This is a genomic window from Labrys okinawensis (assembly GCF_002982075.1).
In the GTDB taxonomy this organism is placed as follows: domain Bacteria; phylum Pseudomonadota; class Alphaproteobacteria; order Rhizobiales; family Labraceae; genus Labrys; species Labrys okinawensis_A.
The window spans coordinates 281,219-323,590 of the sequence record NZ_PUEJ01000007.1 but is presented as its reverse complement, the minus strand read 5'-3'; the positions used below and the strand labels follow the sequence as shown (position 1 = coordinate 323,590).

The following is a 42,372-nucleotide window of genomic DNA, read 5'->3' as shown; positions in this document are numbered from 1 at the left end:
CCGCCAATCGGCCGGTTAAGCCAGAGCTCCTTGTCCGTGAAGCGACACGTCAGCGCCGCCGCTCAATCCGCGGCAACGCCGTCCGTCGATGGCCGCTGTATAGAAGAGCCCAACCGCCGGTGTCAACGCCCCCTTTTGCGGATTTTTGCAAAATCGTCATGGGACCATGTTGGGCCCATGGGAGCGGCTCCCCTCCATCCAGATTGAAACTCATCCGAAATGCCCGTTTTGGGCCGTTTGCAGCCCCCGTCAGGAATAATTTACCATATTGCGGCGCATCAAAGATTTCCTGTGCCCTGTGGATAAATTCCAGTCGAGACCGGCCCGCTTGCGCCGAATCCGAGTCGAAATCGCCCTGAGACTCGCGAAAAATTTTCAGAACCTCATTTTCGGCACCGCAGCGACCAGCAAACGGGTCATTTCGCTTTGCGGCACTGCAACAAGCCGGTCCGGAGAGCCGGACTCCACGATCCGCCCGGCGTCCATCACGCAGAGCCGGTCGCACAGGGCCGCCATCACCGCCAGATCATGGGCGATGAACAAAAGCGCCGTACCGGATGTCTCGCGAATGTCGAGCAGGAGGTTGAGGATCTGCGCCCTGACGGCCACGTCGAGCGCCGAGACCGGTTCATCCAGGATGATCAGGGCCGGATCCGTCGCCAGCGCCCTGGCGATGGCGACACGCTGGCGCTGGCCGCCGGACAGCTCATGTGGAAAACGGCCGAGCAGCCGTTCCGGCAGGCCGACCCGATCCATCAGCGTCAGGATCCGCTGCCTCTCCTGTGTCCGAGACAGGGAATGCCAGATTCGCAGGGGATCGCCGATGACGCGCTCGACCCGGGCCCGCGGATTGAAGGCGGCCAAGGGATCTTGGAACACCATCTGCAGTCGCGGCCGGATACGGCGCAAAGCCTTGCCGGCAAGATGCGCGATCTCCCGCCCTTCAAAACGGATGGAGCCGGAATCGACCGGATGGAGCCGCAGAATCGCCCGGGCGAGGCTGGTCTTGCCTGCTCCGGAGCCTCCCGCCAGGCCGACGATCTCGCCCGGTGCGATGGCAAGATCGATACCATTCAGGACGGCATGCCGCCCTGCCGGACCGCGGACGCTGCTGCACAGCGCCCCGATTTCGAGCAGGGCCTCAGCCATGGTCATGCTCCTGCGCTGCAGAGGGCACCTTGACGGAAAAATCCCTTGGATCGATCTCGGCGAAACGACGCGAACGGGGATGCCCGAGCTCCTCATTCCCGAGTTCCGGACTTTTCAGTTCCTGGCGCGTCTGCAACAGGGCCCTGAGATAGGGATGGGCCGGTGCCCGGAACAGCCGCTCCGCCGGGCCGGCCTCGACCAGGCGGCCCTGGTAGAGCACCGCGACATCGTCTGCCAATTGCGAGGCCAAGGCGATGTCGTGGGTGACGAAGATCAAGGTGAGCCCGCTTCCGGTCGTCAGCGTCCGAAGCAACTCGACGATGGCATGCTGAGTGATCGAATCGAGCGCACTGGTCGGCTCGTCCGCGATCAGCACGCTGGGCTCGCTGACCAGCGCCGCGGCGAGGGCGATGCGCTGCTTCTGGCCGCCGGAAAACTGATGCGGATATTTGCGCGACGCGGCGTGCGGGTCCGGCAAGGCCATGCGGCCGAGCCAATCCCGCGCCAGGGCCAGCGCGTCCGCACGGCTCCCGCCCCGGCAGGCCCGGCGCGCCTCCGCTATCTGGTCGCCCACCCGGATCAGCGGGTCGAGGCTGCCGCCCGGGTCCTGGAAGACCATGCCGATATCGCGCCCGGCACGCGGCTGAGCCGCAAAGCCTGGCCGGCTCAGGCGGCCGGCAGTCACGGCATTGGCCGGCAATAGTCCTGCCAGGGCCGCCGCCAGGGTCGACTTGCCCGATCCGCTTTCGCCCAGCAAGGCCAGATGCCGTCCGGCTTCGATATCGAGGTCGATGCCCTGCAAGGCCGGATGCATGCCGGTCCGGTCACGATAGGAGACACCGAAGCCGCGAAGGGAGAAAAGCTTCATGCCGCCGGTTCCCTCACGCGCAACGCCTTGGCATAGCCCCGCCCGGTGAGATGGATCGCCAGCACCATCGCAACGAGGGCGAGGCCCGGCACCAGCGACAGGGAGGGTGCGCTGCGCAGGAGCGAGCGCCCTTCAGCCACCATGCTGCCCCAGCTCGGCCTGTTGGGATCTCCGAAGCCGAGGAACGACAGGGCGGCCTCGATCAGCACCGCCGCCGCCGCGATGATCGCGGCGAGCGAAATCACCGGCGGCAGGGCATTGGGCAGGATCTCCCGAAAGCCGATGGCGAGCGGATGCATGCCGGCAACCCGGGCCGAAGCGACGAAATCGCGTTCGCGCAAGGAGCGAATTTCGGCGCGCGCGATGCGGGCCGGCTGCGGCCAGGCACCGGCGGCGATGGCCAGCACGATGGCCGGCAGGCTCGGTCCGGTCACGCTGATCAGCGCCATGGCCAGGAGAAAGGCCGGTACGGTCTGGAAGGCATCGGAGAGGCGCATCAGCACGTCGTCGGTCCAGCCGCCGAGGAAGCCGGCCAGCGTGCCGACCAGGCAGCCGAGCAGCAGGGAAGCCAGCGCCGAGGCGACGGCCACGAGAAGCGTGGTACGGCTGCCCCAGGCAAGTTCGGCGGCGATGTCGCGCCCCAGCCGGTCGGCTCCCAGGGGATGAGCGGAATCGGTGAAAGGCGGGAGCAGCGGCGGCGCGCTGATGGCCAGCGGATCGCCCGGAAAGACGAACGGCGCCGTCAGGGCAAGCGCGGCGAACAGAGCGAGCAACACCAGGCCGGCACGCCCCTCCCCGCTGCGCAGCATGGCCGACAGCATGGTCATGCCACACGCTCGCTGGCGCCGATGCGCGGATCGAGCCAGGCCTGCACCAGATCGGCCAGCAGATTCATGACGATGACGACGACGGCGCTGAACAGCACCACGCCCAGCAGCAGCGGCGTGTCGCGGCGGGAAACCGCCTCGGCTGCCAGGCGGCCGAAACCGGGGATGGCGAAAACGCTTTCGACCACCACGCTGCCCCCAAGCAGCGAGGCCGACTGCAGGCCGAGCATGGTGATCACCGGTGCCAGGGCATTGCGGGCGACATGGTTCAGCGCCAACCGCCAGCCCGTCACGCCGCGGGCGCGCGCGGCCCGGATGAAATCGGCGTGCCAGACCTCCTCCATGCCGTCACGCAACAGGCGCAGGAACAGGGTCATGTAGAGCAGGCCGAGCGCGCTGACCGGCAGCACCAGGTGCCAGGCGATATCCTTCGCCCGCTCCAGGCCCGCCTTGCCGGAGGCCATGGTCTCGAAGCCGCTGGCCGGCAGCCAGCGCAGCGTGACGGAAAAGACCAGGATCAGCACCAGGCTGAGCCAGAAGCCGGGCATGGCATAGAGGGCGAGCGAGCCCAGCGACAGGATGCGATCGAGCCAGCCATTCGGGCGCCAGCCCGCCAGGAAGCCGAGCGCGATGCCGAGCAGGAATGCCAGCGCCAGCGCCGAGCCCATGGTGATCAGGGTTACCGGCAGGCGCTCGAGCAGAATGCCGAGCACCGGCCGTTGAAAGGCGGTCGACCAGCCGAAATCGCCGTGAGCCAGGGCCGAGAGATAGGCCCTGAGCCGAAAGGCCGGTCCCTGGTCCAGCCCCCACTCGCTCCTCAGTTCGGCAATCCGCGCCGCGTCGGCCCCGCCGATACCGGCGACATAGGCATCGACGGCATCGCCCGACGCCGATTCGAGCATGAAGAAGGCGCCGATGACGACGAGGAGCAGAACCACCAGGGCGCCGCCCAGGCGCCGGAGGAAGCGTGAGGCCACGGACGGTTATTCCCGGGTGCGCGGACGTCTCGTCCGCTCTTGGCTTCCCGCGGGCGCAGCGGTTCCAAGATGCGGACGAGACGTCCGGGCACCCGGGGAGAATGTCACGGCGCCATCTCCGGCAGGGCGGTATCCGCCCAGGACGACACCGCCCAGCGCGGATTGTTGGAGACGTTCTGCAGATTCTCGCTGGCCACGGTGATGAAGGAGAACTCGGCCACGTTGATGAGTGCGAGATCGTCCACCACCAGCTTCTGGAACTGCTTGTAGAGTTCGGCTCGTTTCTCAGGGTCGATCTCGACGGCGGCCGAGGCGATCAGCGCATCGGTCTTGGGATTGGCATAGCCATACTGGTTCGAGAAGGGCACGCCGGCCGGTATGCCGCTCTGGAACAGGATGGTTGTCGAGATTGCCGGATCCTGTCGATAGACCGGCGTGCCGACGGCAAGGTCGAAGGCATGGTCGGTGTAGACCGCCTTCAGATGGGCCGGCGAATCGTTGGAGACGATCTCGGCATCGACCCCGATCTTGGCCAAGGCCTGCCGGAGATAGGCGCCGAACTGCACGGTCTCGTTGAAGAACGGCGCCGGCAGCAGCTTGAGATGGAAGCGGATGCCGTCCGCGCCCTTCTTGTAGCCAGCCTCGTCGAGCAGGGTCTCGGCCTTGGCCGGGTCGAACTCGTAGCGCTCGACATCCGGATTGTAGAAGGTCTTGTCGGTCTGCGGCACCGGGCCGGTGGCCGCCGTCGCATATCCGCGGAAGATCGCCTGCACCACGAAGCCCTTGTCGATGGCATGGGCAATGGCCTGGCGCACGCGCAGATCCGCCAGTTCCTTGCGGGTGTGGTTGATCTCGATGATCATCTGGTAGATCAGCGCTTCGTAGCCGGTGGAATAGACCTTGAGGCCCGGCACCTTCGAGATGCGGTCGAGATCGGCGAGCGGTACGGCCGAGAATGCCGCGAGCTGGATCTCGCCGGCCTCGAGTGCCGCGCCGGCCGACTGGCGATCGGACAGCACCTTGAACAGGATCTCGTTGAAATGCGGCTGGCCCTGGGCCCAGTAGGACTCGTTGCGCTTGAGCAGATAATATTCGCCCGGCTTGTGTTCGGCGAATTTGAACGGCCCGGTGCCGATGAGCTTCTCATTGGCCGGATTCTTCATGATGTCGGTCCCGGCAAACACATGCTTGGGCAGTACCGACGTTAGGGCCGGCAGGCAGTTGCGGATGAGCTGGAACGGCGTCGGCGCCGAAAAGCGCAGGATTGCCGTCAGGGGATCGGGCGTCTCGACGCTGTCGAGATCCTTGAACACGACCCGGCCGAGATTCTGGAGTTTCTTCCACACCTCCAGGGCGGAGAAGGCGACATCGGCGGAGGTGAAGGGCTTGCCGTCGTGCCATTTCACGTCTGGGCGCAGCTTGAAGGTGACGGCCTTGCCGTCTGCCGCCCCCTCCCAGGACAAGGCGAGCTTCGGCGCCAGCCCGTCCGGGCCGTTGTAGTCGGCTTCGGCCAGGGGTTCGATCACCTTGCTGGCCACGAAAAACACGCCGTTCGAGGCAACGATGGCGGGATTGAGATTGGTCGGCTCGGAATCGGCGGCGACAGTCAGCCGGCCAGCCGGCACCTCGCTGGCCCGGACGCGATGCGGCAGGCCAAGCGCCAGGGCCGTCCCGGCGCTGGCAAGCAGGAATGAGCGGCGGCTAAGCAGGATTGGCATGTGCAACCTCCCGGGAGGAGCCTTTCGAATCAGCCTGATTGGATGACGCCCGCTCGAGAATGGCAAGCGCGGCATTGACCCCGGTGCCCGCATCGACCGGCTTGCCAAGACGGTTCAGCGCGCCGCCGAGCGCGGCAACCGCCGTCACGGCCAGCATCGGCTCGGCCGCCGGCCCCATATGGCCGATGCGCAGCACCTTGCCAGCCGTCTCGCCGCGCCCGAGCGACAACATCACGCCATAGCGCTCCAGCAGCGTATCGCGCAGGCGAATGTCCCCCATGCCCTCCGGCACGTGGAAGACCGTGGCGGACGGCGCGGCGATCGCTTCGCTTGCCGGCCATAGCTTCAGGTCCAGCGCCTTCAACCCCGCCCGCGCGGCTGCCGCCGTGCGGGCATGCCGGGCCCAGACCCGCTCGGGCCGCTCCTGGAGATAGAGGTCGAGCGCCGCGTCGAGACCGTGGATCTCGGCCAAAGACGGCGTGACCGGAAAGGCCCGGCCCGCCTCCGCGGCCAGTTCCCAATCGAGCAGGGAGAGGAAGGACGCGCGCGGGGCCTGCGGATTGGCCTTGATTCGATCCCAGGCCCGGTCGCTGACGGCGAGCAGGCTGAGGCCCGGCGTGGCCCCCAGGCATTTGGCGGCGGAGGTGACGAAAATGTCGATCGCGGCCTCCTGCGGATGCACGTCCAGGCTGCCGAAGGAGGAAACCGCATCGGCGATGACATAGGCGCCGTGCTCACGGCCGAGACGCCCGATTTCCCCCAGGGGATTGAGCGTGCCCGACGGCGTGTCGTGATGGCAGACGGTGATGATCGAAATATCGGGGCGCGCCGCCAGCGCCTCGCGCACCCGGTCCGGGTCGATCGCTTCGTCGAACGGCACCGCGAGTTCAATCACCTCGCCGGCATAACGACGGGCCCAGCCGGCATAGCCCTTGCCATAGACCCCCGAAACGAGATTGAGCACGACGTCCCTGCGGCCGATCAGCGAGGCTGCGGCGGCTTCGAGCCCGAGCAGCGCGTCCCCCTGCAGGATCAGCGGCAGGTTCGAAAGGCGCAAGGCGGCCTGCAGCTTGCCCACCACCGCGCGGTAGAACTGCTGGAAAGCATGATGCCCATCATAGACGGCAGGCCGGGCCATGGCGTTGAGCACGGCGGGATAGGCCGTGACCGGCCCGGTCGTCAGCATGAAAGGCGGTGGAGAAAGCATGGAACAGTCCGCGCAAAAGACGATTTGACCGGATGCTAGCTTCGGAGCGCTGCGCCGACAACGTATGAATTACAGCGAGTTAACGCGCCTCAGAGGGAAATACATGTTAGTTGCGTTAAAAGTAGGATTGTCTCCGGCGTGACCGTTCTGCGACGCTCATCATCCGGTTGTCTTGTGTTCGACACGATCCCGTTGTTTATGGCTTTACGGGACACGGTGTGACGACACGTTTCGGCAACCGGTTCGAAACCTTACCCAGACGGACATGATGAAGAACAAGCTCGAATATGTTTGGCCGGTCATCGGGCTCGCCGCCGTCGTATTCTCGGTCTATCTCCTGTCCAAGGAGCTCAAGGGCGTCGAAGTCGGCCAGGTCTGGCGGGCCGTGGTCGATCGCGGCCCTCTGATGCTCCTGCTGGCCTTCGCCTCCACCACGCTCGCCTATGCGGCCCTTGCCTGGTACGACCGCATCGCCCTGATGCATGTCGGCAAGAAGCTGTCCTGGCCGGTGGTCTCGGTCGTCTCGTTCGTCGCCTATGCGCTGGGACATAATATCGGCGTGTCCGTGCTCTCCTCCGGCCTGGTGCGGTACCGGGCCTATTCCAAGATGGGACTGAACGCAGCCGAGGTCACCGTGGTCACGGCCTTCTGCGCCTTCACCTTCGCCTATGGCGCCGTGTTCCTCGGCGGCATCGTGCTGGTGGGCGAGCCGGAACTGCTCTCGCGCCTGTTCCATTTCCCACCCAGCGCCGCCTTCCTGCTCGGCCTGGCCATGCTCGCCTTCGTGCTGCTCTACCAGGCCGGCGCGATCCTGCATCTCAAGCCGCTGCGCATCCGTTCGCTGCAGATCGCCTATCCCAAGCCGACCATCGCCTTCCGGCAGCTCTTCGCCGCCCCCATTGAGATCGTCGGCGCGGCCGGCATCATCTATTTCGCCCTGCCCGATGCCCTCAACCCGGGCTTCTTCGTGGTGCTGGGCATGTTCCTGGCTTCCTTCTGCGCCGGCCTGATTTCCAACGCCCCGGGTGGCGTCGGCGTGTTCGAGGCGGTCTTCCTGCTGATCATGCTGCCGGCCGGCGCCAATCCGAGCGACCCCGCGGTAATCCAGTCCAAGGCAGAGATCATCGCGGCCCTGTTGATGTTCCGGCTGCTCTATCTGCTCATCCCGTTGGCGATCTCCTGCGTCATCGTGCTCTACACCGAGCGGCAGTCCCTCGGTAGCCTCCTGGGCTCCATCGTCGGCGGCAAGGCGGTTGAGGCCAAGGACGCCCAGCCGGCGATCAAGCTGGAAACCGTGCGCCAGGACCCGCCGCAGCATTCGTAAGCAACCGTCGGCAAATCCGTGCCGCCACCGCCCCGGCTGAGCCGCTCTCGAGCGGCGCGGGAGACGGCGAAGGAAGCGGATCCAGGGCTAAAGACGGAGCCTTCAACACGCGGCATTCCCACAAGCCAGCGCCTCAACACCGGGAGAGACGATGCCGCAGCATCTGGGTGCAGTCACACTGGTCGTCCGCGACTATGACGAGGCCAGGGATTGGTATGTCGGCAAACTCGGTTTCGAGGTCGTCGAGGACAGTGACCTCGGCGGCGGCAAACGCTGGCTGCTGGTCGCTCCGCCCGGTACCGGCTCAACCCGCCTGCTTCTCGCCAAGGCCACCTCTCCCGCCCAAACGGCGGCAATCGGCAACCAGACGGGCGGGCGCGTCTTCCTGTTCCTCAACACCGACGATTTCTGGCGCGATCATCGCCTCTATCTTGCGCGCGGCGTGCAATTTCACGAGGAGCCGCGGGTGGAGGCCTACGGCACCGTCGCCGTTTTCGAGGACCTGTACGGCAACCTCTGGGATCTGCTGCAGTTGACCCGGCCAAACCCGCCGGCATGACCGACCCCTTCCGTGTCGGCCAATGCCCCATTTGCCGCCTGTTCCTCTATCGCAGTGTTACAACGAGCAGTATCTGTCGCCGGACAGGCTGGCAGCCGAGACGGCTTCTCACGCTGCTGGACGACGAAGACGCCGGGTGGGCTCGTGAACGCCAAAGCGTCTAAGCCAGTGGCAGGATTTTCGCTCTACGCGAGTAGATTACCGCTTTCGCGCGCCTGCAGCAGCGGATCAAACCTGTTCGGTGACGGTCTCTCTTCATCCCATGTTTGGTGTCCGATCGCACGCGCCCTCCCACATCGCCTTCAATGAGGACCGAATGTGGTTGACGATGGCATGGAGATCATTTAAGTTAGCGTTCGTTCACTAACTTAAATGATCTCGAGCAAGCCAGCAGGACAGGACCATGACCTCTCCTACGCCGTCACAGATCAAGGCTTTCTCCAACGGATTGCTGGCCTATGGGCTGGCGAGCGGCACACTCGCCCTGTTCTACTGGGGTGTCTATCTCTACATCGACAGCCTGCCCTGCCGCGAACTCCTGTGCAATTTCGAGTGGATCCTGCTTTTCTTCGGCCCGGTCGTGGCGGTGTTTCTGGTGGCGCCCCTGGCCAATTTCGGGCTTCTCCTCTGGGAGCGCCGGCGTTCGTCGACCGCCTGGCCGCTGCTGCGCCTCGCCTTCAGCGCGATCGGCGCCGGCTTCTCGGTCCTGGTCGCGGCGACCTTCGTCATCCAGCTGGCACGGCGCGGCATGGCCATGATCGATCTCTCGCCCCAGAGCCTGATCTTTGCCGTGATCTTCCTGGCCGCAACCTGGATCAATCTGCGCTGCGCCGAGGCCATCCTGCGCAAGGGCGACATCTGTCCGCTATGTCGCCGACGGACAACCTCATCCGGTCATTGGAAGGACGCAATCGGCTGAGATTGATGCAACCGGGCCCCGCCGGCAGGTAGTGCGTGGCCGGTGGGGATTCATATGCGCAATGCCGTTCGAATCGCTCTGACCGCCGCACTCATCGGGGGCGCCGCCGTCCTCCCCAGTGTGGCCTTCGCCGAAGTGAACGCAGCCAACAGCCCCGCCTCGGCGAGCCGCCCGTTCAAGGTCACCACCGTCGCGCGTTTCGACACGCCATGGGCCATCGCCTTCCTGCCCGACGGGCGCATGCTGGTCACCGAAAAGGGCGGCAGGCTGTTCCTGATGACCCCGGCCGGAGCCAAGACGGAGGTCACCGGCGTTCCGCGCGTGCAGGCCGGCGGTCAGAACGGACTGCTCGACATCGCAGCCTCGCCGGGCTTCGCCCGCGACGGGCTGATCTATTTCAGCTATGTCGAGCCGAGCTCCGGTGGCGGCACGCTGGCCCTGGCGCGTGCCAGGCTGAACGAGGCCGGCGGCAAGGTGCTCCTGGGCGATCTTGCCGTGATCTGGCGCGCCACGCCCAAGGGCGGGGGCGGCCAGCCCGGCGGCATCATCGCCTTCGCTCCCGATGGGCGCCATCTCTTCCTGAGCTCCGGCGACCGCATGGAGCCGGAAACCGCCCAGAACACCGACACCAATCTCGGCAAGATCCTCAGGCTCAATCTCGACGGCTCGGCGCCTGCCGACAATCCGATGGCGGCCCGGGGCGGTGCCCAGGCCGAGATCTGGAGCCTGGGCCATCGCAATCCCTATGGCCTGGCCTTCGCCCCCGACGGCAGTCTGTGGGAAAACGAAATGGGCCCGCGCGGCGGCGATGAGCTCAATCTGATCCGCCGGGGCGCCAATTATGGCTGGCCCCTCGTCTCCAATGGGGACAATTACAGCGGCATCCCCATCCCTCGCCACCGGACCCGCCCGGACTTCGAAGCCCCGGTGATCTACTGGACCCCGATCATCGCCCCCGCCGGCCTGGCCTTTTATTCAGGCAAGCTGTTTCCGCAGTGGCAGGGCTCGGCTTTCATCGGCGCTCTCAGGGGCGAAGCACTGGTGCGCATCGCCTTCGACAGCAAGGACGGCGCCCGCCAGGCCGATCGCTGGGACATGGGCGCCCGCATCCGCGACGTCGCCGTCGATCGCGACGGCGCAATCTGGCTGATCGAGGACGATTCGGACGGGCGGCTGCTGCGCCTGACGCCGGCGAAATAGAATCAGGCGCTGAAATCGGCCAGCGGCACATGCGGCGCGGCTCCACGCGGCAGGTGCCCGCTCAGACGCGGATCGGCCTGGACCTCCACCTGGAAGGCGAAAGGCACGAAGCCCGAGCGGCGGTAGAAGCCGAGTGCGCCGGGGTGGTCGAACGTGCAGGTATGCACCCACAGCCGCTCGATGGGCCTCGCCCAGGCCTTGGCAAGGGCCTGGTCCATCAGGAAACGGCCGGCCCCCTGCCCGATCGCCTGCGGCACCAGACCGAAGAAGGCAAGCTCGCACTCGCCGCGCTGACGAAAGTCCAGTTCGAGCAGGCCGAGCCGCTGCTTGCCTCCACCGAGCACATAGACCTCGACATCGGGATGCTGCAGGATCGCCGCGAGTTCGGCGTCCGGCATGACCAGGCGCGAAGACCACAGCCAGTCCTCGCCGACAGCGCGGAACAGGGCGCGATAGTCGGTCAGCGCCGGTTTCTCGATCCGCTCCAGCGTCAGCGGCCGTTCGAGCGGCCTCGCCGGCTTCGGCCTGGGCCTTTGCAGCATCTGCAGACAGGTGACCACATTGGCAAGCATGCCGGGTGGAACGTCGGAATAGCCGTCAGGAAGAACTGGAGCAGAGGTCATGGAAGCGAACGATGCAGAAGTTTTTTGTGATTTGAACGGGCCCTTCAAACCACAAAGACGCTTCCAAGCAAAGAGTGCAGCCCTGCTTCGCCCGACCTCCCGGCCTCAATCCTTCTCCACCGTGTTGATCTCGGATTGCGAGCCGTCGCGCCAGGTCACCTGCACGCTGATCGACTTGGTGCTGCCGGGCACCTTCAGGTAGGTCTTGGCATTGTCGGGGATCGAATAGGGATCCTTCATGTTGCAGACGGGCAGGTCGAAGCGGGTCAGCGGCGGTGCGCCGTTGAGGCCGTAACGCACCTCGGTGATGGCGCAGCGATAGCTCACCAGCGTGGTGAAATAGACCAGCACGCCATTGAAATCGCGAAACTCCACCCAGCTGCCCTGGATCGAGGTGAGACTGCGGCGCTGATCCTCGTAAAGGGCGATATCCGGGTCGAAGCGAATCGAGAACGGGCCGACATCGGCGCCATCGATGCTGCGATAGCGCACCTGGATGATGCTTGCCTGGGCCCGCGGCGACATCGAAAAGGACGGATTGGGCATGCGCCCGCCCGTGCGCTGGTCGAGCACGTCGAGCAGGCCGGTTTCCTTGAACTCGCCGGCCTCGCCGACCCGGTATGACAAGGCCGTCGCCGGCTCGGGCAGGGACAATGTCACCGTCCAGCCGGCATTGGAGCGCGAGAAACTGGCGATCGGGGCACGGCCGATCGGCTGCGTCAGCTGACCCGGCTTGGTGTCCGGCCGGACCAGAGCGAGCTGCTGGCCGGTCGCCGCGCCACCCTGTTGGAGATTCAAGGCCTTGGCCGGATCTGTCGTGGGCGGATTGGCCGGATGCTGCAGGGCGATACGGGCTTCCTTGCCGCCGAGGGTGACGCCCGGTCCGAGCTTCACGCCCGGCCCGATGGTGACCCCCTTGCCGGCCTCGGTCCGTCCGACGGTGTTGATCTCGGTGCGGATGTTCGGACCAGTGTTGCCAGGCGGATTCGCCGAGGCGACCTGCTGGCCGGCCTCCGGGGCGGCGGCCGCCGCATCCGACAGCACGACGTCGCCGATGACCTGGTCGTAATAGGCAGGCGTCTGGTCATGGCCGACACTGGCCGCCAGAGAGCGCACATCGACCTGCGTCTTCTTGGCGATCTCAACCAGGGTCTGGCCGGGCTTCGACAATTCGCCGAGGAAGCTGCGGGTGAACACGGAATTGGGATTGCCGTCCTGGTCCGACAGCCGATCGAGTGCCTCCTGCTTGGCGCCCGCCGACATCAGGACGAAAACACCCTCCGGCGCGTCGACACGGGCCAGGCCGCGGGTCGCGGCCACCGAACGCGACCTGTCATTGGCGAAGGGATTGTTGCGGCAGGCATCCAGCACCAGCACGGCAACGCCGGCTCCCCTGTCCCGGATCCCGTCGATGACCCGCTCCACCGAAAAGGACGCATCGCGGATGAGGTCCTGCTGATTGGCCTGGACCGAGGGCACGTCGGTGGGCAGCAGGTAGTTGGTGCCGCCGATCTCGAAGCCATGGCCGGCATAATAAAACAGCGCCCGGTCGCCGGGCTGGATATCGGCGTTGAAAGCCACCAGGGCCCGGCTCATGCCGCGCTGATCGGCATTCTCGACCCGCCTCACCACATAGCCGAGCTTTTCGAGCTGGTCGGCAATGGCGCGGGCATCCGAGACCGCCTTCTGAAGCGACGTGACGTTGGCATAGGAATCATTGCCGATGACCAGCGCGAGATTGCGCGCCAGTGCGGCTTCGACTGCATAGAGGCCGAGCGCCAGTGATAGAACCAGACCAGTGAAGAAGCGTGCCGAGCGCCGCATGTTACCCTCGAAACCGGCTGGATCAGTCAGGCGTCGCCGGTTGCGCCTTTATAGTTCGCTTGGCGGCAGAAGGCACGATTTTTGCTGACCGAACCGTGCCTTTGCGCACCCCGATCGCCTTGTGCGATGCCGTGTGCATTGGATAGAGCCCCTCGCCCCAGACGTTCATCTTGTCGTTCGCAGCGCATCGACTTCCCTTGAGTGATACGGCTTCCGAGCGAGGAAGAGAACATCTCCCTCCTACTAAAGATTGATTTAGACGCCCCCGAAAGACTCTGCCACCCGCCTCGTCTACCAAGTAAAAATCTGCGATAAATCAATAAATCATACCACTAATTACTGTTATATTCCGCCCAAATCAGAGGAAACGAGGCATGCTGGCGAAACCATCTCTTGTTCAGCATTCAGATCAATGGTCGACGGTAGAACCATTCGAGGAGTGCCGCCGCCTGCTTCACAAGGCTGCTTTCTCGATGCAGCACCCTCTGGCCAGCCACCCGCTGTTTTCGATCGATGCGCTGGCGAGCGTGGCGGAGGAAGCGGCCAAGCGCCCGGGCGACCTCTATTGGGATGCCGGGGATCTCTCGATCACCGACAAATGGGGCTCTGTCCCCAAACCGGACATGACGGTGCGCCAGGTCATCGACCGGATCGAGACGGCCGGCGCCTGGATGGTGATGAAGCACATCGAAATCGATCCGCGCTACAAGAAAGTGCTGGACGAGTTCGACGACTTCATTCGCCGGATTGCCGGCCCCGAGGGCTCCAAGCTGCTCAGCAATACCGAAATGCTGATCTTCATCACCTCGCCGCGGCGCAAGACCCCCTACCATTTCGATGCCGAGGTCAACGTCCTCACCCAGATTCACGGCAGCAAGGACATCTGGGTGTGCGATCCGATGGATCGGAGCATCACCACCGAGGATGAACTCGAGCGCTATTATGCGGTGACGACCACCGCCGGCACCTTCAAGCCGGAAGCCGAACGGAAGGCCCGCAAGATCACGCTCCAGCCCGGCGACGCGGTGCATATTCCGACCCACGGCGCGCACTGGCTCCAGAACCACGACAATATTTCGATCAGCCTGTCGCTCAATCTCGAATTTCCGAACTGGAAGTACAAGGACGTCTACCGGGCCAATTACTATCTGCGCCGCATGGGCCTGAAGCCTCGTTCGCCGGGACAGTCGGCGATCATCGACCGCTCGAAGGCCGCCACGATCGATTGCGTCCGTCAGGTCAGGAAGCTGGTGGGGCGCTGAGGCAAGGCCCGGTCGCCGGGCTCACCTGCGTTTTGCTTCGGGATTGCAGTCGTGACTTCAAGCCGGTCGGATTTGGCGGGGCGGCCTCAGCTCCATCAACTGATGGCGCGCGGTCGACAATCCTGGAAAGGCGGCTCTTTTCGGCAAGAGATGTCGACCGGAGGTCGACACTCCATATCTCCAGCGCCTGCTTCGGCCAAATGCGACTGTAGCCAGAGCGTTTTGCGATTAGACGGTGTCACCTAGAATCACAAAGACGCGTCAGAACAATGAGCTGGAGCAAATAAGCGTTCACGCTTGAACGCGCTTTGCTCTAGAGAGCTCTCACGCGATCCCCGAGGATCTTGCGGGCCGCCTCATATTTGGCGCGGGCGTCCTTGATCGCTCCGTCGAGTTTGTCGAGAGCCTTTTCCTGTTCCAGCATCTTCTGCGAGTAGAGCCGGGCGAGATCGGACCCCTGCGGCGCCGATTTCAGGTTTTCGCGGATGCGCTCCTGGTCCTGGGTGATGCCATCGCGCTGTTCCTCCAGGCGGCTGGTGGCAGCCTGCGCCTCGTCGCTCGCCTTGGCCGCCTCGGCAACCGTGGCAAGCCGGGCCTTGGTCTCGGCGTCGAGATCGGGCGCGGCCATCAGAGCCTGGATGCGCTCGCCGGTAACATCGGCAATGGCCATTGCCTCCACAACGGGTTTTTCCAGCGTGACCTTGTATTGCCGGGACTGGCCAGCCTCGACGTCGAAGCGGATGCGATAGGCCTGCCCAGCGATGGTCGCCTCCTCGGCCTTGGGTTCCACCAGGGTCCAGTCGGCGACGCGCGGCTGTTCGACCACCATATGACGCAGCTCGCCGGCGCCGTTCTTGACCCGATAGGTCGTGGTCTGGCGCAGACGGCTTTCGACCTGGAGCGTACCGTCGACCACCTTGATCTTGGTAATCGCCTTGGCCGAACTCGCCTCCGAGTCGACCAGCACCTTCTGGTCGGCCCCGAAGCCGATCAGGCGGAAATCGCCGGTCGGCAACAGCGGAAATTGCGCCTCGCCGGAGAAGAGCGGCCCGGCCTCCGCGGCTTCGTAAATGGTGGCCGACCCCGCCGGGAGCGAGGTGGCGCCATCATTCTTCAAGGTCAGCGCCTGCCAGGGATTGCGGCTGCCGCCCTGATACCAAGCCACGGCCTGCGACGGCATCTTGACGTCGACGAAGGGAATGGTGAGGCTCTCGCCCGAGCCGACGCTGACCAGCTTCGACAGGGTGAAGCTGGCGCCGGCGGCATTCTCCTCGGCGGCGCTGCCGGCTTCCTGCGGCTCGGCCATCCTGAATTCCTGGGCGCCACCACCCTGGCCGAGAAATGCCTGGTTCTTGCGAAGGCGCGCCGATGGCGCGATCGGGGCGGCCGCGGGCGCTGGTGTCGGCGCCATGTCATACATGGCCTGGTCAGAGCCGCCGCCGGCCGTCGCCTTCAGTTCGAGGTTCTGCTGCCCGGCATCGGTGCGCGGCAATGCCGTGCGGCTCACCGGCGGCGCGATGGTCTGGCGCGTGACGTAATAGGGATCATAGAGCGCCTGGCGGAAGGTCACAGGCGAGGCCGAGGACAGCGTCACCTCGACATCCTTCCAGGGATTGCCCGTCATGTTTTCCAGGACGACCCAGCCCTGCAGGCGCGCCTTGTCCTCGTCGGCCTTGGGCAGCGTCAGGCGATAGGCGGCCTTCCAGACCGGCGCTTCCGCCACATAGCCGATGCGCACGGTGCGCTTGCCGCCCTCGGCGAGCTGGATGGAAATGTCGCGGCCGGAGCGGTCCTGCGCGGTGCGCAGGGCCTTGAGCGCGGTTTCGACCTGCTCGCCGAGCCTGATATCCTTGAATTCCAGCCCTTCGGCCTCCTCCAGGATGAACTGCTCGACCGCGGCGCCGGAGAAGACCGAGACCCTGGTACGGGTCATGGTGCCGCCGTCCTTGCTCGTCACCGTCTCCGTCTGCACGCTGGCGATCCGCCCCTCCAGCTTACGTGGGCCGGAAAGCTTGATCTCGGCCCCTTTCAGCGCCGCAATCAGGGCAGGCATGCTGTCGAGATCGGATTTCGCGAAAGGCAGGGAAGCGAAGGTCTCGTCCGCACCGGCCTTGCCCGGCAGCGTGGCCGAACCGGTGCCGGCCGGATCGAGGATCAGGACGCTTTTGAGGATATCGTCGACTTGGTCGAGCCGGGCGCGCAGGGTCAGCGTCTCCTTGCCAGTGACTTCTGCGGCATATTCGAAATAGCCGACGCCCCCTGTGCCGAGCACGGCACGCTTGAGAACGAGTTCGGCGGCTTCAGCAGTACCGGTAAGCATGGTGGTGGCCATCAGGACGAGGAGAACGGGGGAACGCATGAAAAGCCCTCTATAACGCGTTGCTCCGGGAGGTCGGCGGCAAGTTTCGACGCTGTTGTAGCAGCTTTATAGCGCCTCGGAGATGTATCGGGGGTTACAGGCGAGTGCAACCGGTGGGCAAGGCAGGGCCGGGGGCATCGAGTTCAGGTGAGCGTCGCCCAAGTTTGGAGTGCGCGTCTTGCGTCATTTCCGGGTACGCGGGCATCTTGCGCCTCTTCCTATGCCGCGAATTCCGCGTTTCCAAGAATGGACGAGATGCCGCGCATCCGGAACCCGCCTTCCGGGGATGTCACTAATCCGAAGTCGAAGTCCTGTGTTCGGGGCAATCCGGCCGGATGCAATTGACATCCCTCGTTTCGCCCGCTAATCAAGGATTGTTACATTATAACATTTCAGCCTCTGCAAAAGCGTGCAGGCTGCCCCTTCTGATGTCACGGAGATTACGATGCGTTCGATGATGTTTGCCGCCGTCCTGATGGCCGCGGCAGCGATCATGCCTTCCCCGGCCGCTGCCGCCGAGAAGATCAAGGTCGTCGCCGCCGAGAATTTCTATGGCGACCTCGCCAGCCAGATCGGGGGCGAACATGTCGAGGTCACCTCCATCCTTTCCAATCCCGAGGATGATCCGCATCTGTTCGAATCGAGCCCGTCCACCGCGCGAGCCCTCTCGACCGCTGCGATCGTGGTCTATAACGGCGCCGATTATGATCCGTGGATGGACAAGCTGCTTTCCGCCTCCGCCAACCCGGATCGCAAGGCGATCGTCGCCGCCGAGCTTACCGGGCACAAGGCGGGCGACAATCCCCATCTGTGGTATGAGCTGAAGACGTTTCCGGCCGTGGCCTCGGCACTGGCCGCCGAACTCGAGAAGCGCGATGCTGCCCATGCCGCGGACTACAAAGCCAATCTCGCCAAGTTCGAGGCGTCCTTCTCCGAGTTGACGAAACAGGTCGATGCGATCAAGACCAAGTACAAGGACGTCAAGGTGACCGCCACGGAGCCGGTTTTCGGCTATATGGCGGATGCCCTCGGCCTCAAGATGCTCAACCAGGACTTCCAGACCGCGATCATGAATGACAGCGAGCCGAGCCCCAGCCAGGTCGCCGCCTTCGAGAACAGCCTCAAGGACGGCTCGGCCAAGATCCTGTTCTACAACAGTCAGGTCACCGATGAGACCACGAAGCGGCTCTTGCAGATTGCCAAGGATCACAAGGTCGCGGTGGTGGGCGTCACCGAAACCATGCCGGCCGGCACCGCGATCCAGGCCTGGTTCGATGGACAGCTCAGCCAGGTGGATCTGGCCCTATCCGGTTTGACCCAGTGAGTGCTGTCGGTTTCGAGAAAGTCAGCCTGACCCTCGGGAGGCGCCGGATCCTGTCCAGCGTCTCCTTTTCCATTGCAGAAGGCCAGTTCGTCGGCCTGCTCGGTCCCAACGGCGCCGGCAAGACCACGCTGATGCGCGCCGTGCTCGGCCTGGTCACGCCTCAGGCCGGGCGGATCAGCGTGCTCGGCGAAGCACCGCGACGCGGCAATCCCAAGATCGGCTACATGCCGCAGATGCGCCGTGGCGCCGCCCAGCTCGGCCTCAGCGGCTACGAACTCGTGCTCGGCGCCATCGAGGGCACGCGGTGGGGCTGGCCCTTCGCGTCGGCGGCCGACAAGGAAGCGGCCTGGGCGGCGATCGAGCGGGTCGGCGCCGCCGACCTCGCCCGCCGGCCTATCTCCCAGCTTTCCGGCGGCGAACGCCAGCGCCTGCTGATCGCACAGGCCCTGATCGGCAATCCGAGGCTGCTGCTGATGGACGAGCCGCTCGCCAGCCTCGACCCGGCCCATCAGCGCGGCATCGTCGAACTGATCAAGGAGGTCGCCTCGGAACGCGGCATCGCCGTGCTGTTCTGCGCCCATGAGATCAACCCGCTGCTCAACGCCGTCGATCAGGTGCTCTATCTCGGCCATGGCCGGGCCGCGATCGGTACCGTCGACGAGGTTGTCAACCGCCATGTCCTGTCCGATCTCTACCGCACGCCCATCCATGTGGCCCGCGTCAATGGCCGCATCTTCGTGATGGCCGAGGAAGGCGAGCTGGAAAGCCATGTGCATGCTGGGTGAAATCTGGGAGAGCAGGCATCCTCCTGGGACCGCCGGCTTCCAGCCGGCTCTTCCCAGCCTGTAAGGTCAATGGTTCCAAGAGCCGGCTGGAAGCCGACGGTCCCAGGAAAGAAATCCTGCAATGTTCGAGTATGAGTTCATGCGCAACGCCTTCATGGCCTGCACGATCGTCGGGATCGTCGCCGGAGCCGTGGGCTATTTCCTGGTGCTGCGCGGCGAAACCTTTGCGGGCCATGCCCTGGCGCATGTCGGCTTTCCCGGCGCGACCGGCGCCGCACTTCTTGGCCTCTCGCCCTTTGTGGGCTTCACCGTCTTCACCGTTCTGGCCGGCATCGGCATCGGCCTGCTGGGCGAGCGCGCCCATCGCGACGTCGCCATCGGCATGGTGCTCACCCTCTCGCTCGGCATCGGCCTGCTGTTTCTCTATTTCTACAAGGCCTATGCCGGGGCGGTGACCAATCTCCTGTTCGGCAATGTGCTCGGCGTCAGCCTTGGCACGGTCTGGATTCTGGCCGGCCTCGGCCTCCTCTGCCTGATCGGCCTTGGCGCCATCGGACGCCCCCTCCTGTTCGCCAGCCTGCAGCCCGAACTCGCCGAGGCCAAGGGCCTGTCGACCGCGCGCATCTCGGCCCTGTTCATGGTGATCGTCGCCCTGGCCACGGCCGAGGCAATGCAGATCGTCGGCGTGCTTCTGGTCTTCGCGCTGATGGTCGCGCCCGCGGCGGCCGCGTTGCGGATCAGCCATCGCGTCCAGCAGGGACTGCTCATTTCCATCGCCCTGGCGGTCGCCATCGCCTGGATCGGTCTGATCTTGGCTTTCTATACCGATTGGCCGACCAGCTTCTGGATCACGGCCCTGGGAGCGCTCGCCTATCTCGCGGCGGGCCTGTGGCGGAGAAAAGCCGGCATGTCGATTTCCTGACCGATTCTTGGAGGTGAGCCGCTTGCGACGGAAATGTCGACCGGAAGTCGACGCTCCGAAGCTATCTCTCCTTCTCCATCACCTCGGCGAGAACATCGAAAATGCGCTTGTCGGCCGATTGCGCCACGTTGAAGCGCAGGAAGCGCGCGGCGTTGCGCGAGACGCTGAAGACGTTGCCCGGTGCCATCACCACGTCCCGCTCCAGCGCCCTGCGGGCAATCACCGCCGAATCCAGCCCCTCCGGCAGTTCTGCCCATAGGAACATGCCGGCCTGCGGCTCCAGCCACAGGCGCAGGCCGCAGGCCTCCAGCCGTTCCGCCGTCGCGGCCATCGCCTTGGCGAGGCGCGGGCGCAGGCCGTCGAGATGGCGACGATAGCTGCCATCGGTAAGCAGGCGCAGCGTGGTCTGGGCCGCGACATCGCTGCAGCCGATGCCGGTGGCGAGCGCCAGATCCGTCAATCCTTCGATCCAGTCGGCGCGCGCCACGATATAGCCGCAGCGCAAGGCCGCCGTCAGCGTCTTGGAGAAGCTGCCGAGATGGATGACGCGCTCGAAACCGTCGAGCGCCGCCAGGCTCGGCGAGGGCCGGGCCTCGAAATCGGCGAAGATATTGTCCTCGACCAGAATGAAATCATACTGTTCGGCGAGGTTGAGCAGGCGATGGGCGGTGCCCACGCTCACCGTCGCTCCGGTGGGGTTATGGAGGACGGCATTGGTGAGATAGAGCTTGGGACGATGTTCGGCGCACAGGCCGGCGAAACGCTCGAGGTCCGGCCCCTGGCGCGTATAGGGCACGCCGACGATGCGCGCCCGCTGCGCCTGCAGCAGCGATTGGAAGTTGAAATAGCAGGGATCGTCCACCAGCACGACATCGCCGGGCTGGATCAGGAAGCGGCAGACGAGGTCGATGGCGCGCGAGCCCGAATCGGTCAGCAGAATCGCGGCCGGCTCCACTTCCAGGCCCCGCTCCGTGAAGCGGCGGGCCAGATGCTCGCGCAGGGAGCGCAGCCCCTGGGGGACGCTGTAGGTGGAGATATTGGTGGTCTCGTCGCGCGCCACCGCGCGAAGCCCACGCCGGACCATGTCCTCGGGCAGCCAGGAATCGGGCAGCCAGCCGCAACCGGGGTGCAGCGCGCTTTTCTGCTGCGTCAGGGATTGGCGATAGATCCAGAGCGGATCGATGGCGCGATCGAGGCTCGGCCCGCTTTCCGCCAAGGCGAAGGGACGAATGCGGCCGGCCGCGAAGAAGCCCGAACCGGGCCGCGCAGCCACGGCGCCTTGCGCGACCAGCCGGTCATAGGCCTCGACGACGGTCGATTTCGATACGCCCTGCCGTTGGGCAAGGCGGCGGATGGAAGGCAGGCGCGCGCCGGGCGCCGTGGCGATCAGGCGGCGGATCTCCGTCATCGTCGCCTCGATCAGGGTGGAACCACCGGCTTGGTCCAGCATCCGTACCTCTCCATGACCCAGTACAGTTCAGATCAATTGTATCGGTCTGTCTCTGTCGACGCCAGCGCGATTCTGGAACAAGAAACCGGAATATTCGAGAGTTTCTCCATGACGAATGCCATCCGCATCAGGCGCTTCGAACCGGCCGACTGCGACAACATACTCCGTCTCATTCTCCCGATTCAGCGCGAGGAATTCGGCATCGAGATCACGGCAGGCGAGCAGCCGGACCTGCTCGGAATCACCTCGTTCTATCAGAGCGGCCGCGGCGGGTTCTGGGTCGCCGAGCACGAGGGCGCCATCATCGGTACGATCGGCCTGAAGGATATCGGCCTGGATGAGGTCGGCAAGCCGCAGGCCGCCTTGCGCAAGATGTTCGTGGCTGCTCCCTATCGCGGCCGGCCTCACGGCGTGGCCTCGCGCCTGCTCGACCATCTGCTGGCCGACGCCCGCGAAAGCGGCGTCGAGGACATCTTCCTGGGAACCACGGCCAAATTCCTGGCCGCCCATCGCTTCTACGAGAAGAACGGCTTTGCCGAGATCGCCCGGCACGATCTGCCCGCCAGCTTCCCGCTCATGGCGGTCGATACGAAATTCTATGTCCGCCGCCTTGCCGGCTGACGAAACGAGATACGAAAGATACGGAAATGGACGACAAGTCGGCAGGCTGGCTCAATGGTTTCCTGGGCGTGGCGATCTTCTCCGGATCGCTGCCGGCGACCCGCGTCGCCGTGCATGATTTGTCGCCGCTCTTCCTGACCACGGCGCGCGCCGCCATCGCCGGCTTGCTCGGCATCGCCCTTCTCGTCGTCCTCAGGCAGAAATGGCCGCGCGCCTCGCAGCTCGGTTCCCTGAGCCTGGTCGCCATCGGCTGCGTGGTCGGCTTTCCCCTGCTGACGGCGCTTGCGCTGCAGAGCATCACCTCCTCGCGCGCCACCGTCTTCATCGGCCTCCTGCCGCTTGCCACCGCCATTTTCGGCGTGCTCAGGGGCGGCGAGCGTCCGCGGCTCGGTTTCTGGGTATTCTCCATTGCCGGCGCGGTCATGGTGGCGGCCTATGCCCTCGGCCAGGGCGCCGCCGGCAATGCCTGGGGCGACGGGCTGATGGTGGCCTCGATCCTGGTGTGCGGTCTGGGCTATGCCGAGGGCGCCCGGCTGTCGCGCGATCTCGGCGGCTGGCAGGTGATCTCCTATGCCCTCATCCTGTCCCTGCCGGTGATGCTGCCGCTGGCGATCTGGTGGCTGCCCGCCGATCTCGGCGCCATCGGCTGGCCGGCTCTTTCGGCCCTCGTCTATGTCTCGCTGTTCTCCATGCTGATCGGCTTCGTCTTCTGGTATCGCGGCCTTGCCCAGGGCGGCATCGCGGCCGTCGGCCAGCTGCAATTGCTGCAGCCTTTCATGTCTCTGGCTCTCGCCGCGCTGCTGCTGCACGAACAGGTCGGCCTGACAGTGTGGGCCGTCGCCGCGGGCGTGGTGATCTGCGTCGCCGGCGCCAAGCGCTACGCCTGACGCGCACGCCATGGCCGATACGATCCCGCCGCTTCCCCTGCGGCGGCATGCCCCCGGCAAGCGTGATGCCGAAAACCGGCGTCCGCTTTTCGGTACTATGCTCCGGGTCCGCTCTCGAGCGGGCTTTTCCTTTCGGACGGTCAGGGCGGGGGCGGAGAGGCGATCATCGGCTGAAACTGCCCTGCCCTTCGGCATTCAGATAGTCGATCACCATCGTCCTCGGGCCACTTCCCTCCCCCGAGAACTTGACCGATGACACCGAGCCTTCCGGCGCATTCTCGCCGCCGGGTCTCAAGGCGAAGACATCGCCATCCCAATGGCTGAGCGGGAATTTCATCAGCCGCGGCCCGAGCAGCACGATCAGATGGTCGCCCTCGACCTGTACGGTGCCGACCTCGAAATAAGGGCTCACATACGCGCCGACATAACTGGCAAGCGGCCTGGCAGGCTTGGCATGGGCAGGCGGCGTCTTGCCGACGAGATCGCCGACCGGCTTGAAGAAGCCCATCATGTGCTGATGCGCGAGGGGATACCAGTCTCGCGTTTCCTCGCCATATTGCACTACGTCCATGAAGCGCGCCGCGATGGCCTCGGCGGCGCCGACCGGCGCGCCGTTGGTCAGGACGACGATGCCGACATCGGCCGAGGGCAGGATCTGGAAAGTGGTGCCCGCCCCGAGCAGGAAGGCGCCCGAATGGCCCATCGAGGTCCGGCCATTGGCATTGACGTTCACGTTGAAGCCATAGCCATAGAAGGCGGTGCGCGCGTCGAGCGCCGCGCCGCGCCCGTTCACCGCCTGGGGCGTCAGCGCAGGAAGCAGCGCCGTGGACGCGGCCATGGTGTCCTTGCCGTGCTTGCCGCCCGCGAGCAGCAATTGCAGCCATTTGGCGAGGTCCACCACATTGGAGGACACACCGCCAGCCGGGGCCTGTTCGTCGGGATTGCGGTCATAGACCGGCTTGAAGGTGCCCCCGACGAAGGCGTGCAGCAAGGCCCGGTTCTGCCGCGCCACGAAGTCCTTGTGCAGATAGCTGGTCGACGCCATGCCCAAAGGCTGGAACAGCAGGCGTGACGCCAGCACCTCCCAGCGCTCGCCCATGGCGGCGGCTACGGCCTCGGCCCCGATCGTGGTGCCGAAATTGGCGTAGTGATAAGAGGTGCGGAAGGCATTGAGCTGCAACAGGCGCAGCCGGGGGATAATGTCCCGGCGTTCGAAACCAAGATCCTCCATGTCGTCGCCGGCCGCCTCCGGCAAGCCCGAGCGATGGGCGAAGAAATCACCGATGGTGGCCTGGGCCGAGACATAATCGTTGCCGAGGATGAAATCCGGCAGATAGCTGCGCACCGGATCATCCCAACGCAGGGGCCGGCCGGCCTTGCCGCCCCTCGTCATGGCGATGGCGGCAATCGTCGCCGAAACGGATTTGGAGATCGAGGCGATCTGGAACACTGTGTTTTCGTCGATGGGGCTGCTGGAATCGCCCTTGACCTTTTGGCCATAGCCCTTGGCGAACACCATCCTGCCGCCATGCACGACCGCCACGGCAACACCCGGCACCTGCGATTTCGTCATGATATCGCGGACGATGTCCGGCAGCCGGCCGACCGCCCTGTCGACACCGCCCTTATAGAGCGGCATGGCATCCTGGGGCGGCGACGGCCCGATTTCCGGCTTGAGCGACTGCGCGACCGCCATGGCCGACAGTGTCATCGCGCCGGCAATGACGCCCGTCGCCAGCGCATGCCGAAGTCGGAAGGCAATTTTACTACCTTGGGGGCACTTCAGCATCGCCGAATTCTTTCGATGATAGGAGAAAGACTCCGGTCACCCTGCCCTTTTCAGTTTATTTTTGCCAGCGTGAAATAGCGCGCCGGTCTGTATTCGATCAGCACAGTACGTTGTATGAAAATTACTACGAGTTCAGGGCGGAGAAGGCGCGATTGCCGCGCCGAACAAGGCATTATGCCGCATGGTGGGCGATGGCCAGCACCATCTCGTCAATGTCGCTGTCATGAATCTCGTGTCCGCCGCCTTCGATCCGGTGCAACCGTGCCTTCGATACCACCGTCGCGAAGGCTTCCCCGTGCGCGATGGGAAACAGCGGATCGGCCGTGCCGTGGATCGCGAGGACCGGCATCGTGAGATCGCAGGCCCGCAGCCTTGCTTGCCCCTCCCCGCTCACCAGCGCGAAATGATTGGTGGCGCTGGCAAAGGACGGTGCCCGGGCCATGTCCTGCGCGATCAGCGCGCTTACGGCCTCGGCATCATGCGGATGCCGGGTGCCGGCGAGCATGGCGGCATCGCGGCGCAGGAAATCGGCGATGGCTCCAAGATCCGACCAGTCGATCCCCTCGGCCGTCGCGGAATGCTCCCGATAGGCTTTGGTCGAGGGCGGCAGGCCCTCGACCGCGAGCGGCGAGGTACTGATCAGCGTGAGCGTAAGCACGCGCCTTTGGTGTCGCAAAGCGACCTCCTGCGCGACGAAGCCACCCATCGACATGCCGACCAGATGGGCCGCCTCCAGGCCATAAGCATCGAGAACCGCCATGACATCGTCGGCCAGATCGCTGGAAGAATAGCCGGGCGCACCTTGCGGATAGTGGGTGGAAAGGCCGGTGTCGCGCTGGTCGTAGCGGATCACATAGTGCTCTCGATCGGCCAGCTCCCTGCAGAACCTCTCCGGCCACCACAGCATCGATGCCATCATCCCCATGATCAGCACGATGGGCGGGTCGGACGGCGCGCCGAAAGCCTCCGTCTGAAGCTTCGCGGCTTTCATGTCGACGCACTTCCCGGTGATGCGGCATGATCCGGTCCGTTGCATGAGCACGCCCCTTCTGATTGCATACTGCAACTGGATCTGACATTGCATATCTGGTTCTGATATGCAATCAGTTTATGGCGGAGGGCCTGGATAGCCGGGCAATTCGGCAGCGGGATGCGACTTCCATAGCCACGACGAAACCCGGTGAGTCCGATGGCGTTGCAATGTGCCGATTTCTACGACGCGGAACTGTCCCGGCATAACCGGCATTTGCAGGCTGCCGCCAGGGTCGGAAGACGCGACCGGGTGCTTGATATCGGTTGCGGTGCGGGCCAGACCACGCGCGATGCCGCCAGCATCGCTGTGGAAGCGGGCGTCGTCGGCGTCGATATTTCTGCCGAAATGCTGGCGATCGCGCGACAGCGCTGCCTGGAGGCAGGTTTGGAAAACGTCGTGTTCGAACAGGGCGACGCGCAGCACCACGACTTTCCGGCCGGCGGCTTCGATTTGTGCATCAGCCGGTTCGGGGTGATGTTCTTTGCGGACCCCGCCGCCGCCTTTGCCAATATCGCGCGGGCCCTGCGCCCGGCGGGGCGTCTGGCCTGGATGGTGTGGCAGAGCCAGGAGCGCAACACCTGGTCCGGCGCCATCAGGCAGGCACTGGCTCCGGGAGGGGTGATTTCCGTTGATGCGGGCAAGCCGTTTTCACTCGGCGACCCTGCCGTGGCCACGGCGCTTCTGAGCACAGCCGGCTTCACCTCGATCGAATTCGCCGAAGTGGACGAGCCGGTCTACTATGGGCCGAATGTCGATGCCGCCTTCGATGCCATCTCGAGCCTCTATCTGGTGAAGGATACGGTCGCGCGCACGGACGAGCCGCCGGATCGGCCCCTGCAGCGGCTGCGCGATCTTTTGGATGCGCATATGACGGCCGACGGCGTGCTTTTCGACTCGCGCGCATGGATCATCAGCGCCGAGAGGGCGAGCGATTAGGCGGTGCAGCGGGCAATTCGCCTGCATCCTGCCGCCCGCTGGGTCTTCGGACCCGATCCCCATTCTTGCTTGCCGTCATAAGGTCCCGGGGGTGTAGAAGGGAAGCAAAGGACCCCGTCACCCGATGATTCCTGACGACTTTCCAATATTGCTGCGCCGCCGCACCGCCACCACCATCGGCGCCGTCATTCTGGGCCTCGTCGCCCTCGCCTTCACCTGGACAGCCGACCAGGCCGCGAAGCTGTTCGAACTGATGGTCGACAAGGCCCCCTATGCGCCACTGGTGGTGACGCCCCTGGGGCTCGCTCTCCTGGCCTGGCTCACACGACGCTTTGCGCCCGCAGCGCGGGGCTCCGGCATTCCTCAGGTGAGTGCCGGCGCCCGCGATCCCCGTCACGCCGTCGCAGCCGGGCTGATCTCCATGAAGGTCGCCGTCTTCAAATTCGCGGCGACGGTCGGCGCCATCCTGGTCGGCGCCTCGGTCGGCCGCGAGGGACCGACCGTGCAGATCAGCGCCGCCCTCATGGCCTTCATGCATCGCCTCTTGAAAATCGATCTCTCGCCCGCCGTGATCATCGCCGGCGGAGCGGCAGGCGTTTCGGCTGCCTTCAACACGCCGCTCGCCGGCATCGCCTTCGCCATCGAGGAACTCGCGGCCTCCTATCACCAGCGCCTCGCCCTGCTGGCGATGGCGGCCGTGATGATCTCGGGCCTCGTCAGCCTGGGTATCGCCGGCGACTACATCTATTTCGGCTCCGTGCACGAAGCGCTGCCGCTCGGCGCCGCCTTGCTCATCGCACCGCTGGCCGGGGTGATCGGCGGCATCACCGGCGGCCTGTTCTCGCGGCTGGTCCTCGCCTTCGGCGCCACAGCCCTCGCCCCGATCGCAGCCCTGCGCCGCCGTCCCATCCGCCTCGCCCTGATCTGCGGCCTTCTCGTTGCGGTCCTCGGCATTCTCAGCCACGGGGCAACCTGGGGCACCGGCTATGAGGTCGCCCGCCGCCTGGTGGAATCCCATGCCGAGCCGCTGTGGTTCGGGCCGGCCAAGTTCCTGTCGAGCCTGATCACCGTGCTATCCGGCGTACCGGGCGGGATTTTCGCGCCCTCGCTCGCCACCGGTGCAGGGGTCGGCAACCTGATCGCCCTTGCCTTTCCCGACCAGCCGCTCGGCGCCATCGTGCTTCTCGGCATGATCGGCTATTTCGTCGGCGTGGTCAGGGCGCCGCTCACCGCCGTGATCATCATTTCCGAAATGTCGGACAGCCGCGCCATGGTGCTGCCCCTGCTGGCGACCGCCATCATCGCCGACGGCGTCTCCGCCCTCATCTGCGGGGAGAAACTCTACCATGCCCTGGCCAAGCCCTTTCTGCCGCCAGGCAAACCAACAGATGCCGACGAAGTTAAGGCCTGATTCAGCTTGTTGGCGAATTGCAATGATCGAAGCCAGATCAATGGCTTTTCTAAATTTCCTTCAACAATTTTTAAGCGAGCGCCCCTAGCCTGCAGCTCACATGGTCATTCGAATTGTGTGAGCGTACCCATGACCGAAACTCTTCGCCCTCGGGTGAAATATGTCATTGGCCCCGACGGCAGCCCCCTGACCGTTGCGGACCTGCCGCCTCCCGGCACCCAGCGCTGGGTGATCCGGCGCAAGGCAGAAGTGGTCGCCGCCGTACGCGGCGGACTTCTGAGCCTCGAGGAGGCCTGCAACCGCTATGTGCTGACCACCGAGGAATTCCTGTCCTGGCAGGCCTCGATCGATCGCCATGGCCTGGCGGGCCTGCGCACCACGCGCATCCAGCATTATCGGCAGTAGACGCGGGGTCAGGCCTTCCGGCCAGCTCTTTCCGCTTGCAGCGGATACGACAGTCCAAGAGCAGATTGCGATGAGCAAAAGCCGCAATCTGCTCTTTTTTGTCGTGCGGCGAGCCACACGCTGCGAACGCTTCGCTGTCGTCTGTCCCATCGCCGGGATTCCGCCGGCTGCACCGACGTCGGGCCTGGAAGAGTTCGAACGCTTACGCCGGAAATGGCCCGGAACTTGCTTGACTGGAGGTCTGTTCACACAATCGCGGCGATTGCATGAAGACCGTCCAGCGGCAGGGACCCAGCGAGAACGCGACGTCGAGCGGGGGCATGGTCGTCGCGCCGCACTGGCTCGCCGCAAAGGCCGGGGCGAAGATCCTCGAGCGGGGAGGCAACGCCATCGAGGCGCTGGTTGCCGCGAGCGCGGCACTCTCGGTCCTCTATCCACATTTTTGTGGTCTCGGCGGAGACGCGGTCTGGCTTGTTGCCGATCGCACGGGTTCTGCCACCGTCTTCCTGGGCATTGGCCAGTCGGCAGGAATCATCCCCGATCTGTCTGTCATCCCGCTTCGCGGGCCGCTTTCGGCCATGACGACGGCATGCCTCGTCGACAGTTGGGGACAAGTCCTCGGTTACTCCCACAGCCAGTGGCAGGGCCGATTGTCCGTCGCTGGCCTGCTCGACGACGCCATCGCGCTGGCCCAAAACGGCTTCGACGTCAGCCCTTCTCAGGAATTCTGGTATCGTTTCCGCGGAAGCGAGGTCACGCAATGGCCTGGCTTCCAAGAGGTCTTCTTCCAGAATGGCATACAGCGCCAGCCGACCTTGGCGAGGTCGCTGCGCGCCCTAGCCGATCACGGCGTGCGCGAGTTTTACGAAGGCGAGCTGGGCGCGCGCATCGCGTCGGGCCTGCGAGCCGCCGGTTCACCCCTGACTGCTGCGGATCTCGCCAGCACCCGCACACTGCGTGAGCAGCCACTGGCGCAGAACTATCGCGACCTGACCCTTCTTGCGCCGCCGCCGCCGACACAAGGCGCGACGACGCTTGCCATCATGGCTATCTTGTCTTCCTTCGAGTTGGCCCGGCTCGACCCAGCCTCGGCCGAATTCTACCACCTCCTCGTGGAAGCCGTGAAACAGGCCTTCCTCGATCGCCCGTCGATCGCCGACCCCGCCTTCACAGACGTGAATGTCGCGCGGTTGCTCGATGCGCGCCGCCTGGCTGCGAAGGCACGCTCGATCAATCTCGACAAGGCGGCGCCTTGGCCGCCTCCCTTCAAGACCGGCGACACGGCCTTCCTGGCGGCGACGGACAGCGCGGGCAGGAGCGCTGCCATGCTGCAGAGCCTCTATTTCGACTGGGGCAGCGGTGTCGTCGCCGGCGACACGGGCATCCTATGGCAGAACCGCGGCGCAGCCTTCAGCCTCGATCCAGCGAGCCCGAACTGCATCAGGGCCGGCAAGCGTCCCTTCTACACGTTGAACCCCGGCATTGCCTTGAAGGATGGGCGTCCCTGCCTGCTTTACGGCACTCAAGGCGCCGACGGACAGCCGCAGACCCTCGCTCTGCTGCTGTCGCTGCTGATCGACCACGGGCTCGATCCGCTTGCCGCCCTATCCCGGCCGCGTTTCCTTCTGGGGCGCACCTTCTCGGACAGTCGCGACAGCCTGAAGATAGAGGCCCATGCCGGAGCCTCGCTCCTTGCCGAGCTTGCGGACAGGGGACATCAGGTGGGCCGGATCGAACCCTTCAGCCAACTCGGCGGACATGCCGGCATCATTCGCCTCCGACCTGACGGGACGATCATCGCTGCGCATGATCCGCGCAGCGATGGCGGGGCGATCGGTCTTTGACGATGGACATTTCCCCAGCCGACCTGCTGATCCGCAATGCCCGCCTGCCGACCAGTGAGGAACCGGTCGACCTGGCGATACGCAGCGGCTCGATCGCCGCGATCGGTCGAGAGCTTCGTGGTGAAGCGGTTGAAATCGTCGATGCCGAAGGTGCGCTGGCTTGCGGCGGCTTCGTCGACAGCCACATCCATCTGGACAAAGCCTGTATCCTCGATCGCTGCCGCATCTGCGAGGGTACCTTGGCGGAGGCGGTGCGCGAGACGGCAAGAGCCAAGGCGTCCTTCACCGAGGCGGATGTCTATGCACGGGCCGCTCGCGTCGTCGAGCAGGCCATCATGCAAGGCACCATGGCGATGCGCAGCTTCGTCGAAGTCGATCCGCGGGCCGGGTTACGCTCCTTCGAAGCCATCAAACGCGTTCGCCGGGATTACGCGTTCGCCATCGACATCGAGATCTGCGCCTTCGTGCAGGAAGGGCTCACCAACGAGCCGGAAACGCTAGGTTTGTTGAAGGAGGCCCTGGCGGACGGAGCGGATCTGGTGGGTGGTGCTCCCTACACCGATCCTGATCCGGCTGGACAAATCAGCCTGATCTTCGACCTCGCGCAAGCGCACGGCGTCGCTGTCGACTTCCACCTCGATTTCGATCTCGCACCCGAAAAGAGCAATTTGCCCGTCGTCCTGAAGGAAACGATGCGGCGCGGCTGGCAGGGACGCGTCTCGCTCGGCCACATGACGAGCCTTTCGGCGCGACCGCCGCACGAGGTTGAAGCGATCGCTGCAGGGCTCCGGGAGGCCGGTATTGCCGTGGTGGCCCTGCCGGCCACCGACCTGTTCCTGAATGGCCGCGAGTATGAGCGACTGGTGCCGCGTGGGGTCGCTCCGGCCCATATTCTGGCTTCGAGGGGTGTGAATGCCTCGATCGCCACCAACAATATTCTCAACCCCTTCACACCATTTGGTGATGCCTCACTCCTTCGCATGGCCAACCTCTATGCCAATGTCATTCAGCTTTCGCGCACCGAGCATCTGCGGCTCGTCTTCGACATGATCGGTCCCCTTGCAGCACGCGGAATGCAGCGCGTATCCGGCCTATCGGTCGGAGCAGCAGCCGACATCGTATTGATCGACTGCGTGACGCCCGAACAGGCGATACGCGAGAACAGCCGCGTGATACGCGGCTGGAAGCGCGGCCGTACGACATTCCGTACGACGAGGCCGGAGATCATTCGTCGAGGATAGTGATGCCGCCGGGCTGCAAAGCAGGAAGCAGTCGAGCTTACCCAGTTCGAGCAAAGCGCGTTTGGACGGAAACGCTTGATTGCTCCAACGCGCTGGTTCGACACGGCTTTGCGATTCCTGGCGATTCCGCCAAATCGCAAAACGTTCTAGCTCCGCAGGTCCTTGCGCAGGATCTTGCCGACATTGGATTTCGGCAGGTCGTCCCTGAATTCCACGAATTTCGGCACCTTGTAGCCGGTCAGATGCTGCTTGGCATAGGCGCGCACGGCCTCCACGGTCAAAGCGGCATCACTCCTGACCACGAAGGCCTTCGGTGCTTCGCCGGCCGCTCCGTCCGGCACGCCGATCACCGCCACTTCCTTGATCCCCGGCATCTTGGCCAGCACGTCCTCGACCTCGTTGGGAAAGACGTTGAAGCCCGAAACCAGGATCATGTCCTTGCGGCGGTCGACGATGCGGAAATAGCCGGCTTCATCCATCACGGCGATGTCGCCGGTGAGGATCCAATCGCCGCGCATCACCTTGGCGGTCTCGTCCGGCCGGCGCCAATAGCCGGCCATCACCTGCGGCCCGCGCACGGCGAGTTCGCCAGGCGTGCCGAGCGGCACCTCGTTGAAATCGTCATCGACGCATTTGACATCGGTGTCGGGCAGGGGAACGCCGACCGCCCCGTTATGTCCCGAACCGAACGGGTTGAAGCAGACGACGGGCGACGTCTCGGTCAGGCCGTAACCCTCGCCGACCGGCACGCCGACGATCTTATGCCAGCGCTCGGCCACCGCCGCCTGCAGGGCGGTGCCGCCGGCGATGCAGATCCTGAGATGCGGTTTGGGCAGGGTGGCGAACCAGGCCTCGTTCATCAGGCCGTTATAGAGCGTGTTGACGCCGGTGATGTAGCTGACCGGATATTTCTCGAAGGCCTTGCGCAGATTGCTCAGCGGCCGGGGGCTGGGAACCATCACCACATGGGCGCCGCACGCCGTGAAGGTCAGGAAATTCACGGTGAAAGCGAAGATGTGATAGAGCGGCAGCGCCGTCATGATCACATCGTCCCGCTTGAAGGCGCTGCCCCCGAAGGCCAGGACCTGCAGGACATTCATGATCAGGTTGCGATGGGTGAGCATGGCGCCCTTGCTCACGCCGGTGGTGCCGCCCGTATATTGCAGGCAGGCGGTCGCGGACGAGTCCATGCTGGCGGTGATGTCGGCAATCTTCAAGCCGCGCGCGAGCTTGGCCTGGCCGAGCGCCAGGGCCTGTGCGAGGCGGATATGCGGGAAAGTCGCGGCCGGAATTTCCTTGCGCACATGTTTTTGCACCAGGCCGATCAATGCGCGCGGCAAGCTCGGGAAGAATTCGGCCGCATTGATCAGAACGACATGCGGCACCTTCACCGTCGCGAGGGCCTTGGCGGTGCGGTCGGCGAACATGTCGATCACCACCAGCACGGAAATGCCGCCGTCGGCGAAGACCGCACCCGCCTCTTCGGCCAGATAGAGCGGGTTCACATTGACCAGCACGCAGCCCGCCTTGAATACGCCGAAAGCGACCACCGGATAGGCCAGTCCGTTCGGCGCCTGGATGGCCACGCGCGATCCCGGCGGCAGTTTCAGCTCGCCATGAAGATAGGCAGCGAACCGGTCCGACAGTCGATCGGCCTCGCCATAGCTGAGCGAACCATGCATTCCGTTGGGCATGACGCAGGTGTAGGCGGTCTTGCGAGGAGCCTCACGCGCACTCTGGACGATCATGTCGCCCAGCAATCTGTAGGGCACCTCTTCGACATGCGGTTTCATGTCTCCGTCATAGGCCGCCAACCATGGCCGTTGCATAGACGAAACCGCCGTCATGATTCCTCCCAACTCGTTTATGGTTGACGACATCATGACGGAATTGTCGCGCCGGGCAAGCTGGCTGGAAAAAGACACACATTAATTCGGCGGAACGACGTAAAATCGGTGGTCAGGTCCGACAGGCGCTCCCAGCGTCGCTCGTTGCCCGCCGCCGCCTTCATATCGGCCGTCATTGCTCATGACCCTCCCCATCGAGGGGAGGGTAGCCGGGTGTCTCAGGCCGTCAGCGAGGGCCTATGGGCGAAGCGCTCTCGAGCGCAGGAAAGGGTTGTCAGCCCATCTTCACCATGACATGGCGCGCCACTGTGTAGTCTTCCAGGGCATACATCGAGAGGTCCTTTCCGTAGCCCGAGGACTTGACGCCGCCATGCGGCATCTCGCTCACCAGCATGAAATGGCAGTTCACCCAGGTGCAGCCATATTGCAGGCGCGAGGCCATCTGCATGCCCCTGGAAATATCGCGCGTCCATACCGAGGACGCCAGACCGTAGTCGGAATCATTGGCCCAGGCCAGCGCTTCCTCGACATCGCCGAAACGCGTCACCGAGACCACCGGTCCGAACACCTCGCGCCGCACGATCTCGTCGCTCTGCAGGGCGCCGGCGACCACGGTAGGCTCGTAGAAGAAGCCCTTGCCCGCCGCCTGATGGCCACCGGTTGCGATCTCGATATGCTTGTGCTCGGTGGCGCGTTCGACGAAGGAGGCGACGCGAGAGCGCTGGCGCGCCGAGATGAGCGGGCCGATGTCGTTCTCGTCGTCATTGGGCTGGTTGTATTTCAGCCCCTTCACGGCACCGGCGAGCTCGGACACCAGATTGTCGTAGATCTTGCTGCCGGCATAGATGCGGCAGGCGGCGGTGCAGTCCTGGCCGGCATTGTAATAGCCGAACAGCTTGACGCCCTCGACCACGGCCTCGAGATCGGCGTCGTCGAACACGATCACAGGCGCCTTGCCACCGAGTTCGAGATGGGTGCGCTTGACCGTCTTGGCGGCCGCCTGCAGCACCTTCTTGCCGGTGGCGATATCGCCGGTCAGCGACACCATCGCGACCTTGGGATGGTGGATCAGCGCATTGCCGACGCTCTCGCCACGCCCCACCACCACATTGACCACGCCCTTGGGAAAGATCTCGGCGATGGTGGTGGCAAGCTTGAGCAGCGTCAGCGGCGTCTGTTCGGACGGCTTGATCACGATGGTGTTGCCGCCCGCCAATGCCGGCGCCAGCTTCCAGGCCGCCATCATCAGGGGATAGTTCCAGGGCGCGATCGAGCCGACCACGCCGATGGGATCGCGCCGGATCATCGACGTGTGGCCGGCCAGATATTCCCCGGCGACCAGCCCATGCATGTTGCGCACGGCGCCGGCGAAGAAGCGGAAGCAGTCGACGATGCCGGGGATTTCGTCCTGCAATACGCGGATGCGCGGCTTGCCGCAATTGAGCGCCTCCAGCGTGGCATAGGCCTCGGCGTCCTTCTCGATTGCGTCGGCGAGCTTGAGCAGCAGGGCCGAGCGCTCGGCCGGCGTGGTGCGGGACCAGCCGGCGAAAGCTGCGGCGGCTGCCTCCACGGCCTCGTCGACCTGCTCGACGGAAGCCTCGGGAAGGTCGATCAGCGTCTCCTCGGTCTTGGGATTGAGCACCTTTTCCGGCGCTTCGGTGCCGGGCACGAATTTCGACCCGATCAGCATTTTGGTATCGAGCATGGCAATCTCCTTGGGCATTCCAGAAGCGTTTTCCAGAAAAGTCGACGGACTTTCCGCTTAAGAAAACGTGTCAAAACAAAGAGTTTGAGCAAGGTGCGATTAAGAGATCGCACCTTGCTCAAGAGGCTTGGTTATTTGCCGGCGCCGGCGACGTTCTCACCTTCACGGGTGAGGTAATAGGCTGCCAGGATCGGCAGGGCGGTGACGAGGATGACGATCACCGCCACCACATTGGTGACGGGGCGCTGGCGCGGCCGGATCAGCTCCGACAGCATCCAGATCGGCAGGGTCTGCTGCTGGCCGGCGGTGAAGGTGGTGACGATCACCTCGTCGAAGGACAGGGCGAAGGCCAGCATGCCGCCCGCCAGCAGCGCCGTGCCGATCGAGGGCAGCACGACATGGCGGAAGGTCTGGAAGCCGTCGGCTCCAAGATCCATCGAGGCCTCCATCAGCGAAGGCGACAGGCGGCGGAAACGCGCCACGGCATTATTATAGACGACCACGATGCAGAAGGTGGCGTGGCCGAGCACGATCGTCCAATAGGAGAAGGGAATGTCGGCCAGGTTGAACGCCGCCCGCAGCGCGATGCCGGTGATGATGCCCGGCAGGGCGATCGGCAGGATCAGCAGCAGCGAGATGGCTTCCCGGCCGAAGAAACGGGTGCGCGACAAGGCCGCCGCCGCCAGCGTGCCGAGAATGATGGCGAGGAAGGTCGAGACCAGCGCGACCTTGACCGAAAGCGCCAGGGCCGCCCAGACATCGGGCCGGTTCCAGGCGACGCCGAACCATTTGAGCGTGTAGCCCGGGGGCGGGAACTCGAAGCTGCGCTCCTCGGTGGTGAAGGCATAGAGGATGATGAACAGAAGCGGCAGGTGCAGGAAGAGCAGGCCTGCGGCGGCCGCGATGCGCAGGGTCAGCGGCGAGCGGTTCTCGGTCATGGTGCCCTCGCCGGCGCGCCATTGGAGTGTCGACCTCCAGGTCGACATACCGGAGAAACGGCGGTTCCAGTCGGTGCGAAGTCGATCTGGAGGTCGACACTCCCTGTCGGATCACAGCGCATCGAAGGCTCCCAATCGTTTGGCGACGGTGAGGAAGATGCCCATGATCAGCACCGGGACCACCGAGAAGGCGGCCGCCAGCGGGATATTTCCGGCGGTGCCCTGCTGGGTGTAGACGACCTGGCCGAGGATCAGCGAGGACGGTCCGACGATCTGCGGCACGATATAGTCGCCGAGGGTGAGCGAGAAGGTGAAGATCGCCCCGGCCACCAAGCCGGGAAAGGCCAGGGGCAGAATGACCTTGCGAAAGGTCTGCCCAGGGCTGGCGCCGAGATCGCCGGAGGCCTCGATCAGCGAGCCGGGCACGCGTTCCAGCGCCGCCTGCACCGGCAGGATCATGAAGGGCGTCCACAGATAGAGGAACACCAGCACCATGCCGGTATAGCTCACCGACAGCGAAGGGCCGCCGAGGATGGGCAGGGCCAGCCAGGCCTCCAGCAGCCAGGCGAGGCCCAGTTTGGCCATGATCCAGCCGATCACGCCTTCCTTGGCCAGCAGCAGCTTCCAGGCATAGACCTTGACCAGATAGCTCGACCACAGCGGCATCATCACCGCAATATAGAACAGCGCCTTGATGCGCCCGCGGGCATAGCGGGCGGCATAATAGGCGATCGGGAAGGCGATGATGGCGGACAGCAGCGTAACCACCGCCGAAAGGCTCACCGTGCGGACGATGATGTCGAGATTGGAGGGCGACAGCAATTCGCCATAGGTCTTGAGCGAGGGCTCGCGCACGATGGTGCCGGAGAACTCGTCGATCGAAAAGAAGCTCTGCGCCAGCAGGGCAAAGAGCGAACCGAGATAGACGATGCCGAGCCAGAGCAGCGGCGGCACCAGCAGGAGCAGGAGATAGAGCCCGCGCCGGGCGACCAGCACGTCCGAGATGCGCCGCAGAAGACCGTCCCGCGGGGCCTGAAGGATAGCGAGGCTCATCACGCGTCCTCCATCAGGTGCAGCGCCCGGCGGGGAAAGCTGACGCGGATGGCCGCGCCCTGTTCGGGCGGCGTGCCGATGGCGGCCGGAATGGCGGCGCTGAGGCGGGCGCCGTCATCGGTGCGCAGTTCCAGGCGGTTGATGGCACCGTGATAGAGCACCTGGGTCACGGTGCCGGGGACCACCACGGCGTCGCCGGCAGCGCCCACCCCCTGCGGCAGCAGGGTGATCTTTTCCGGCCGCAGGCTGGCCGCGCTGCTCACGCCGATCCAGGCCCGCGTCCGGTCCGGTTCGATCACGTTGGAAGACCCGACGAAATCGGCAACGAAACGGGTGCGCGGCCGCTCATAGATGTCCTGCGGACTGCCGACCTGGGCAATGCGCCCTTCGTTGAACACGGCGACGCGATCGGCCATGGATAGGGCTTCGCCCTGGTCGTGTGTGACGAACACGAAACTGAGGCCGAGGGAGCGCTGCAGCAATTTGAGCTCGCCCTGCATCTCCTCGCGCAGCTTGAGGTCGAGGGCGCCGAGCGGCTCGTCGAGCAGGAGCACCTTGGGCCGGACCACCAGGGCGCGGGCCAGCGCCACGCGCTGGCGCTGGCCGCCCGAGAGCTGGCCGGGCCGACGGTCTTCCTTGCCCGCGAGCTTGACCATGGCAAGCGCCTCGCGTCCCTGGCGATAGCGCTCCTGCCTGGCGACGCCGCGGATCATCAGGCCGTAGCAGACATTGTCGAGGATGTTGAAATGCGGGAAGAGGGCATAGTCCTGGAAGACGGTGTTGACCGGGCGCCGATAGGCCGGCATGCCCTCCACCGTCTCCCCGAAGATCTCGATATGACCGCCGGTGGGCTGCTCGAAACCGGCAATCAGGCGCAGGCAGGTGGTCTTGCCCGAGCCGGACGGCCCTAGCATGGCGAAGAATTCACCCGGCGCGATGTCGAGATCGACGCCATCGACCGCCTTCACGCTGCCGAAATGGCGCTGGACGCCGCGGAAGGAGACGGCAGGAGTGGTGCTGGTTACAGCCATGAGGATACCTCGAGGACGTGGGCTGGCTCAGCCGCCTCTGTCGGGACGAAAATTCCATGACCCCGCACCGGCGCGAGCCGACGTCCATGAACGTCAACCCCTCAGCCTTCGGCGCGGCACGAGGAGGGTCGATCTCCCGATCGACCGCCTTGGAAACGAAGTGCCCGCCAAGGATGAGATGCCGATCTGGAGATCGGCACACCATTCCCAGGCCGCGGCAGGCCAGGCAGCCTCGGACGCACAGGCCAGCACGGCCGCATTTGGTGACCGATCAGGGGCGGACATGTGGCCCGCCCCATACGGCATCAGCGCCCGCCGATCACGGCGATATAGTCGGTGACCCAGCGATAATAGGGCACGCAGGCGCTCTGCGTGGTGCATTTGGCCACCGGCGTGCGCCAGAACTTGATCTTGGGGAAATTGTCGAACCCGTTGGTGGCGCAGCCCGTATCAGTCAGCAGCGCATTGCCCTTGCAGGCAGCCGGAACCGAGGGAAGCGAGCCGAACCAGGCGGCGACATCGCCCTGAACCTTGGGCTGGATCGAATGTTCGAGCCACATATAGGCGCAATTGGGGTTGGCGGCATCGGCGGCCAGCATGGTGGTATCGGCCCAGCCCGTCGCCCCTTCCTCCGGTACCGTGGAGGCGATCGGCTTCTTGTCGGCCTTCATCAGATTGACCTGGAAGGGCCAGGACCCGGAAGCGACCACGCCTTCATTCTTGAAGTCGTCGACCTGGATGTTGGCGTCGTGCCAATAACGCTGGATCAGGGCGTGCTGCTGGCGCACCAGCTCGAGCACTGCCTTGTACTGATCCTCGTTGAGCTCATAGGGATCCTTGATGCCGAGCTCGGGCTTTTTGCTCATCAAATAGAGTGCTGCGTCGGCAAGGTAGATGGCGCCGTCATAGGCCTGGATGCGGCCCTTGTTGGGCTTGCCGTCCGGCAGGTTCTGCGGCTCGAACACCACGCTCCAGCTCTTGGGCGCTTCCTTGAACACGTCGCTGTTGTACATCAGCACATTGGGGCCCCACTGATAGGGCACGCCGTAATGCTTGCCGTCGACCGTGTGCCAGGGCGCGTTCTGGAGGCGCTCGTCGACGGTCTTCCAGCTCGGGATGAGCGAGGTATCGATCTCCTGCACGCGCTTGCCGGCGATCAGGCGCAGGGAGGAGTCGCCGGAAGCGGTGACGAGATCATAGCCTCCCTCATTCATCAGCGCGACCATTTCGTCGGACGTGCTGGCGGTCTTCACATTGACCTTGCAGCTTGTCTTCTTCTCGAAATCGGTGACCCAGTCATAGCTCTTGTCGGTGTCGCCCCGCTCGATATAGCCGGGCCAAGCCACGATGTTGAGCTGGCCCTCCCCCTTGCCGATCTCCTTGGCGAGCGCCGGCACGGCCACTGCCGTAATACCCGCCAACGCCACAACCCATCTAAGCCTGGACATGATGCTTTTCCTCTGGTTGCCGTCCGTCCGAATACAGGGCGAATTCTTGATTGCGGCGAGCATGCCTTGGAAAAGCCACAGGCGCCACACCATTCGGGAGATCGATGATATCGGTTTTTCCGATATCATCGACGAGCGATCGCTTCGCTGCATTGGAACGATAGAGCAATGCAAGTTTCGGCGTTTCCGCCCAATCGCAAAGTGCTCTAGCTGCGCCCTCTACCGGTCCGGTAAGTCCGCGCCACGGCGACGAATTGTGCGGCAATGGCGTCGAGCGGCGAGCCGCGCCGCCAGCCGATCACCACTTCCACCGGCGCAAGCGCCTCGGCGAGGTCGCGCGCCTCGATCTTGTCGCCTTCGAGCGACCAGGGGCGATAGGTGAGGTCGGGCAGGATGGCGACGCCAGCCCCGGTCGCCACCAGGCTGCGGGCCGCTTCCACCGAACGGGTGCGGATGGCCACCGGCGGCCGCACGCCGGCCCGCCGCCAAGCATATTCGGCGGCCTCGGCGATCTCGTCGAGCATCAGGAGCACGAAAGGTTCCTCCGCGAGATCCACGATGCCGATGCTCTCGGCCTCGGCCAGGCGATGGCCGATCGGCAGCCAGAGGCGATAGGGCGAGGCCTCCATCGTCTCGACATGCAGCGCCGCCGAACTCTTCTCGGCGCCTGCCACCATCACGGCGACATCGAGCTCGCCCCCCACCAGCAGATGATCGAGGTAATCGCGGCTGTCCTCGATGATGTCGACGGCCACATGCGGAAAGGCGCGGCGGAAGCGGGCCAGCAGATCGGGCAGCACATAGGCGGCGACCAGAGGCGTCACCCCGACGGCAAGCCGCCCCTCGATCGGCGCCGTGTCAGAGCGCAGGGCGCGGCGGGCATCGGCAATTTCCGAAAGGATCTTGCGGGCATGGCGCAGGAACTGGTGGCCCTTCAGCGTGAGCTCGACGCCATGGGCGCGCCGGTCGAACAGGGGAAAGCCGAGATCGCCCTCCAGTTCGCGAATGGCCTCCGTCACCGTCGATTGCGAGATCGAGAGTTCGTGCGAGGCGCGCGACACCGCCCCGTTCTCGGCCACCGCCACGAAATATTGGATTTGCCGGAAGGAGAATGCCATGAGGGCAGTGAGCATAATGCAAGATGGAAATAAAGACGGACGTGACGGACTTGAGCGACATCGTCATCATCGGCGCGGGACCGGCGGGTCTGATCGCCGCCGAAAGACTGGCCGCAGCCGGACACGCCGTCTCGATCTATGAACGCATGCCCTCGCCCGCCCGCAAATTCCTGATGGCCGGGCGCGGGGGGCTCAACCTCAGCCATGGCGAGGCGTTCGAGCGCTTCCTCACGCGCTACGGGCCGGCCGAGGCCTTTCTCGAATCCGCCCTGCGCGCCTTCACGCCCGGCGATCTCGTCGCCTGGGCCGAGGGGCTCGGCGAGAAGACCTTCGTCGGTTCGAGCGGCCGCATCTTTCCCGAGAGCTTCAAGGCTTCGCCTTTGCTGCGCGCCTGGCTGGCGCGTCTCGCCGGCCTCGGCGTGACCCTGCACATCCGTCATTGCTGGACGGGGTGGGACGGCGAAGGCCGTCTCGCCTTCCAAGGCCCGGACGGCGGCCTCGTGCACCGCAAGGCCGCCGCGACCCTGCTTGCGCTTGGGGGCGCCTCCTGGCCGCGCCTGGGAGCGGACGGCGGCTGGGTACCGCTGCTGCGCGGCCGCGGCGTCGCGATCACCGATCTCGCGCCGGCCAATAGCGGTGTCGAGATCGGCTGGAGCCGAGCCTATGCGGAGAAATCGGCTGGCGAACCGCTTAAGCGCATCGCCGTCACCCTTGCCGGCGCCACCCGCCGCGGCGAGGCCGTCGTCACGGAGCGGGGGCTGGAAGGCGGCGTGGTCTATGCCCTCTCTCCTGTCATCCGCAGTTCGATCGCCATGCATGGCCATGCCGAGATCGCCATCGACCTGCGTCCCGACCTCGACGAGGCCGCGCTGGCTCGCCTGCTCGACCGTCCCCAGGCCAGCCAGTCTCTTTCCACCTATCTGCGCAAGGCCGCCAAGCTGGCGCCTGTCGCCATCGGCCTGCTGCGCGAAGCCACGGGCAACGCCCTGCCGCGCGAGGCTGCCGCTCTCGCCAGACTGATCAAGCATGTTCCCCTGAGGGTAACGGCGCAGCGTAGCCTCGAACGCGCCATCTCCACCGCCGGCGGCGTCGCGCTCGAGGAAATCGACAGTCAGTTCATGCTGCGCAAAGCGCCCAGCGTCTTCGTCGCCGGCGAGATGCTGGACTGGGAAGCGCCGACGGGCGGCTATCTGCTGCAGGCCTGCTTCGCCACCGGGGTGGCGGCGGCGAGGGGAATCGAAACCTGGCTGGCCGCGAGGTAGGGTCCCAGCCGCGGCGTTTCCCGGACAAGGCCTGCAAGATTCGCGCTGGAAGCGCTAGGGCTGGGACCGCAACGTCCCGTCCGCTCTTTAAGCCGATCTCAGCAGTGTTTCCCGGTAGAGATCGAGCAAGGGCTGGGCCTTGACGGCGATGCAGACCGCATGATCCGGCCGGCCATCCCAGTCATTGGGCGGAAAGCCGATCCCGGCAGGCCGCTGAATGGTCTGCCCGAAGGCAAGCCCCTCGCATACCACCCGGACCGGGCCGGGGCGGGTCTCGAACAAGTCCGGCGCCACCAGATAGATCGCCGCCGAGGCATCATGCACGGAAATGCCGGCCAGCCCCTTGTTGAGATAGAAATTCTCGTAGAAACGGGTGATGTCCCAGATGAAACGGCCGACCTCGCCGGCCTCCTCGCCGAGCCGGCGCAGATAGTCCTGCGGCATCAGCACTTCGTGGGTGACGTCGAGGCCGATGACGGTGATCGGCCAAGAGGCGGCAAACATCT

At 64.9% G+C, this 42,372-nt stretch carries 37 protein-coding genes (1 of these 37 running past the window's edge); 16 read left to right on the top strand and 21 right to left on the bottom strand.

Features of this window, described 5'->3' with window-relative positions; genetic code table 11:
* Positions 1–375 precede the first annotated feature (375 nt).
* The 6 genes from C5L14_RS20600 to ppaT form a co-directional block, all read right to left on the bottom strand.
* Positions 376–1,149: an ABC transporter ATP-binding protein gene (locus C5L14_RS20600; RefSeq protein WP_105863930.1), complete on the bottom strand. Its 774-nt coding sequence runs from the start codon at positions 1,147–1,149 to the stop codon at positions 376–378.
* On the bottom strand, positions 1,142–2,017 hold the full coding sequence (locus tag C5L14_RS20595; protein ID WP_105863929.1) for an ABC transporter ATP-binding protein: 876 nt from the start codon (positions 2,015–2,017) through the stop codon (positions 1,142–1,144). The genes C5L14_RS20600 and C5L14_RS20595 overlap by 8 nt, the downstream gene beginning before the upstream one ends.
* Positions 2,014–2,844: an ABC transporter permease gene (locus tag C5L14_RS20590; protein WP_105863928.1), complete on the bottom strand. Its 831-nt coding sequence runs from the start codon at positions 2,842–2,844 to the stop codon at positions 2,014–2,016. The genes C5L14_RS20595 and C5L14_RS20590 overlap by 4 nt, the downstream gene beginning before the upstream one ends.
* Positions 2,841–3,821 (bottom strand): ABC transporter permease, encoded by a 981-nt coding sequence (locus tag C5L14_RS20585; protein WP_245443454.1) that lies wholly within the window; start codon positions 3,819–3,821, stop codon positions 2,841–2,843. Before C5L14_RS20585 ends, C5L14_RS20590 begins: the two co-directional genes overlap by 4 nt.
* Before the next feature lie 104 nt (positions 3,822–3,925).
* On the bottom strand, positions 3,926–5,539 hold the full coding sequence (locus C5L14_RS20580) for an ABC transporter substrate-binding protein (protein WP_105863927.1): 1,614 nt from the start codon (positions 5,537–5,539) through the stop codon (positions 3,926–3,928).
* Positions 5,523–6,746 (bottom strand): pyridoxamine--pyruvate transaminase, encoded by a 1,224-nt coding sequence (gene ppaT, locus C5L14_RS20575; protein WP_105863926.1) that lies wholly within the window; start codon positions 6,744–6,746, stop codon positions 5,523–5,525. Before ppaT ends, C5L14_RS20580 begins: the two co-directional genes overlap by 17 nt.
* 265 nt (positions 6,747–7,011) lie before the next feature.
* Here ppaT and C5L14_RS20570 point away from each other — a divergent pair, with 265 nt between their 5' ends.
* From C5L14_RS20570 to C5L14_RS20555, 4 genes are all read left to right on the top strand, one after another.
* The gene (locus C5L14_RS20570) at positions 7,012–8,070 is read left to right on the top strand and encodes a lysylphosphatidylglycerol synthase domain-containing protein (protein WP_105863925.1); all 1,059 of its coding nucleotides are present in this window, start codon (positions 7,012–7,014) and stop codon (positions 8,068–8,070) included.
* Positions 8,071–8,221: 151 nt separating this feature from the next.
* A complete protein-coding gene (locus C5L14_RS20565) occupies positions 8,222–8,629 on the top strand; it encodes a VOC family protein (RefSeq protein ID WP_105863924.1) in 408 nt (135 codons plus the stop codon).
* Positions 8,630–9,032: 403 nt separating this feature from the next.
* Positions 9,033–9,548 (top strand): hypothetical protein, encoded by a 516-nt coding sequence (locus C5L14_RS20560; protein ID WP_105863923.1) that lies wholly within the window; start codon positions 9,033–9,035, stop codon positions 9,546–9,548.
* A 54-nt stretch (positions 9,549–9,602) separates the two neighbouring features.
* Positions 9,603–10,748 carry a PQQ-dependent sugar dehydrogenase gene (locus C5L14_RS20555; RefSeq protein ID WP_105863922.1) on the top strand — a complete coding sequence of 382 codons (1,146 nt, stop codon included), beginning with the start codon at positions 9,603–9,605 and terminating at the stop codon, positions 10,746–10,748.
* Between the two features lie 2 nt (positions 10,749–10,750).
* On the opposite strand, the gene C5L14_RS20550 is transcribed toward C5L14_RS20555, so the two are convergent.
* Entirely contained in the window at positions 10,751–11,371 is a 621-nt protein-coding gene (locus C5L14_RS20550; protein WP_105863921.1) for a GNAT family N-acetyltransferase, read from the bottom strand.
* A gap of 105 nt (positions 11,372–11,476) precedes the next feature.
* On the bottom strand, positions 11,477–13,195 hold the full coding sequence (locus C5L14_RS20545) for a caspase family protein (protein ID WP_105863920.1): 1,719 nt from the start codon (positions 13,193–13,195) through the stop codon (positions 11,477–11,479).
* A 473-nt stretch (positions 13,196–13,668) separates the two neighbouring features.
* Here C5L14_RS20545 and C5L14_RS20540 point away from each other — a divergent pair, with 473 nt between their 5' ends.
* On the top strand, positions 13,669–14,457 hold the full coding sequence (locus tag C5L14_RS20540; RefSeq protein ID WP_181161266.1) for a cupin-like domain-containing protein: 789 nt from the start codon (positions 13,669–13,671) through the stop codon (positions 14,455–14,457).
* A gap of 313 nt (positions 14,458–14,770) precedes the next feature.
* On the opposite strand, the gene C5L14_RS20535 is transcribed toward C5L14_RS20540, so the two are convergent.
* A complete protein-coding gene (locus C5L14_RS20535) occupies positions 14,771–16,816 on the bottom strand; it encodes a DUF4139 domain-containing protein (RefSeq protein ID WP_105863918.1) in 2,046 nt (681 codons plus the stop codon).
* Positions 16,817–17,261: 445 nt separating this feature from the next.
* On the opposite strand from C5L14_RS20535, the gene C5L14_RS20530 reads away from it, so the two are divergent.
* The 3 genes from C5L14_RS20530 to C5L14_RS20520 all read left to right on the top strand — a co-directional run bounded on the left by C5L14_RS20530 (position 17,262) and on the right by C5L14_RS20520 (position 19,847).
* Complete coding sequence (locus C5L14_RS20530) at positions 17,262–18,140, top strand: metal ABC transporter solute-binding protein, Zn/Mn family (RefSeq protein ID WP_105863917.1); 879 nt, start codon at positions 17,262–17,264, stop codon at positions 18,138–18,140.
* Positions 18,137–18,925, top strand: coding sequence for a metal ABC transporter ATP-binding protein (locus C5L14_RS20525; RefSeq protein ID WP_210203268.1), 789 nt, complete (start codon positions 18,137–18,139; stop codon positions 18,923–18,925). Before C5L14_RS20530 ends, C5L14_RS20525 begins: the two co-directional genes overlap by 4 nt.
* Before the next feature lie 121 nt (positions 18,926–19,046).
* Positions 19,047–19,847 (top strand): metal ABC transporter permease, encoded by an 801-nt coding sequence (locus C5L14_RS20520; protein WP_105863915.1) that lies wholly within the window; start codon positions 19,047–19,049, stop codon positions 19,845–19,847.
* Between the two features lie 61 nt (positions 19,848–19,908).
* Here the strand turns inward: C5L14_RS20520 and C5L14_RS20515 are convergent, their stop codons facing one another.
* On the bottom strand, positions 19,909–21,297 hold the full coding sequence (locus tag C5L14_RS20515; protein ID WP_105863914.1) for a PLP-dependent aminotransferase family protein: 1,389 nt from the start codon (positions 21,295–21,297) through the stop codon (positions 19,909–19,911).
* A gap of 108 nt (positions 21,298–21,405) precedes the next feature.
* On the opposite strand from C5L14_RS20515, the gene C5L14_RS20510 reads away from it, so the two are divergent.
* Positions 21,406–21,918: a GNAT family N-acetyltransferase gene (locus C5L14_RS20510; protein ID WP_105863913.1), complete on the top strand. Its 513-nt coding sequence runs from the start codon at positions 21,406–21,408 to the stop codon at positions 21,916–21,918.
* A gap of 26 nt (positions 21,919–21,944) precedes the next feature.
* On the top strand, positions 21,945–22,805 hold the full coding sequence (locus C5L14_RS20505) for a DMT family transporter (RefSeq protein ID WP_105863912.1): 861 nt from the start codon (positions 21,945–21,947) through the stop codon (positions 22,803–22,805).
* A gap of 163 nt (positions 22,806–22,968) precedes the next feature.
* Here the strand turns inward: C5L14_RS20505 and C5L14_RS20500 are convergent, their stop codons facing one another.
* Both C5L14_RS20500 and C5L14_RS20495 read right to left on the bottom strand, forming a co-directional pair.
* Complete coding sequence (locus tag C5L14_RS20500; RefSeq protein ID WP_245443452.1) at positions 22,969–24,516, bottom strand: serine hydrolase; 1,548 nt, start codon at positions 24,514–24,516, stop codon at positions 22,969–22,971.
* Positions 24,517–24,766: 250 nt separating this feature from the next.
* The gene (locus C5L14_RS20495; RefSeq protein WP_281062579.1) at positions 24,767–25,585 is read right to left on the bottom strand and encodes an alpha/beta fold hydrolase; all 819 of its coding nucleotides are present in this window, start codon (positions 25,583–25,585) and stop codon (positions 24,767–24,769) included.
* Positions 25,586–25,783: 198 nt separating this feature from the next.
* On the opposite strand from C5L14_RS20495, the gene C5L14_RS20490 reads away from it, so the two are divergent.
* The 5 genes from C5L14_RS20490 to C5L14_RS20470 all read left to right on the top strand — a co-directional run bounded on the left by C5L14_RS20490 (position 25,784) and on the right by C5L14_RS20470 (position 31,464).
* On the top strand, positions 25,784–26,563 hold the full coding sequence (locus C5L14_RS20490; protein WP_105863909.1) for a class I SAM-dependent methyltransferase: 780 nt from the start codon (positions 25,784–25,786) through the stop codon (positions 26,561–26,563).
* Positions 26,564–26,687: 124 nt separating this feature from the next.
* Positions 26,688–27,974: a chloride channel protein gene (locus tag C5L14_RS20485; protein ID WP_105863908.1), complete on the top strand. Its 1,287-nt coding sequence runs from the start codon at positions 26,688–26,690 to the stop codon at positions 27,972–27,974.
* A gap of 129 nt (positions 27,975–28,103) precedes the next feature.
* Positions 28,104–28,379 carry a DUF1153 domain-containing protein gene (locus C5L14_RS20480; RefSeq protein ID WP_068297942.1) on the top strand — a complete coding sequence of 92 codons (276 nt, stop codon included), beginning with the start codon at positions 28,104–28,106 and terminating at the stop codon, positions 28,377–28,379.
* 266 nt (positions 28,380–28,645) lie between these two features.
* Entirely contained in the window at positions 28,646–30,223 is a 1,578-nt protein-coding gene (locus C5L14_RS20475) for a gamma-glutamyltransferase family protein (RefSeq protein WP_245443450.1), read from the top strand.
* A 2-nt stretch (positions 30,224–30,225) separates the two neighbouring features.
* Positions 30,226–31,464 carry an amidohydrolase family protein gene (locus C5L14_RS20470; protein ID WP_105863907.1) on the top strand — a complete coding sequence of 413 codons (1,239 nt, stop codon included), beginning with the start codon at positions 30,226–30,228 and terminating at the stop codon, positions 31,462–31,464.
* Between the two features lie 146 nt (positions 31,465–31,610).
* Here C5L14_RS20470 and C5L14_RS20465 read toward each other — a convergent pair whose 3' ends face one another.
* The 8 genes from C5L14_RS20465 to C5L14_RS20435 all read right to left on the bottom strand — a co-directional run bounded on the left by C5L14_RS20465 (position 31,611) and on the right by C5L14_RS20435 (position 40,604).
* Positions 31,611–33,257 carry an AMP-binding protein gene (locus C5L14_RS20465; protein WP_245443448.1) on the bottom strand — a complete coding sequence of 549 codons (1,647 nt, stop codon included), beginning with the start codon at positions 33,255–33,257 and terminating at the stop codon, positions 31,611–31,613.
* A gap of 86 nt (positions 33,258–33,343) precedes the next feature.
* Complete coding sequence (locus C5L14_RS30425) at positions 33,344–33,487, bottom strand: hypothetical protein (RefSeq protein WP_181161265.1); 144 nt, start codon at positions 33,485–33,487, stop codon at positions 33,344–33,346.
* A gap of 98 nt (positions 33,488–33,585) precedes the next feature.
* Positions 33,586–35,016: a gamma-aminobutyraldehyde dehydrogenase gene (locus C5L14_RS20460; protein WP_105863960.1), complete on the bottom strand. Its 1,431-nt coding sequence runs from the start codon at positions 35,014–35,016 to the stop codon at positions 33,586–33,588.
* A 131-nt stretch (positions 35,017–35,147) separates the two neighbouring features.
* Complete coding sequence (locus C5L14_RS20455) at positions 35,148–35,954, bottom strand: ABC transporter permease (RefSeq protein WP_105863959.1); 807 nt, start codon at positions 35,952–35,954, stop codon at positions 35,148–35,150.
* A 111-nt stretch (positions 35,955–36,065) separates the two neighbouring features.
* A complete protein-coding gene (locus C5L14_RS20450) occupies positions 36,066–37,007 on the bottom strand; it encodes an ABC transporter permease (protein WP_105863905.1) in 942 nt (313 codons plus the stop codon).
* Positions 37,007–38,038: an ABC transporter ATP-binding protein gene (locus C5L14_RS20445; protein ID WP_105863904.1), complete on the bottom strand. Its 1,032-nt coding sequence runs from the start codon at positions 38,036–38,038 to the stop codon at positions 37,007–37,009. Before C5L14_RS20445 ends, C5L14_RS20450 begins: the two co-directional genes overlap by 1 nt.
* A gap of 305 nt (positions 38,039–38,343) precedes the next feature.
* The gene (locus tag C5L14_RS20440) at positions 38,344–39,486 is read right to left on the bottom strand and encodes an ABC transporter substrate-binding protein (RefSeq protein WP_105863958.1); all 1,143 of its coding nucleotides are present in this window, start codon (positions 39,484–39,486) and stop codon (positions 38,344–38,346) included.
* 206 nt (positions 39,487–39,692) lie between these two features.
* A complete protein-coding gene (locus tag C5L14_RS20435) occupies positions 39,693–40,604 on the bottom strand; it encodes a LysR family transcriptional regulator (protein ID WP_105863957.1) in 912 nt (303 codons plus the stop codon).
* Positions 40,605–40,627: 23 nt separating this feature from the next.
* On the opposite strand from C5L14_RS20435, the gene C5L14_RS20430 reads away from it, so the two are divergent.
* A complete protein-coding gene (locus C5L14_RS20430) occupies positions 40,628–41,866 on the top strand; it encodes an NAD(P)/FAD-dependent oxidoreductase (protein WP_181161264.1) in 1,239 nt (412 codons plus the stop codon).
* An 87-nt stretch (positions 41,867–41,953) separates the two neighbouring features.
* On the opposite strand, the gene C5L14_RS20425 is transcribed toward C5L14_RS20430, so the two are convergent.
* Positions 41,954–42,372, bottom strand: partial view of a nucleoside hydrolase gene (locus C5L14_RS20425; RefSeq protein ID WP_105863903.1) — the final stretch only. 544 nt of this gene lie beyond the right edge of the window; the window shows 419 of its 963 coding nt (coding positions 545–963); its start codon lies beyond the right edge, outside the window; it ends in the stop codon at positions 41,954–41,956.

Bases quoted from the DNA above. Each gene is read 5' to 3' on its own strand.
- C5L14_RS20600 (WP_105863930.1), bottom strand. From the start codon at position 1,149: ATGGCTGAGGCCCTGCTCGAAATCGGGGCGCTGTGCAGCAGCGTCCGC.
- C5L14_RS20595 (WP_105863929.1), bottom strand. From the start codon at position 2,017: ATGAAGCTTTTCTCCCTTCGCGGCTTCGGTGTCTCCTATCGTGACCGG.
- C5L14_RS20590 (WP_105863928.1), bottom strand. From the start codon at position 2,844: ATGACCATGCTGTCGGCCATGCTGCGCAGCGGGGAGGGGCGTGCCGGC.
- C5L14_RS20580 (WP_105863927.1), bottom strand. From the start codon at position 5,539: ATGCCAATCCTGCTTAGCCGCCGCTCATTCCTGCTTGCCAGCGCCGGG.
- ppaT (WP_105863926.1), bottom strand. From the start codon at position 6,746: ATGCTTTCTCCACCGCCTTTCATGCTGACGACCGGGCCGGTCACGGCC.
- C5L14_RS20570 (WP_105863925.1), top strand. From the start codon at position 7,012: ATGATGAAGAACAAGCTCGAATATGTTTGGCCGGTCATCGGGCTCGCC.
- C5L14_RS20565 (WP_105863924.1), top strand. From the start codon at position 8,222: ATGCCGCAGCATCTGGGTGCAGTCACACTGGTCGTCCGCGACTATGAC.
- C5L14_RS20560 (WP_105863923.1), top strand. From the start codon at position 9,033: ATGACCTCTCCTACGCCGTCACAGATCAAGGCTTTCTCCAACGGATTG.
- C5L14_RS20555 (WP_105863922.1), top strand. From the start codon at position 9,603: ATGCGCAATGCCGTTCGAATCGCTCTGACCGCCGCACTCATCGGGGGC.
- C5L14_RS20550 (WP_105863921.1), bottom strand. From the start codon at position 11,371: ATGACCTCTGCTCCAGTTCTTCCTGACGGCTATTCCGACGTTCCACCC.
- C5L14_RS20545 (WP_105863920.1), bottom strand. From the start codon at position 13,195: ATGCGGCGCTCGGCACGCTTCTTCACTGGTCTGGTTCTATCACTGGCG.
- C5L14_RS20540 (WP_181161266.1), top strand. From the start codon at position 13,669: ATGCAGCACCCTCTGGCCAGCCACCCGCTGTTTTCGATCGATGCGCTG.
- C5L14_RS20535 (WP_105863918.1), bottom strand. From the start codon at position 16,816: ATGCGTTCCCCCGTTCTCCTCGTCCTGATGGCCACCACCATGCTTACC.
- C5L14_RS20530 (WP_105863917.1), top strand. From the start codon at position 17,262: ATGCGTTCGATGATGTTTGCCGCCGTCCTGATGGCCGCGGCAGCGATC.
- C5L14_RS20520 (WP_105863915.1), top strand. From the start codon at position 19,047: ATGTTCGAGTATGAGTTCATGCGCAACGCCTTCATGGCCTGCACGATC.
- C5L14_RS20515 (WP_105863914.1), bottom strand. From the start codon at position 21,297: ATGCTGGACCAAGCCGGTGGTTCCACCCTGATCGAGGCGACGATGACG.
- C5L14_RS20510 (WP_105863913.1), top strand. From the start codon at position 21,406: ATGACGAATGCCATCCGCATCAGGCGCTTCGAACCGGCCGACTGCGAC.
- C5L14_RS20505 (WP_105863912.1), top strand. From the start codon at position 21,945: ATGGACGACAAGTCGGCAGGCTGGCTCAATGGTTTCCTGGGCGTGGCG.
- C5L14_RS20500 (WP_245443452.1), bottom strand. From the start codon at position 24,516: ATGACACTGTCGGCCATGGCGGTCGCGCAGTCGCTCAAGCCGGAAATC.
- C5L14_RS20495 (WP_281062579.1), bottom strand. From the start codon at position 25,585: ATGAAAGCCGCGAAGCTTCAGACGGAGGCTTTCGGCGCGCCGTCCGAC.
- C5L14_RS20490 (WP_105863909.1), top strand. From the start codon at position 25,784: ATGGCGTTGCAATGTGCCGATTTCTACGACGCGGAACTGTCCCGGCAT.
- C5L14_RS20485 (WP_105863908.1), top strand. From the start codon at position 26,688: ATGATTCCTGACGACTTTCCAATATTGCTGCGCCGCCGCACCGCCACC.
- C5L14_RS20480 (WP_068297942.1), top strand. From the start codon at position 28,104: ATGACCGAAACTCTTCGCCCTCGGGTGAAATATGTCATTGGCCCCGAC.
- C5L14_RS20475 (WP_245443450.1), top strand. From the start codon at position 28,646: ATGAAGACCGTCCAGCGGCAGGGACCCAGCGAGAACGCGACGTCGAGC.
- C5L14_RS20470 (WP_105863907.1), top strand. From the start codon at position 30,226: ATGGACATTTCCCCAGCCGACCTGCTGATCCGCAATGCCCGCCTGCCG.
- C5L14_RS20465 (WP_245443448.1), bottom strand. From the start codon at position 33,257: ATGAAACCGCATGTCGAAGAGGTGCCCTACAGATTGCTGGGCGACATG.
- C5L14_RS30425 (WP_181161265.1), bottom strand. From the start codon at position 33,487: ATGACGGCCGATATGAAGGCGGCGGCGGGCAACGAGCGACGCTGGGAG.
- C5L14_RS20460 (WP_105863960.1), bottom strand. From the start codon at position 35,016: ATGCTCGATACCAAAATGCTGATCGGGTCGAAATTCGTGCCCGGCACC.
- C5L14_RS20455 (WP_105863959.1), bottom strand. From the start codon at position 35,954: ATGACCGAGAACCGCTCGCCGCTGACCCTGCGCATCGCGGCCGCCGCA.
- C5L14_RS20450 (WP_105863905.1), bottom strand. From the start codon at position 37,007: ATGAGCCTCGCTATCCTTCAGGCCCCGCGGGACGGTCTTCTGCGGCGC.
- C5L14_RS20445 (WP_105863904.1), bottom strand. From the start codon at position 38,038: ATGGCTGTAACCAGCACCACTCCTGCCGTCTCCTTCCGCGGCGTCCAG.
- C5L14_RS20440 (WP_105863958.1), bottom strand. From the start codon at position 39,486: ATGTCCAGGCTTAGATGGGTTGTGGCGTTGGCGGGTATTACGGCAGTG.
- C5L14_RS20435 (WP_105863957.1), bottom strand. From the start codon at position 40,604: ATGGCATTCTCCTTCCGGCAAATCCAATATTTCGTGGCGGTGGCCGAG.
- C5L14_RS20430 (WP_181161264.1), top strand. From the start codon at position 40,628: ATGGAAATAAAGACGGACGTGACGGACTTGAGCGACATCGTCATCATC.